Origin of the sequence: Treponema sp. OMZ 855 (assembly GCF_024181145.1) — a bacterium.
Classification (GTDB): Bacteria; Spirochaetota; Spirochaetia; order Treponematales; family Treponemataceae; genus Treponema.
Genome location: NZ_CP051194.1, coordinates 1,853,186 through 1,909,674, shown reverse-complemented (window position 1 = coordinate 1,909,674; position 56,489 = coordinate 1,853,186). Strand labels below are relative to the sequence as shown.

58 protein-coding genes and 2 tRNA genes (2 of these 60 running past the window's edge) are annotated in these 56,489 nt (G+C 46.9%); 41 read left to right on the top strand and 19 right to left on the bottom strand.

What is annotated here, in order from left to right:
• The 4 genes from E4N65_RS08615 to rlmN all read left to right on the top strand — a co-directional run.
• Positions 1-718 carry the 3' end of a methyl-accepting chemotaxis protein gene (locus E4N65_RS08615; protein ID WP_253672807.1) on the top strand. The gene continues 1,415 nt to the left of window position 1, outside the view, so the window shows 718 of its 2,133 coding nt (coding positions 1,416-2,133); its start codon lies beyond the left edge, outside the window; the stop codon is at positions 716-718.
• A 211-nt stretch (positions 719-929) separates the two neighbouring features.
• Complete coding sequence (locus E4N65_RS08610; RefSeq protein WP_044015468.1) at positions 930-1,262, top strand: hypothetical protein; 333 nt, start codon at positions 930-932, stop codon at positions 1,260-1,262.
• A complete protein-coding gene (locus tag E4N65_RS08605; protein WP_253672805.1) occupies positions 1,255-2,421 on the top strand; it encodes a tetratricopeptide repeat protein in 1,167 nt (388 codons plus the stop codon). Before E4N65_RS08610 ends, E4N65_RS08605 begins: the two co-directional genes overlap by 8 nt.
• Positions 2,422-2,479: 58 nt before the next feature.
• On the top strand, positions 2,480-3,484 hold the full coding sequence (gene rlmN / locus E4N65_RS08600; RefSeq protein WP_253674823.1) for a dual-specificity RNA methyltransferase RlmN: 1,005 nt from the start codon (positions 2,480-2,482) through the stop codon (positions 3,482-3,484).
• Positions 3,485-3,666: 182 nt separating this feature from the next.
• Here rlmN and E4N65_RS08595 read toward each other — a convergent pair whose 3' ends face one another.
• Together E4N65_RS08595 and E4N65_RS08590 are read right to left on the bottom strand one after the other, a co-directional pair.
• Entirely contained in the window at positions 3,667-4,707 is a 1,041-nt protein-coding gene (locus E4N65_RS08595; RefSeq protein ID WP_253672803.1) for an OmpL47-type beta-barrel domain-containing protein, read from the bottom strand.
• A gap of 44 nt (positions 4,708-4,751) precedes the next feature.
• A complete protein-coding gene (locus E4N65_RS08590) occupies positions 4,752-5,255 on the bottom strand; it encodes an OmpA family protein (RefSeq protein WP_253672801.1) in 504 nt (167 codons plus the stop codon).
• Between the two features lie 353 nt (positions 5,256-5,608).
• Between E4N65_RS08590 and E4N65_RS08585 the strand changes: the two genes are divergently transcribed.
• Both E4N65_RS08585 and E4N65_RS08580 read left to right on the top strand, forming a co-directional pair.
• On the top strand, positions 5,609-6,433 hold the full coding sequence (locus E4N65_RS08585; RefSeq protein ID WP_253672799.1) for an SDR family NAD(P)-dependent oxidoreductase: 825 nt from the start codon (positions 5,609-5,611) through the stop codon (positions 6,431-6,433).
• A gap of 103 nt (positions 6,434-6,536) precedes the next feature.
• The gene (locus tag E4N65_RS08580; RefSeq protein ID WP_253672797.1) at positions 6,537-7,031 is read left to right on the top strand and encodes a flavodoxin domain-containing protein; all 495 of its coding nucleotides are present in this window, start codon (positions 6,537-6,539) and stop codon (positions 7,029-7,031) included.
• A 105-nt stretch (positions 7,032-7,136) separates the two neighbouring features.
• On the opposite strand, the gene E4N65_RS08575 is transcribed toward E4N65_RS08580, so the two are convergent.
• Positions 7,137-9,896 (bottom strand): PD-(D/E)XK nuclease family protein, encoded by a 2,760-nt coding sequence (locus E4N65_RS08575; RefSeq protein ID WP_253672795.1) that lies wholly within the window; start codon positions 9,894-9,896, stop codon positions 7,137-7,139.
• A gap of 252 nt (positions 9,897-10,148) precedes the next feature.
• Between E4N65_RS08575 and E4N65_RS08570 the strand changes: the two genes are divergently transcribed.
• Positions 10,149-10,667, top strand: coding sequence for a hypothetical protein (locus E4N65_RS08570; protein ID WP_044015483.1), 519 nt, complete (start codon positions 10,149-10,151; stop codon positions 10,665-10,667).
• A gap of 127 nt (positions 10,668-10,794) precedes the next feature.
• Here the strand turns inward: E4N65_RS08570 and acrA are convergent, their stop codons facing one another.
• The 3 genes from acrA to E4N65_RS08555 are packed head-to-tail and all read right to left on the bottom strand — an operon-like array spanning position 10,795 to position 13,907.
• A complete protein-coding gene (gene acrA, locus E4N65_RS08565; protein WP_044015485.1) occupies positions 10,795-11,898 on the bottom strand; it encodes an acryloyl-CoA reductase electron transfer subunit beta in 1,104 nt (367 codons plus the stop codon).
• A gap of 20 nt (positions 11,899-11,918) precedes the next feature.
• Positions 11,919-12,719, bottom strand: coding sequence for an acryloyl-CoA reductase electron transfer subunit gamma (gene acrB, locus E4N65_RS08560; protein WP_044015488.1), 801 nt, complete (start codon positions 12,717-12,719; stop codon positions 11,919-11,921).
• A gap of 15 nt (positions 12,720-12,734) precedes the next feature.
• Entirely contained in the window at positions 12,735-13,907 is a 1,173-nt protein-coding gene (locus tag E4N65_RS08555) for an acyl-CoA dehydrogenase (protein WP_044015490.1), read from the bottom strand.
• Between the two features lie 217 nt (positions 13,908-14,124).
• Between E4N65_RS08555 and E4N65_RS08550 the strand changes: the two genes are divergently transcribed.
• From E4N65_RS08550 to E4N65_RS08535, 4 genes are all read left to right on the top strand, one after another.
• Positions 14,125-15,501, top strand: a complete 1,377-nt coding sequence (locus E4N65_RS08550) for an aldehyde dehydrogenase (protein WP_044015492.1) — start codon at positions 14,125-14,127, stop codon at positions 15,499-15,501.
• 112 nt (positions 15,502-15,613) lie between these two features.
• A complete protein-coding gene (locus E4N65_RS08545; RefSeq protein ID WP_044015495.1) occupies positions 15,614-16,636 on the top strand; it encodes a calcium/sodium antiporter in 1,023 nt (340 codons plus the stop codon).
• A gap of 16 nt (positions 16,637-16,652) precedes the next feature.
• Entirely contained in the window at positions 16,653-17,537 is an 885-nt protein-coding gene (locus E4N65_RS08540) for an RsmE family RNA methyltransferase (RefSeq protein ID WP_052185529.1), read from the top strand.
• Positions 17,534-19,327 (top strand): hypothetical protein, encoded by a 1,794-nt coding sequence (locus E4N65_RS08535; protein WP_253672793.1) that lies wholly within the window; start codon positions 17,534-17,536, stop codon positions 19,325-19,327. Before E4N65_RS08540 ends, E4N65_RS08535 begins: the two co-directional genes overlap by 4 nt.
• Before the next feature lie 131 nt (positions 19,328-19,458).
• Here E4N65_RS08535 and E4N65_RS08530 read toward each other — a convergent pair whose 3' ends face one another.
• From E4N65_RS08530 to E4N65_RS08515, 4 genes are read right to left on the bottom strand one after another with little or no spacing between them, the layout of a single operon-like run.
• Complete coding sequence (locus E4N65_RS08530) at positions 19,459-20,094, bottom strand: PrsW family glutamic-type intramembrane protease (protein WP_253672791.1); 636 nt, start codon at positions 20,092-20,094, stop codon at positions 19,459-19,461.
• Positions 20,095-20,107: 13 nt separating this feature from the next.
• Positions 20,108-20,761, bottom strand: a complete 654-nt coding sequence (pcp, locus tag E4N65_RS08525; protein WP_371921833.1) for a pyroglutamyl-peptidase I — start codon at positions 20,759-20,761, stop codon at positions 20,108-20,110.
• A gap of 8 nt (positions 20,762-20,769) precedes the next feature.
• Positions 20,770-21,768, bottom strand: a complete 999-nt coding sequence (locus E4N65_RS08520) for a DUF979 domain-containing protein (RefSeq protein WP_253672786.1) — start codon at positions 21,766-21,768, stop codon at positions 20,770-20,772.
• Complete coding sequence (locus E4N65_RS08515; RefSeq protein ID WP_253672784.1) at positions 21,761-22,435, bottom strand: DUF969 domain-containing protein; 675 nt, start codon at positions 22,433-22,435, stop codon at positions 21,761-21,763. Before E4N65_RS08515 ends, E4N65_RS08520 begins: the two co-directional genes overlap by 8 nt.
• Positions 22,436-22,846: 411 nt before the next feature.
• On the opposite strand from E4N65_RS08515, the gene E4N65_RS12220 reads away from it, so the two are divergent.
• The 6 genes from E4N65_RS12220 to E4N65_RS08485 all read left to right on the top strand — a co-directional run bounded on the left by E4N65_RS12220 (position 22,847) and on the right by E4N65_RS08485 (position 28,312).
• On the top strand, positions 22,847-22,969 hold the full coding sequence (locus tag E4N65_RS12220) for a BrnA antitoxin family protein (RefSeq protein WP_371921832.1): 123 nt from the start codon (positions 22,847-22,849) through the stop codon (positions 22,967-22,969).
• Between the two features lie 138 nt (positions 22,970-23,107).
• Positions 23,108-24,802, top strand: coding sequence for a DNA repair helicase XPB (locus E4N65_RS08505; protein ID WP_253674821.1), 1,695 nt, complete (start codon positions 23,108-23,110; stop codon positions 24,800-24,802).
• A 94-nt stretch (positions 24,803-24,896) separates the two neighbouring features.
• A complete protein-coding gene (gene flgF / locus E4N65_RS08500) occupies positions 24,897-25,712 on the top strand; it encodes a flagellar basal-body rod protein FlgF (protein WP_044015511.1) in 816 nt (271 codons plus the stop codon).
• A 23-nt stretch (positions 25,713-25,735) separates the two neighbouring features.
• Complete coding sequence (gene flgG / locus E4N65_RS08495) at positions 25,736-26,530, top strand: flagellar basal-body rod protein FlgG (protein ID WP_016524140.1); 795 nt, start codon at positions 25,736-25,738, stop codon at positions 26,528-26,530.
• Positions 26,531-26,749: 219 nt separating this feature from the next.
• Entirely contained in the window at positions 26,750-27,274 is a 525-nt protein-coding gene (locus E4N65_RS08490) for a rod-binding protein (protein ID WP_253672780.1), read from the top strand.
• A gap of 180 nt (positions 27,275-27,454) precedes the next feature.
• Positions 27,455-28,312: a class I SAM-dependent methyltransferase gene (locus tag E4N65_RS08485; protein WP_253672778.1), complete on the top strand. Its 858-nt coding sequence runs from the start codon at positions 27,455-27,457 to the stop codon at positions 28,310-28,312.
• Between the two features lie 56 nt (positions 28,313-28,368).
• Here the strand turns inward: E4N65_RS08485 and E4N65_RS08480 are convergent, their stop codons facing one another.
• Genes E4N65_RS08480 through E4N65_RS08470 form a run of 3 tightly spaced genes read right to left on the bottom strand, consistent with a single transcriptional unit; the run spans position 28,369 to position 31,370 of the window.
• Positions 28,369-29,508: an ABC transporter substrate-binding protein gene (locus E4N65_RS08480; protein WP_253672776.1), complete on the bottom strand. Its 1,140-nt coding sequence runs from the start codon at positions 29,506-29,508 to the stop codon at positions 28,369-28,371.
• 30 nt (positions 29,509-29,538) lie between these two features.
• Positions 29,539-30,330 carry an ABC transporter ATP-binding protein gene (locus E4N65_RS08475; protein WP_253672774.1) on the bottom strand — a complete coding sequence of 264 codons (792 nt, stop codon included), beginning with the start codon at positions 30,328-30,330 and terminating at the stop codon, positions 29,539-29,541.
• Positions 30,327-31,370, bottom strand: coding sequence for a FecCD family ABC transporter permease (locus tag E4N65_RS08470; RefSeq protein WP_253672772.1), 1,044 nt, complete (start codon positions 31,368-31,370; stop codon positions 30,327-30,329). Before E4N65_RS08470 ends, E4N65_RS08475 begins: the two co-directional genes overlap by 4 nt.
• Before the next feature lie 62 nt (positions 31,371-31,432).
• Between E4N65_RS08470 and E4N65_RS08465 the strand changes: the two genes are divergently transcribed.
• The 4 genes from E4N65_RS08465 (at position 31,433) to E4N65_RS08450 (ending at position 34,491) form a co-directional block, all read left to right on the top strand.
• Positions 31,433-32,122 (top strand): Crp/Fnr family transcriptional regulator, encoded by a 690-nt coding sequence (locus E4N65_RS08465; RefSeq protein WP_253672770.1) that lies wholly within the window; start codon positions 31,433-31,435, stop codon positions 32,120-32,122.
• Positions 32,123-32,140: 18 nt separating this feature from the next.
• Entirely contained in the window at positions 32,141-32,980 is an 840-nt protein-coding gene (locus tag E4N65_RS08460) for a Rossmann-like domain-containing protein (RefSeq protein ID WP_253672768.1), read from the top strand.
• Between the two features lies 1 nt (position 32,981).
• The gene (locus tag E4N65_RS08455; protein ID WP_253672766.1) at positions 32,982-33,632 is read left to right on the top strand and encodes a cupin domain-containing protein; all 651 of its coding nucleotides are present in this window, start codon (positions 32,982-32,984) and stop codon (positions 33,630-33,632) included.
• Between the two features lie 88 nt (positions 33,633-33,720).
• Positions 33,721-34,491: a class I SAM-dependent methyltransferase gene (locus E4N65_RS08450; protein ID WP_253672764.1), complete on the top strand. Its 771-nt coding sequence runs from the start codon at positions 33,721-33,723 to the stop codon at positions 34,489-34,491.
• 33 nt (positions 34,492-34,524) lie between these two features.
• On the opposite strand, the gene E4N65_RS08445 is transcribed toward E4N65_RS08450, so the two are convergent.
• The 3 genes from E4N65_RS08445 to def are packed head-to-tail and all read right to left on the bottom strand — an operon-like array spanning position 34,525 to position 37,040.
• The gene (locus E4N65_RS08445) at positions 34,525-35,526 is read right to left on the bottom strand and encodes a PASTA domain-containing protein (protein WP_044015526.1); all 1,002 of its coding nucleotides are present in this window, start codon (positions 35,524-35,526) and stop codon (positions 34,525-34,527) included.
• A 15-nt stretch (positions 35,527-35,541) separates the two neighbouring features.
• Positions 35,542-36,519, bottom strand: a complete 978-nt coding sequence (gene fmt / locus E4N65_RS08440) for a methionyl-tRNA formyltransferase (RefSeq protein WP_044015528.1) — start codon at positions 36,517-36,519, stop codon at positions 35,542-35,544.
• Complete coding sequence (gene def / locus E4N65_RS08435) at positions 36,519-37,040, bottom strand: peptide deformylase (RefSeq protein WP_044015530.1); 522 nt, start codon at positions 37,038-37,040, stop codon at positions 36,519-36,521. The genes fmt and def overlap by 1 nt, the downstream gene beginning before the upstream one ends.
• A 133-nt stretch (positions 37,041-37,173) precedes the next feature.
• Here def and E4N65_RS08430 point away from each other — a divergent pair.
• Both E4N65_RS08430 and E4N65_RS08425 read left to right on the top strand, forming a co-directional pair.
• Positions 37,174-37,245 (top strand) — tRNA-His (locus E4N65_RS08430).
• Between the two features lie 93 nt (positions 37,246-37,338).
• Positions 37,339-37,412: transfer RNA gene (locus tag E4N65_RS08425), tRNA-Arg, on the top strand.
• A gap of 35 nt (positions 37,413-37,447) precedes the next feature.
• Here the strand turns inward: E4N65_RS08425 and E4N65_RS08420 are convergent.
• Positions 37,448-38,425 (bottom strand): GNAT family N-acetyltransferase, encoded by a 978-nt coding sequence (locus E4N65_RS08420; protein WP_044015532.1) that lies wholly within the window; start codon positions 38,423-38,425, stop codon positions 37,448-37,450.
• 113 nt (positions 38,426-38,538) lie between these two features.
• Between E4N65_RS08420 and eno the strand changes: the two genes are divergently transcribed.
• The 3 genes from eno to E4N65_RS08405 are packed head-to-tail and all read left to right on the top strand — an operon-like array spanning position 38,539 to position 41,393.
• Positions 38,539-39,837: a phosphopyruvate hydratase gene (gene eno / locus E4N65_RS08415; RefSeq protein WP_044015534.1), complete on the top strand. Its 1,299-nt coding sequence runs from the start codon at positions 38,539-38,541 to the stop codon at positions 39,835-39,837.
• A 25-nt stretch (positions 39,838-39,862) separates the two neighbouring features.
• The gene (locus E4N65_RS08410; protein WP_044015536.1) at positions 39,863-40,243 is read left to right on the top strand and encodes a RidA family protein; all 381 of its coding nucleotides are present in this window, start codon (positions 39,863-39,865) and stop codon (positions 40,241-40,243) included.
• Positions 40,236-41,393, top strand: coding sequence for a DUF8086 family protein (locus tag E4N65_RS08405; RefSeq protein ID WP_235619672.1), 1,158 nt, complete (start codon positions 40,236-40,238; stop codon positions 41,391-41,393). The genes E4N65_RS08410 and E4N65_RS08405 overlap by 8 nt, the downstream gene beginning before the upstream one ends.
• 106 nt (positions 41,394-41,499) lie before the next feature.
• On the opposite strand, the gene E4N65_RS08400 is transcribed toward E4N65_RS08405, so the two are convergent.
• Together E4N65_RS08400 and E4N65_RS08395 are read right to left on the bottom strand one after the other, a co-directional pair.
• Entirely contained in the window at positions 41,500-42,561 is a 1,062-nt protein-coding gene (locus E4N65_RS08400; protein WP_044015538.1) for a Gx transporter family protein, read from the bottom strand.
• Between the two features lie 12 nt (positions 42,562-42,573).
• Positions 42,574-43,092 carry an FKBP-type peptidyl-prolyl cis-trans isomerase gene (locus E4N65_RS08395; protein WP_044015539.1) on the bottom strand — a complete coding sequence of 173 codons (519 nt, stop codon included), beginning with the start codon at positions 43,090-43,092 and terminating at the stop codon, positions 42,574-42,576.
• A 236-nt stretch (positions 43,093-43,328) separates the two neighbouring features.
• Between E4N65_RS08395 and rplU the strand changes: the two genes are divergently transcribed.
• From rplU to E4N65_RS08320, 15 genes are all read left to right on the top strand, one after another.
• Positions 43,329-43,643 carry a 50S ribosomal protein L21 gene (gene rplU, locus E4N65_RS08390; RefSeq protein WP_016522145.1) on the top strand — a complete coding sequence of 105 codons (315 nt, stop codon included), beginning with the start codon at positions 43,329-43,331 and terminating at the stop codon, positions 43,641-43,643.
• Between the two features lie 7 nt (positions 43,644-43,650).
• Positions 43,651-43,974 (top strand): ribosomal-processing cysteine protease Prp, encoded by a 324-nt coding sequence (locus E4N65_RS08385; RefSeq protein ID WP_044015541.1) that lies wholly within the window; start codon positions 43,651-43,653, stop codon positions 43,972-43,974.
• Between the two features lie 35 nt (positions 43,975-44,009).
• A complete protein-coding gene (gene rpmA, locus E4N65_RS08380; RefSeq protein ID WP_006187878.1) occupies positions 44,010-44,261 on the top strand; it encodes a 50S ribosomal protein L27 in 252 nt (83 codons plus the stop codon).
• Positions 44,262-44,489: 228 nt separating this feature from the next.
• Positions 44,490-45,797, top strand: coding sequence for a GTPase ObgE (obgE, locus tag E4N65_RS08375; protein WP_253672762.1), 1,308 nt, complete (start codon positions 44,490-44,492; stop codon positions 45,795-45,797).
• Positions 45,794-46,384, top strand: coding sequence for a nicotinate (nicotinamide) nucleotide adenylyltransferase (gene nadD / locus E4N65_RS08370; RefSeq protein WP_253672760.1), 591 nt, complete (start codon positions 45,794-45,796; stop codon positions 46,382-46,384). The genes obgE and nadD overlap by 4 nt, the downstream gene beginning before the upstream one ends.
• Positions 46,377-46,997 (top strand): bis(5'-nucleosyl)-tetraphosphatase (symmetrical) YqeK, encoded by a 621-nt coding sequence (gene yqeK / locus E4N65_RS08365; protein WP_253672758.1) that lies wholly within the window; start codon positions 46,377-46,379, stop codon positions 46,995-46,997. Before nadD ends, yqeK begins: the two co-directional genes overlap by 8 nt.
• Complete coding sequence (locus tag E4N65_RS08360) at positions 46,994-48,178, top strand: LCP family protein (RefSeq protein ID WP_253672756.1); 1,185 nt, start codon at positions 46,994-46,996, stop codon at positions 48,176-48,178. The genes yqeK and E4N65_RS08360 overlap by 4 nt, the downstream gene beginning before the upstream one ends.
• A gap of 21 nt (positions 48,179-48,199) precedes the next feature.
• Positions 48,200-48,550, top strand: coding sequence for a ribosome silencing factor (gene rsfS, locus E4N65_RS08355; protein ID WP_044015550.1), 351 nt, complete (start codon positions 48,200-48,202; stop codon positions 48,548-48,550).
• 69 nt (positions 48,551-48,619) lie between these two features.
• Positions 48,620-50,077, top strand: coding sequence for a HEAT repeat domain-containing protein (locus E4N65_RS08350; RefSeq protein WP_253672754.1), 1,458 nt, complete (start codon positions 48,620-48,622; stop codon positions 50,075-50,077).
• Positions 50,078-50,290: 213 nt separating this feature from the next.
• Positions 50,291-50,740, top strand: coding sequence for a ribosome maturation factor RimP (gene rimP / locus E4N65_RS08345; RefSeq protein ID WP_253672752.1), 450 nt, complete (start codon positions 50,291-50,293; stop codon positions 50,738-50,740).
• Positions 50,741-50,749: 9 nt separating this feature from the next.
• Entirely contained in the window at positions 50,750-52,210 is a 1,461-nt protein-coding gene (gene nusA / locus E4N65_RS08340; protein ID WP_253672750.1) for a transcription termination factor NusA, read from the top strand.
• A 7-nt stretch (positions 52,211-52,217) separates the two neighbouring features.
• Positions 52,218-54,947, top strand: coding sequence for a translation initiation factor IF-2 (gene infB / locus E4N65_RS08335; protein ID WP_044015556.1), 2,730 nt, complete (start codon positions 52,218-52,220; stop codon positions 54,945-54,947).
• Positions 54,944-55,321: a 30S ribosome-binding factor RbfA gene (gene rbfA / locus E4N65_RS08330; RefSeq protein WP_044015558.1), complete on the top strand. Its 378-nt coding sequence runs from the start codon at positions 54,944-54,946 to the stop codon at positions 55,319-55,321. The genes infB and rbfA overlap by 4 nt, the downstream gene beginning before the upstream one ends.
• Positions 55,308-56,336, top strand: a complete 1,029-nt coding sequence (gene truB, locus E4N65_RS08325; RefSeq protein WP_044015560.1) for a tRNA pseudouridine(55) synthase TruB — start codon at positions 55,308-55,310, stop codon at positions 56,334-56,336. The genes rbfA and truB overlap by 14 nt, the downstream gene beginning before the upstream one ends.
• 65 nt (positions 56,337-56,401) lie before the next feature.
• Positions 56,402-56,489 carry the 5' portion of an FAD synthetase family protein gene (locus tag E4N65_RS08320; protein ID WP_044015562.1) on the top strand. The gene runs 737 nt beyond the window's last position, so the window shows 88 of its 825 coding nt (coding positions 1-88); the start codon lies at positions 56,402-56,404; its stop codon lies off the right edge, out of view.

Below are 56,489 nucleotides of genomic sequence, written 5' to 3'. Positions count from 1 at the left end.
GACACTAGAAAGCACCGATGGCGTTATTAAAAAGTTGGCTTCTGCAACCGGTGACGGCAAAGAAACAGTCGTAACCGCTAATACCGTAACGCAGAAAATTGCAGAGGAGTCGGGCAGCTTATTGGAAGCGTCAAGCGTCATTCAACATATTGCTTCCCAAACAAACTTACTTGCAATGAACGCCGCCATAGAGGCCGCCCATGCCGGAGAAGCCGGTAAGGGCTTTGCGGTTGTCGCCGACGAAATCCGAAAGCTGGCGGAAGATTCCGCAACGCAAGGTAAGGCAATAACTGCAACACTGAAAATATTAAGCGGAGAAATCGAAACACTTTCGGATTCTTCCAGAACCGCTGAAGAGAAATTCAACACTATCTTTAATTTGGCGGAACAGGTAAAATCGATGAGCGACCATTTAACTGAAGCAATGCGCGAACAGGAAAACGGTAGCCAAGAAGTTCTGACTGCAATTAAAAAGATTAATATGGTAACGGTCGAAGTAAGCGCGGGTTCCGAAGAGATGCTGAAAGGCGGTGAAGGCGTTGCTGAAGAAATGCATAAGCTCAACGACCTTACCCGGATTATTACCGACAGTATGAATGAAATGGCAGCAGGGGCAGTGCAAATCAGCAATGCCGTACAGGAAGTAAACGAAATTACGCAAAAGAATAAACAGAATATTGAAGGTTTAGTAGCCGAGGTTAATAAATTTAAAGTTTAACCGACTGTTTTACAAATACATCAAAAGGGAGGCGAATTTGTTGTCTGCCTCTTGATGTATTTTACATATTTTATTTTCTTCTTAGCAGCTATAGGTATCTCTAAAAACTTTAATTAGATTTAACGTGATGCAATGCGGGGGCTTGTCATAAATGTATCTATTTTATAAAATGGATGCGTCAGTATTAAATATTTATTAAAGACGAAGTAAAATGGGATCGGATAATAAGCATTTTATTAAAGTAACTGAAAACGCACTCACTCCTCTCAGTTCTGAACAAAAGGTAGTATTAAATCGGCGCGGTAACCAGCTCTTTAACGAAGGCTTTATAAACGAAGCTCAACGTATTTTTATTACTACCGGCTATTCGGATGGTCTTACAAGGGTCGGTGATTATTACGCCGCACAAAAAAATACGTTGGAAGCACTTCGTATGTATTGCCTTGCAAAAAATAAACGCAAATCAGAACCGATCATTGATTCGCTTGTTCGGCTCATTAGAGTGTTAATAGATACTGAATCCAAAGGAGTAGAAAATGTTTGAAAGTGTTGAAAATGGTTATTCCGAGCAGACCGACTCGTTATTTCCTGCATCATTAGATCCCGCTCAAGAACTTCCTCATGCGGAAGGAACCGATGAACTTACAAAACTTTCACGTGAGGGATATCTTTTCTTGAAAGCAAATGAAATTGATCGGGCGGAAGCTGAATTTAAAAAAATGTTGGAGCTTGATGAAAATAATAACTATGCCCTTGTCGGACTTGGGGACGCTGCGCGGAAGCGGAATAAATGTAAAGAAGCCGCAGAATATTACAGCGAATGTTTACGGCACCATCCGGGGAATAATTATGCGTTATTCGGATTAGCCGATTGCTATAAGAATATGAATTTATATGCGAAGGCAATAGAAATTTGGGAACAATATCTTGAACATGATAACGCAAATATCACCGTCTTTACCCGCGTTGCCGACGCATACCGAAAGATACATGATTTTCAAAATTCAAAAAAGCTCTATTTAAAAGTACTTGAGATTGAAGAGAATAATCCCTATGCACTTATCGGTTTGGGGCATCTTCATTATGATTTTAAAAAATACCGCGAAGCACTTGTCTATTGGCAAAAGATTTTTGATCAAAACCCCGACAATGTTGATATCCGAATCCTAACATCGATTGGCAACTGTTATCGAAAGATGAAACAATTTGATCAGGGCGTCTATTATTTTGAGAAAGCGCTTGAGAAAGATCCCGATAATTTTTACGGTCTGTTCGGTCTTGCGGACTGCTACCGTGGTATGAAGCAGCAGCAGCATTCAATAAAATATTGGGAAGCTATTCTTAACAAAGATCCGAATAATAAGGTTATTCTTACCCGTATGGGCGATGCGTATCGACATATCGGTGATTATGACAAAGCCGAACAGATTTATCAGCGTGCGCTTGATATCGATTATGATTCCTATGCGATACTCGGTCTTGCGATTTTGTGCAAGATACAGGGAAAATATGATGAAGCGATAACCAGCTTAACGCATTTGTTGCAGGCAGACCGGAAAAATTACCGCATTTACCTTGAACTTGCCGACTGTTATATTCACATAAACGAAAAAGCAAAAGCGATTGAAGTGCTGCAAGCGTTCCAGCAGTATGGTATTAAAAACCAAGCGGTAAGCGACACTCTTTTTTCATTACAAAATTAAGGCGTATTGATTGGGACAGAACGATAACACCGTTGCGGAAAAAACAGCCATTTCAGGGATGTTGCCGGAAGAAATTGGCGCGGTCTGTAATTTACCGCAACGGTTTCAGCCTATGCAGATTTTCCAATGGATTGCGCGCGGGTGTTCATCTTTTGAAGACATGACAAACCTTCCGCTTAAAGAGCGGGAGCGGCTTGCCGGTGAATATACACCGCGCAATACCGTATGTGAAACCGTGTTGAAAGATCCTGACGGTACGGTTAAACTCGGCATAGGCTTGTATGACGGCAGCAGTATTGAGACGGTACTGTTGTTTGATAAAGCCGCGCGGAAAACCGCCTGCGTTTCCTGTCAAGTCGGTTGTCCGATGGGCTGTACTTTCTGCCAAACAGGACAGCTCGGCTGCTTGCGTAATCTTGCTCCCAACGAAATTGTGGAACAGTTTTTACATCTGGAAAACATCTGCGGTAAACTTGATAATATCGTGTTTATGGGCATGGGAGAACCTCTCTTGAACCTCGACAGTATTGCGAAAACCATCGCTGTTCTTACTCATCCAAAAGGCAGAAATCTTTCACACCGGCGGATAACGCTTTCTACCTCCGGTATTTGTAAGGGCATTTATGAACTTGCGGATAGACAACTTGATATCCGTCTTGCCGTTTCTCTGACTACTGCGGACGAAGCGCTCCGGACAACCTTGATGCCTGTTACAAAGGCTAATCCGCTCAGTGAATTAAAAAAGGCAATTCGCTATTTTAATGATAAAACCGATAAGCGGGTAACCCTAGAACTTGCTCTGCTTAAAAATGTAAATACTTCCTATAAGGCAGCGCAGCAGGTACGTGCTTTTGCCGAAGACCTCAATGTGCATATCAATCTTATCCCGTGGAATCCCGTGCAGCAATTACCATACAGCACTCCTTCTGATTCGGAAATACGCTCTTTTTACAATTACTTAATGGCAGAAAACTTAAATGTAACGGTTCGGCAAAAGCGGGGCAGAACAATCGGCGGCGCTTGCGGTCAATTAGGTAAAAAAGGCTCTTCAAAATCGACATAGCCTGCTATAGAGCAACTCTAACTATGTTTTCAGCACAATATCTTTAGTATATAAAAAAAGCACCGGCTAATCTGCAAGATTAACCGGCGCTTTAATTAACTAAACATTTAACAGCAACGGGACTGTCTCAAAAGTTGGTTGCTTTTTGGACAGCCCCTCGTTAAATTTTCAGTATATCCGATTTATTGACCATCCGCGGGAACGCTCCAGGTCGTGGGTTCGTTTCCCTCTCTGTCTATAACCTCTATATCTGATGCAGGAGTGATCTTGTCTACATAGAATTTGTAGGACACAGGCTCCGATACGTTACCAACGTTATCGATTGCTTTTACATCGATATTGTAAACAGTGTTGGTAGAGAAATGAAGCGGTTCGATATATTTAACATAATCCGCATCATTGATTTTGACATACAATGCATCTACACCGGAAAGCTCATCGGTTGCACCAAACGCAACAGATTCTTTTGTAGAAACGATAATGCGTCCGTCTTCGTCAACAACATCAGCACTCGGGAAAATCATGTATGCATCATCTTTATTGATAAGACGATCGCTGTTTTCAATGAAAACAGTGGGAGCCGTCGTATCAACGACAACGGAGAGTACTGCGATCGGAGCTAAGTTACCGACATTATCAACAGCCGTGTAATATATCTTTGCAGCACCTTCTTCGTTTACAGAGTAATAAGCATCTTCATCTTCTTTTCCATTACCATGGAGTGCTAAAGAATCCAAATCTGTACCGATATAGGCTCCGGCAGTTCCGGAACCGGTTAAATCATCGGTTGCCGAAATATACCACTTGGTATTTGCAGAACAGTAAGCAGCCAAACCTTTGTAGAATAACGGTTCAGTTGTATTCAGTGTGGTTTTGGGCGCAGTATTGTCGACAATTACCGAAAGGGTTTTTGCAACTTCAAGGTTTTTGCTGTTGTCGAAACCGCGATATGAGATATCGTGTTTACCTTCTTCCAAGATCTGGAAGGGGTTGCGGTAAGTCATAAAGCTTGAACCGTCAAGTGAGAATTCAACAAAATCGAGACCTGTTTCTTTATCTGCCGAATTGAGCTTAAAGAACACATCGCTGTTGACAAAATGTTTATCACCGTTGCGGTATTGCATTGCCGCGCGTTGATAATCAGGGTTCATTGTTTCAGGCACTTGTGCCCAAACTGAGAAGCAAAGAGCCGCAAAAGCAGCGGCAAAGAGTGATTTCTTCATAAATCCTACCTCCAAATACTATAAAAGATGACTCCGCATCCTTTTTAATAATAAATTTCGACTCTGCGGTTGTGTTTCCGTTCGGAAATGTCCGTATGAGATCCTGCAGGGTGCTCAGCCCCTTCCGCCGATATGGTAATATTACCTGCTCTAAAGGCACCTGTTGATTCAAAATACCGTGCGACGGCATTTGCGCGTTGTAACGACAGTTTCTCTTCTTCTTTTGTGCTATCTAATTTTGCACAATGTCCGACAATTTTTATCTGTGTTACATTCTTTGCTTTCAACAGTTCGGCAATACTGTCCAACTTATGCGCAGTGAACGTATCAATCTTATACGTCTTCGGGGCAAAATAAACCGTTGTTTCGTTATCGGTATTATTTTTCCCATTTTGCTGCGGTTCGGCAGTTTTTTCTTCCGCAGGAGCAGTTTCAACCTGCTGCGTTTCTGCAACGGGTTTTTCTTCCTTCGGTTGCTTAGGCTGTGATGCGCATCCCATCACAATTGCCGCGATCAGCAACAGAAGAATACCTTTTAGCTTGCTCAAATTTTGACCTCCTCAAAATTCTTGTATAAAGAGCATCTTTAAAAACCGAAGCTTTTAGAGTCTCTTATCGTTTTTATAGGTTCTTCTTAAATTCACTAATGCCGTTTTTATTTTAAATTGACGTTTTTTATTGAGATTCAAAGAATATCGGCCGATACTCTTGCCAAAGGATATGTTATTAGAGCGGAGTATTCTTTTATCCGCCATTAAGCCTCTATGATCAGCGCTCCTACACCGTATGTGTCATACTATCATCCTCATCTTTTTTGTCAAGCCTTTTTATAGCAAAAGCTGTTTCTCCGTGCAGATTTTTCGTGTATTATTTCACAAAAAACCTGATAATATGAGGTACTATGATGACGGAACATGAAAAAAAGGTAAAAAGAATTGCAGTGGTTACGGGGGGCACAAGCGGAATCGGTTTGGAAACGGTCAAAGCTTTGAACGATAGGGGCTATGTCGTGTATACTGTGAGCCGAAGGGGACTCGATGGTTATATGCCTAAATGCGAAGGACATTTTTCAGCTGATGTGACGGATGAATGTGCTTTGACCAAGGTTTTTGCCGAGGTATGGGAACGGGAAGCTCGCTTGGATGTCTGTGTCTGTGCTGCCGGCTTCGGTATTTCGGGTGCCGTTGAGTTTACGAAGCTTGAAGATGCAAAAAAACAGCTGGATGTAAATTTTTTCGGCGCTTTTTTAACGATGAAAGTCGCAGCTTCCTACATGAGGAAGCAAGGTTTTGGAAAGATTCTTGCGGTGAGTTCGGTTGCGGGAGAAATTGCCATTCCCTTTCAGGCCTTTTATTCCGCTTCCAAAGCAGCACTTGGAAAATTATTGGAGGCGTTTGCTGCCGAAGTCTTTCCGTTTGGTATACAATGTGCGCTTATTATGCCGGGGGATGTTGCGACTCCGTTTACGGATGCCCGTAATAAGTCGAATACCGGTAACGATGTGTATTCCGGAAGGATCACAAAGAGTATTGCAAAGATGGAACGTGATGAACGGCACGGCATACCGGCAGATAAACTCGGTGCTTTTATTGCATTGTTAGCGGATAAAAAGCGGATCGGTTTCTTTCATCCCTATAACGCTCCCTATGCGGTGTTGATAAGTCTGTACCGTTTACTGCCTCGTCGTTTAGCCCTCTTTATTGTTCGCAAGCTCTATGCCGGTTGAGGAAAAATAAGAATTATTCTTGATTTTTCCATGAGAATGATTATATTATAACTATAATTGATGTATCAGTAATGATAAATCTATCATCAATGAGGAGTATTATATGAGCAAAACAGGAATTTTTTATGCAAGTAAAGGCGGCGTAACCGAAACTTTTGCAAAACAGATTGCAGAAAAGCTGGGAGCCGATATGCACAATATGAAAGACACGAAAGTAGATGCGATAGCAGACTATCAGAACGTCGTGCTGATGTCCTCGAGCTATTTCTTCGGTTCTTTAATGGAAGACTGGGGCGGTAAAGTAAAACTGCTGCACACCGTTGATTTTGCCGGAAAAAATGTAGCGATTGTCGGTGTCGGAAGTCAGGAACGCCATCCCGACAGCTTCTGCTCCGGAGCTGCCGATTTCTATGATAAGCTCCGCTTTAGCGGCGCTCACTTTGTCGGCGATGTATGCCCCTGCGGATATGAATTCCAATTCTCCCGTATGGAGAGAGGTGGCAGAATGCTCGGTCTGTGCTTAGACAAGGGCGATGCTAAAGTGAACGAAAAAATCGACGAATGGGTAAAAGCCGTTCAGCCGGTATTTGCAAAATAACTTTTGTTGGTAAGATTTGTTTCGCATCTTTCGGAATAGAGATGCCTATTACAAGCTTCCGGAATAATATACATTGAGGTTTCTCAGATATTTCCGGAAGCTTTTTTATTCCTCAACGGTGAAGGTCGTCCTGCAAATAGTGTGAAAGGGGCAGCCCATACAATCTTGCCATTGTACGGCTGCCGGTTTTCTAAAGTCTTCCATACCGACCTGTTGCGCGTATTCTTGAGCAATTTGTAAAAAAGCCTGAATCGACGGTTCAAATTCTTCCCTCGTTTTAGAAGAACGGGAACTATCCTGAGGTATCACCTCTTTATCGTTGACGATGTACCTTCTCTCTTCTTTCGTAATACCGAGAAAAAAAGCATGGAGCACTTCCTGTTTCAGTCTATTTTCTGCAAGGAAGATGTACATCGGCATTTGGAAATCTCGCATAGTTTCCGAGGTATAGTCTGTAGCGGACGGAACCTTGCCGGTTTTATAATCAAGGATGACGGCGCGGCCTTCAGCTTCCTGATAGGCGATGCGGTCTACGAGCCCGTGATAGAGGATGTCTCCGCTCCGGTACTGCAGCTCGCCTTCCATCATATACGGCGCATAGCCGTCCAGTTTTTCCGCGTCAAACGTAAGCACAAAGTCAACGCTTTTTAAACTGCGCTTTTTAATCGATTCGATAAAAGGCGCGGCGAGCGGCCCTCGGAAATCGGTTTGGCTGTGAACGGTCTCATTAAATATCGATTCAGCCCACTCCCTATAATCGGCGAGATGCGCAGAGATAAACACCCTATCGTTTTCCCGTATACGCTGATAGAGCCGCTCCAAAATACGGTGGCAAATGATACCGATATAGCGCGGGTTGAAAAGTTCCGCATCAGTGTCTTCTTCGTCGATGGAAAGTGCCGACGACAAAAACCATTGAGCCGGACAGCCGGAAAAAAGATGTAAGCCGCTTTGACTGATGCGGAACGCTCCGTCCGTATAGTGTCCGGCTTTGAGCTTTTCCGAAAGTACCGGCAGGCTGCCGTTAAAAGGTTCGGTTAAAAAGGAAAAGCCGCGCTCTTGTTTAATACCGGCGAATTGTTCAAATCCCGCTTTTTGTACGGAATACAGCGCTTCCGGCGCAGGTTCTTCCCGTTTAAAGAAGCAATATTCCTGCAAAAGAGAGTCGCTGTCATTCACGTCGGGACGGGGAGCAAAGGCGGTAAAAATACCATTGCTGACGGTAAAGCCCGAAAAGGTTTGTTCGGAAACGGAAAACCGCACGGCGCCGTATGTTGCATACACCGCAAAAAAGGCCTGCGTTGCATCTTTTTCGACAACGCCGAGTTCTTCCCGTTTGTCTTTCCGTAAGAAGGGAAGTTTTTGATAGATCACCCTGCTTGCCTTTTGGTTGCAGTTGAGGACAAAGTGATGAGCAAAGGGCGTGGCGGCCGCGACCCTAAATGGAAAGATACTGACCGCTCTTCCGGTATTTTGCGGTACATAGATTTCGCGGGAAAGTTGAGTGGTAAAAAAGCGATAGGGCTGTGCAGGCAGACAGTCGGCAAAATCTTCTTCAAGCTGTATCAATTCCTGCATAAGCGTGATACAGCGGCCGATGACGGCATTGTCTTCGGCTGAAAAGCCGTCGGGATTCAGATACTGCGCTCGAAAGAGAATGTACTGCCGCCGCATTTCGGAAAAGCTTTGAGCCTGCACGAACCGCTCCGCAGCTTTCATAAAGGGGAGGAGCCATTCCTTTGCCTGTGCTTTTTCGGCTTGTTCTTCCTCAACACTGCTATGAGGATTATACGGGATAGGGAGTTTAAACGCCTCCTTCCAGACGTTTTTATAGTGCCCTTCATCCTTCCACGAAACGAGACAGTTGTTTTTTATGCCGAAATTGATGAGTGCTTGTATCTGCGCGGGATGCTTCCACGGAATATGAGGATTGAGCAGCAGCGGTTTAAGGCTTTCAAACGAGTAGTGTTCCTGTACGCACTGTTCAAGCAGCGGAAAGAGCTGCCCCGCCTGCTGTTCGCCGAGTTTAAACCCGAGCCGAAATTCGGCAGGGATATTCCGCAATGCAAATTCCCGCTTGAGATACGGTACGGTATCTTCAATACCGGCAATGCTGAGCGCAATATCATCGGCGGGAACTCCGTTTGTCAAAAGCTGCTCAACTGCAAGCGCGGTTGACCGGATTTCTTCCCGCATGGTACCGAATTGGATAAGCGGCGTTGTTTCCGCTTGAAAGGAAGGGGCGGGGAGTATCGACAGTTTTGGCCGTTCTTCCAATAAACCGTGGTATTCGTCAAAATCTTCCATTAATTCGGGATAGAGTAAAATGTACTGTTGCGCATGCGGGATAAATTCCGCCCCTGCCCAAGAAGGTTCAAAGAGCCGGTGCGCATCCAAAAATTCCGTATACGCTTTTTTCAAAATCCGTAAATCGGAGAACTCGGCATCTTTACCGGCTTTATGCTGCACCGCGCGTTTTTCCCAGTGATCCAACTGCGGTAAAATACCGGCAATCCATTGTGCAAATATGGCGCCGTCGGCTGCGTAGTCCGCAGGGATGATGTTCTGTAGAAACGGTTTTTCCGCCGCAGCATTGTCGGCTGCAATATGATGCGCAAAGAGCAAGCGGATAATTTGAGACACCGGGTTTTTATTTTCCGCTTGAGCGATACAGCACTCCGCCTTAAAGGCATCCCATGCAATAAACAGTTCAGCAGGAACTGCTGCAAGGCCGGTCAACGCAAGCGCACGATGCATCCAAAGCCGAGCCGCAATCCGTGACGGAAACACAAAACACGTGCGGGCGTCCGTACCGTAGCGGTGGATACAGTCTTCTATAGTGGAACAGCCGGATATGATGCGCATAATAACCTCTTTAAATATGTGAAACCTCTAAAAATCTAGCCGACTTTTTAGAGATGCCTATGATCTGGTTTCTATCAACGATGAAAGCTCGATAATGTATTATACACAAAAAAATCGGATTGAGCATCTCTTAAACTATACTAAATGCAGGTTTCTTGTTCGTATGCGCTTCTGATGATATACTGACACGGTATAAGGAACGGTTCATTTTCCGCGACTATCGGGAAATATCAAGAAATGGAGGTTTGAGATATGAAATACTTGCGATATTATGTATATTTTTGCATATTGTGTATCAGTGTGATGTCATGCGCAAGTACCCCGACTACCGGAGCGCTTTACTTTCCTATTACCGTATTGGCAGGTGTTGCCGATTTAACCGTTGCAACGGATGGAGAAATACAAGCAGATGCTAGTGATAAAACCGAAGCCTTTGCAAGAAATGCAAGAATGCTGAATAAGGATTTGACTTTTGATGAAACAGAGAAGCATACTCAAAGAGAATCTCCGTCCGAATACGATTATCTTTCAAATATTCAGTTACAACCGCGGAGGGACAGTGCGGAAACGGCGAATCAGCAAAAAAATGATATGGAGCCTGTTTCTTCGATTAGATTGCAAAAAGGTGAATCATTTTCTACGCCGATACCGGTGCATAAGAAACTAACGGTCGTTGTTGAAAATAAGGATAGTAATGAACTAAGGTTTATGTGTACCGGCAAACAGTTCGTCTTGCAGCAGGGAGAAATGGTGATGCTGCATTTTCGGTAAACAACAGCCGCTGGTCATCACAGTAGCCTATGAGCGGATACGCTTGGCTTAACCTCTCTACATGAATACTAAAAAAGCCTGTTCTTCCACAAAGGAAAAACAGGCTTTTTGCATCACAGCTTAAAAATTACAGGCTGCCTTTTGCCGCTTTAACCGCTTCGGTCAGCATCGGAAGTACCTTGAACAGGTCTCCTGCAATACCGTAGTCGGCTACACCGAAGATCGGTGCATCAGCGTTCTTGTTGACTGCGATGATGTACTCGGAATCCTGCATACCGGCAAGGTGCTGAATTGCTCCGGAAATACCGACTGCCACATAGATGTGCGGATGTACGGTTTTACCGGTCTGTCCAACCTGATGGTTTGCATCCATCCAGCCGGAGTCAACAACGGCACGGGAAGCCCCGACAACGCCGCCGAGCGCCTGAGCCAAATCCTCAGCAAGTTTGATACCCGCTTTGGGATCTTTACCGATACCGCGGCCGACGGAAACAACCACATTTGCTCCGATCAAGTCTACAATGTTTTTTGCGGTTTTCTTAATTTCAAGGATATCAACGCTGATATCGGCTTTGGAAAGCTCAACTTTCGGTTTTTCAACTATGGTCTTTGCTGCTTTTGCCGAATCAAAGTCCTGCTTCTTCATAACGCCGGGACGCACGGTTGCAATCTGCGGGCGGAAGCGGGGGCATACAATCGTTGCCATCAAGTGACCGCCGAACGCCGGACGGGTCATCTTCAAGTTTGTGTTTACCTTAAAGGGTGTCTTTTCGACATCCATCGTCGAGCTGGTGCGGAGGAATTCCTTGTATTTTTCAGTATCGACATCGAGGTGCGTGGTGTCGGCGGTCAATCCGGTATGGAGCCGTGCGGCACAGCGGGGACCTAAGTCGCGTCCGATGGTTGTTGCACCGATTAAGAAAACTTCCGGTTTTTTATCCCGTACCAATGCGGTAATCACTTTTGTATACGCATCGGTTGTATAATCGGCAAGAAGATCGTGCTCGCAGTAGTACACCTTGTCGGCGCCGTAACCGCCGAGATTCTTTAACGCATCTTCTTTAATACCTTTTCCAAGTACAACGCCGCAGAGTTCGCCCTTTAATTCATCGGCGAGCTTCCGGCCTTCGCTCAATAATTCAAACGAGGTGTTGAGGATTTCTCCGTTGCGCTGTTCACAAAATACCCACACGCCTTTGAAGGCTTCAGTGTCTTTGCTATCGTAAGCCATTTGTACATTCTCCTCCTTCATTAAATGATATGTTTTTCTGCCAGCATACCGACGAGCTTTTCACAAGCGGCTTTGTCGGCGCCTTCCATCATCGTACCGGCGCCTTTTTGCGGCGGGGTAAAGGACTTGTATACGTTTGTCGGAGAACCTTCCAAACCGATCGTATCTTTATCGATGAGCGGGTCGTCCTTTAAGGTTTCATAATTGTATACCTCATACGGCTTTGAGTAGCATTCCATAATACCGCTGACGCTCATATAGCGCGGTTCGTTCAGCTCTTTGATACAGGTGATAAGACAGGGTGTCTTTACCTTGAGCATCATGTAGCCGTCTTCGAGCATACGCTTTACTATCAGCGCGTTGCCTTCTTTTTTAATATCAGCTGCGTAGGTGATCTGCGGCAGCTCGAGTTTTTCAGCGATCTGCGGGCCTACCTGTGCGGTGTCCCCATCGATTGCCTGCCGTCCGCAGAATACAACATCTTCCGGCCCGACACCGACGCGGCGTACAGCTGCTGCCAAGATCTGACTGGTAGCATACGTGTCACTTCCGCCGAACTCACGGCTGGAAACCAGTACCGCCTTGTCAACGCCACGCGCCAACAGCTCACGGAGCATGCTCTCTGCAGGGGGCGGCCCCATCGAAATAGCGACAACTTCACAGCCGGTTTGATCTTTCAGCTGCAGCGCCGCTTCGATTGCATTTAAGTCATCGGGGTTGGTGATGGTCATCATCGAAGCGCGGTCAAGCTGCCCGTTTTCTTTGACGGCAACTTTTCCGGATGTATCGGGAACTTGTTTTACACAAACAATAGCTTTCATCTGTTCTTGTCCTCCTTAATTGACGCCGAGGTTTGCGGCAATAACCATGCGCTGAACTTCGCTCGTGCCTTCGTAAATTTCCGTAATCTTTGCGTCGCGCATCATCCGCTCGATCGGGTAGTCGCGGGTATAGCCGTATCCGCCGAAGAGCTGTAAACAGCGGCGGGTTACATCGCTTGCAACTTCCGCAGCGACGAGCTTTGCCATTGCCGCTTCTACAGAATAACGGATATTGGGATTCTCATTGGCCGCTTGTTTTTTGCAAGCTGCTGCATAGACAAGATACTGTGCACCCTGCGTACGGGCAGCCATATCGGCAATCTGGAACTGGGTGTTCTGCTGCTGGCTGATGCGCTTTCCGAACTGGACACGCTCTTTTGTATATTTGATGGTTTCTTCGATAGCACCTTCCGCAATACCGAGCGCCTGTGCTGCAATACCGATACGTCCGCCGTCAAGGGTTGTCATCGCGATAATGAAGCCGCGCCCCTGTACGCCGAGGAGGTTTTCTTTCGGTACGATGCAGTCTTCAAAGACCAATTCGCAGGTTGAAGAACCGCGGATACCCATTTTCTTTTCATGCTTACCGATGGAGAATCCGGGGAAACCGCGCTCTACGATAAATGCGCTGATTTCTTTTACGGAGCGGCCTTTTTTATCTTTTACCGTGCCGGTTACCGCGATAACGATAAAGACGTCGGCATAGCCCGCGTTGGTGATAAAGATTTTACTGCCGTTGAGTACCCAGTGGTCACCGTCGAGTACTGCAGTGGTCTGCTGTCCTTGAGCATCGGTACCGGCTCCCGGCTCCGTTAAACCGAATGCACCGATCTTTTTACCGGAGGCAAGATCCGGAACATACTTCATCTTCTGTGCTTCCGTTCCGAAGTGTAAAATCGGATCGATACAAAGTGACGTATGTGCGGAAATGATAACACCGGTCGTTCCGCATACCTTGCTCATTTCTTCTACACACATGGCATAGGTTAAAACGTCAGCTCCTTGTCCGCCGTACTGTTTCGGAACGGGAATACCGAAGAATCCCAGCTTTGCCATCTTTTTGACATTCTCTTCAGGAAATTTTTCCTCTTCGTCGACTTCGGCAGCGATCGGTTTTACTTCGTTTTGCGCAAAGTCACGAAACAATTGCTGCGCCATGAGCTGTTCTCTGCTCAACGTAAAATCCATGTTGAATCTCCTTCGTTTATTGAATTTTATTAAAAATCTCTACTTTATATAGAGGCTTTTCTATAGTATAATAATCTTCGTTGTTGTATCCAAGCACATAATAGTAGTATTTTTATAGATAGATTATATCAGCAAACCGGCAAAATGGATAGAGGAAGAATCGTGTTTTATCATACTTTTTTTCTCTTGAGCCTTTGCGTCGGGGGAGAATGATTATATGACAAGAATAGCCATAGCCGCGCTGGTGCGGAATACTTCGGCCTTTTTTGCATCAAATGCGACAAAATCATACCAATTCCGTGCCGAACAGCTTCGTAAGCTGGGAGCCGCTGTTCGCGCGTATGAGCAGCGGATAAGCGATGCACTCTATAAGGATTTACACAAGGCGCCGATGGAAACTTACCTTACGGAAATCGGTATGGTGCAGGAAGAAGTCCGCTTTCTATCGAAACACTTGAAAAAATTGATGAAGCCGAAACGGGTACGCACGCCGCTCAGTCATTTTTTAGCATCGAGTACGATTTATTACGAACCGTACGGTACTGTATTGATTATGTCGCCGTGGAATTATCCGGTCAATTTAACGCTGACGCCGCTTGCCGGTGCGATTGCCGCAGGAAACTGCGCGGTGATAAAGCCGTCGAATTACACTCCCGAAACCTCAAAAGTAATCGCCGATTTGATTGCGGAAACCTTTGATCCGGGCTTTGTTACGGTTGTAACCGGCGGACGAGAAGAGAACGCCGGGCTTTTGGATCAAAAGTTCGATTACATTTTCTTTACCGGCGGTACGGTAGTCGGTAAGCTTGTTATGGAGGCCGCCGCACGGAACCTGACGCCGGTAACGCTCGAACTCGGCGGCAAGTCTCCCTGTATCATCGATAAAACCGCCGATATAAAAGCAGCGGCGCGGCGTATCCTTTTCGGTAAGATACTGAACGGCGGACAAACCTGCGTCGCTCCCGACTATGTGCTGATTGACGCAGCGGTAAAAGAAGCGTTTATCGAACAGTGCAAGGCTGTCCTTCATGAATTTTTACCGACGGATGCGTATGCCTCATGCAATATGACGAGGATTGTCAACGACAAACATTTTGAGCGCCTTTCCCATTTAATGGAAGGAGAAACGGCTGTTATCGGCGGGGAAAAGGATGTGCACGGGCGTTTTATACCGCTGACGGTATTGGATAATATCAGTTTTGAATCGCCGGTTATGCAGGAAGAAATTTTCGGCCCCATCTTGCCGCTCATCCCGTTTACCGATTTGCAGTGGGCTGTCGATCAAATCCGTGCCCGCCCGAAGCCGCTTGCCCTCTATCTCTTTACTAAAGATGCCGCCGTAGAGCGGAAGATTTTGTCGGAAGTATCGTTCGGCGGCGGGTGCATCAACGACACAATCGTGCATCTTGCAACGCCGTACATGCCCTTCGGCGGGGTCGGGACAAGCGGTATGGGAAATTACCACGGAAAACAAAGCTTTTACACATTCAGCCACGAAAAGAGCGTAATGAAAAAATCCTTGCTGGTAGACTTACCGATGCGCTATCATCCCTACAGCGAGAAAAATTTCAACCTCGTTAAAAAGTTTATGTAGGTGCATACCGGACAGTGTATCCGGCTGTGCCCCGCAAGCTGTCTTGCGTGATTTTGCCTAAACCGGTATATTTCCAGATATTCCGGTTACTGATATTTTACGAGGTTTATTTATGGATGCACTCTTACATGATTTCTTAATGAATTCATCGGTTGTGATATCGTTGATTGTGCTTGTCGCAAGTTTGTCTACGCTGAGTAAGGGTGCGGATTGGCTGGTAGACAGTGCAGTTGCCCTTTCGCTTAAATGGGGAATGCCCAAAATGGTGATCGGCGCAACGATTGTCAGTCTCGGCACGACCCTGCCCGAAGCGTCGGTGTCTACATTGGCGGCAATTAAAGGCAATGCGGAGCTTGCGCTTGGAAATGCTATCGGCTCGATTATTGCGGATACTGCCCTCATTATCGGACTTGCCGCCATGCTTGGTACGGTGCCGGTAGATAAACGGCTCATTCATCGGCAGGGTACCGTGCAGTTTTCGGCAGCGCTGCTGTTGACGCTTGTTTCGCTCCCCTTCTTTTCTCCAGGCAGGGAGGGGAAAATCTATCAGTGGATGGGTTGGATATTTGTCGTGCTGCTCGCGTGTTATATGTACATATCGTTCCGCTGGGCAAAAGAATCTATGGAAGAGAGCGAACAGGATACGGCGGAAGAAAATCAAAAGCCGTTGTGGCTGCTGCTTGTGTGGCTGGCTGTCGGAATCGCGGTGGTTGTGCTCTCGTCTAAAATACTGATTCCTGCGGTAGAAGTTTCCGCCATAAAAATCGGTATTCCGCAGAGTATTATCGCGGCGACCTTGGTTGCGTTCGGTACGAGTGTGCCCGAATTGGTAACTGCAATTACCGCCGTTCGGAAAGGACACGGGGAACTCGCGGCGGGCAACATCATCGGAGCGGATATCTTGAACGTTCTCTTTGTATTGGGTGTAGCGGCTGCGGTAACCCCCGCCGGTATCCGTGTGCCGGTAGATTTTTACTATCTGCAATTCCCGACCATGCTGCTGGTGCTCGGCATTTTCCGCTTTTGTTCAACGCGCCAGCGCAGCGTCATAACTCGAATGCAAGGTGCGTTTTTATTTATTTTTTATGCCGCATACATTGTTCTCAATTTTACATTAAGACATATCACGGGTTAAGGGCGGCAAGGCTGCCATGAATATCATTTTATTACGACAGGAAGAACTTTCAGACAGGAATTTTTCTTTTGCCAAAACTGATGACCGCTTTTTACATATCAAAAAAGTGCTGAAGCTGGGTGTGGGTTCAGTATTCAAGGCGGGGATCATCGACGGCAAAAAAGGAACGGCGGAAATTACTTCCTTTTCCGATGAGTTGTTGACTGCACGGTTTACCGTATCGGAGCAGGCGGATGGAGGAGACGATGTTTCCGCGTTGCCGCCCATCAGACTAATACTCGGGTTTCCGCGTCCCATTCAGCTGCGCCGTATTTTGCGTGATGTTGCAGGGCTTGGGATTGAGGCTCTGTATCTGACCGGTACCGAGCTGGGGGAAAAATCCTATCTAAAGGCGGATATCGCTGCGGAAACGGAGATAGAGCGGCTGCTGATTGACGGATGCAGTCAGGCCGGAGATACTCATATTCCGAAAGTGTATCGAGCTTATAGTGTACGGCATTTTTTCGACCGGTATGAGGATGATATCCGTCCGGATCATCTGCGGGCAGTGCTCGATGTTCCTTTTCAAATTGACCAATATTCTATTGAACAAAATCGCATTAACCAAGGTCATATTGGGCAAGACCGTATTGAACAAGCCCATAGTGAACAAGGCGACACACTCTGCGTCCCTACGATGTATCCGCTGCCTCAGCTGCAGTGGGACGGAAAACAAACGCTTTGGCTTGCCGTCGGGAATGAGCGGGGCTGGAGTCTGAACGAACGGCTGCTGTTTGCAAAAAAGCAGTTCACTGCCTATACTATGGGACGGAGAATTTTGCGCACGGAAACCGCCGTTACTTCCGCTGTTTCAGTGTGTCTTGCAAACTCGGGCGCATGGGATACGAGAGGAGTGCAATGAATCAGGATCAGGTAAAAGAGATATTATTGCAGATTGAAGAGTCGGGGCTTGAATTTTCGGTAACATTTACCGGCAAGGCGAGCAAGAAAGTCAACGGGCTGTATAAAAGCGATACACATGAGATTCTGCTGCACAATAAAAACTTTTCCGTCGATAACGAACTGCTGTACACCGCTATTCACGAATATACGCATCATCGGCTCTGCGAGCTGGACGGTACCCGTTCCGGCCGTGTACATACGCAGCGGTTTTGGAGCTATTTTCACCGGCTGCTGCAAAAGGCGGAGGAAAAGGGGCTATATAAAATCGCTATGGAAGAATCGCCTGAACTGCTTGAACTGACGGATACAATCAGGACGACCATCATGGCGGAGGACGGCAAGCTGATGAAGGAACTCGGCAGGCTTTTGAGCAAGGCGCGGGCACTCTGTAAGCAAGCCGGTGTCCGCTACGAAGATTATATCGACCGTGTGCTGTGCCTGCCGCGCGCTTCCGCTGCGACGATTGAGAAAATACATGCGTTCGATGTAAAGCCGGAACTCGGCTATGAAGCGATGAAGGTGGTTGCGAATATTGCAAACCCCGATAAACGCGCCGCAGCAGAGGACCTTTTTTTACAAAAGCACAGTCCTGCGTTTGTGCGCGACAGTGTAAAAAATAAACCGCAGGATGAAGACCCGCGGCGTAAGTTGGAAAATGAAAAGCGCCGAATTGAGCGCACGATTGTCAGCTTGCAAGCGCGGCTCAGCGAGTTGGAAGACACGCTTGCAAAGATGCCCGTAACGCCGTTTATCTTTTGTTTTTTCTTTTTGCTGCGGCTGCTTTCTCCCCTCGCTGCGGATAATACCGGAGCCGGGCAAATGCAAATACCTGCGATACCGGATATTCCTGAAGTTACTATCGGCGGAGGTATTACTCGGCCGCCTGCACCTCCCGTTATTCAGCCTCCGGCGTTTTTGCAACAAAAACGCACCCCATCGTCCGCAGCAGGGGCGAAAGGCAAACAGACAGGTAACGCCGCTGCCGCTTCCGGTAATTCCGGTAAAAGCGATATAAAAAAATCAACGGCGCTAAACGGACTCAACGCTAAAACGCTGGCGGCATTAAGCCAGAACAGCGGCAACCTGACGCTGCTCAATAATTTGCTTGGCACTGATGCGGGATTAGGCGGCAATGCAGGTTTGGGCAATGTAAGCGGTTTGCAAACCGATACGGGCGGCGCTGTTTTAACAAAGATTTTAAGCGAACTGGAAAAACTGCAAGCGCAAACCGCTCAAAAAGAGAATACACAAACCGGTCAGGCTGTACAGAAAGCAACTGTATCAACCGGAAATACCGGTGCGGAAACCAATGGAAACAATGCTGCCGGTACTGCTGGAAATACCGGCGCAGACAATGCGGCAAATACTCACACTGCGCTTGCACAAGGGGCTGCGGCGGAGCTTATTCGGTTGCGGATAAACGGTAAGGAAATTAAAGACGATTTGGTTTATACATTTTGTTCCGCTCCCGCCGCAAACGGTTCGTTCTTGTATGGAGCAGACCGCCGCTTTACGGCTAACGGCGCCGAGCTGAATGAGACCGCTTATTTTCTGTGCCGGAAGACGGAAGCTCAGCAGTACGAGATTACGATGGATTTACGCCAAGAACCGCTGAATGCAAACTCTTTTCTGTATAAACTCTATCAACTCAGTCCCGTATCGGTGGAGCAAACTTCGGACATCATCTTTTGGCATTATAAGGCTTCCGATCTTGAGGTAGAGTTGATATTCAGAATTGTGCATCTCTAAAAGCTCGGTTAGCTTTTAGAGATGCACGACGAGTTTTGATTTAAGTCATTACATTGTAAAGACTTAAATCAAAACATCGCAAATAAATTTAAGGGAAACCTCTAAAAACTGCGGTTTTTAGAGGTTTCTAATTAATGACATGAAGGCGTAACAAGCCGTACTGCATATAAGCAGGCAATGCCGAGCACTGCCGCTGCGGGGAGTATGAAGCCGCCACCCAGCGAAATAAAAAAGTTATAAAGCCCGTGAAGAACAACCGCTGCGAGAAAGACGAAGGCAGCTTTCCGCTTTGTTTCGGTAGATATCATCGATGCATAAAAACAGCCGAGCGTCCCGTGTAATAGGGCGGCGGTAACAAGCCGGAAAAACTGCACGTTGGAATACCGCAAACTATACGAGATATTTTCAAAACCGCTAAAGACAAAGCCGAAGAATACGCCAAGCAGCATACTCTGTGTAATCCCGAATCTTTTTTTTAAAACCATAGCGGCCGTTAAACCGAATGCCGCTGCTTTAACGTCTTCTTCTATCAAGGCTGCCGTAATAAAGCTGTAAAACAAGAGCCGCACCGCTTCCGATTGTTTTGCAATACCGGCATCTAAAAAAGTATGCACACTATGCTGGAGCGCAAGCACCGGAAGCAGTGACGCTGCTGCTGCAAAGAATACGACGGCAAGCGCATAAACGGGAATATGTTTTTTTATTGCAATACAAACTGCTGCCGATGCCGGTAAAAATGCGGTTATCAGCAGCTCGATAATACTCATGCCGTACGAACCGCTAGCAAATCTTTCCGCCCGAGACCTTTATGTCGGAACCGTGTTCGACGATGGCTTCAAGCGCGTGGGTAATGCCGCTGACAATTGTTTCCAAGCTCATCGAGGGCGTAAGCGCCGGTTTCCCGATTACCTGTTCGGGCAGGAACGGAATATGGATAAAGCCGCTTTTCATCGGTTTCCCTGCCGCCGTCCTTTGTGCCGCAAGGTGCGCGACACCGTAACAGACATGGTTGCAGATAAAAGTACCTGCCGTGTTGGAAATTGAAGCGGGAATCTTATGCGCTTTTATGTTTTCAACGATAGCCTTTATCGGAACGGTAACAAAATATGCAGCGGGGCCGCCTTTTATCACCGGTTCATCGATCGGTTGATTCCCTTCGTTATCGGGGATGCGGCAATCGTCGATGTTGATACCGATTCTTTCTACGGTAATTTCAGATCTGCCGCCTGCCTGTCCGATGCTTAACACCACATCGGGATTTTCTTTCTCGACCGCTTCTTTTATCTTTGCTAAAGATTTTCCTACAACAGTCGGAATTTCAAGTTTGATAATCTGCGCGCCTAAAATGGTATCAGGCAATCGCTTAATTGTTTCCAGGGCGGGGTTGATTTTTTCTCCGCCGAAGGGATCAAATCCGGTAACTAAAATTTTCATCATGGCTCCTAAAAGGCGAAGATTGACATCAAGATGATGTGCACGATGATCAAGGCAACCGACATAAAAGCTTGCGTTTTAATAAGCGTGTATTTATTTTCGGTTTCCAAAATTGCTGCGGGAACGATGTTGAAGTTCGCCGCCATTGGCGTTAAAAGTGTGCCGCAGTATCCGCAGGTCATACCGAGTGCACCGACAACTGCCGGATTTCCGCCTTGCATAATAACAAAGGGAACGCCGACGCCGATGGTAATGACGGTAAAGGCGGCAAATGCGTTACCCATAATCATCGTAAAGATTACCATGCCGAGGCAGTATGCGATAACACCGAGAATGGGTACTCCTTGCGGCACAATACCGCTTGCAAACTGGCCGATGATTTTACCGATACCGGCAGTTGCGAATATCGCTCCTAAAACGCCGAGTAATTGCGGAAGTAAGCTGGAGGAGCCGACTTGCATCAGCATCTTTGAAGTATCGTTGACGGTATTTTTTAATGTCGGTTTTGCCAACACCACCGCGAAAATCAAGGCGATAATCGATGCAGCGCCGACGACCTGAGCGGTTGAAAAACCGAAGATGATTGTCTTACCGGCAGCATTGGTTCCAAGCGAAATGTTAAAACTTTTGACCTGCGCCAATAGCATTGCTACAACGCCGATTAAAACCGCCGGAATAAAAATCTTATTGCCGACCTTTTGCGAATTTTTTTCTACCTCTTCTTTTTCGGCAGTCGGGATGTCTGCAATCTTTACTTGTTTTGTTAAAGTGAGGATGCCCAGCAGAATTAATAATCCGCCGATAATGGCTCCGCCGTTCGGAATGTTCAGTACAATGACTTTGCCGAACATGAACAATAAACCTAAGATACTCCAGAACAAGAATGTCCCGATCGGATTCTTTTTATCTTTTAATGAGATGAATGCGGTGATAATGGAAACAAGACCGCAGAGGCCGTAGATAATTTCGTCGATAATCATGCTGTGAGAATGGATAAAACTAAACATCGCATTTCTCCCCTTTTCTTAAGTGCTTTTCGAACAGCCAACACTGGACAAGCGCGATGAGCACCATCGCAACACCCGCTAAAATGGAATACTTTGCGACATCGATATTGCTGATATCAAGCCCCTGTTCCTTCAAGGTGCCGGTAATCAACAGAACACCGGATGCAACGGGAAATATGTTTTGCCCGAAGAAGTTTCCATAATTTTCGGAAGCGCCGGCAAGCCCTTTGATTTTTTCAATATCTTCGTCAGTCAGTTTGATACTCTTCCGTGCGGCTCCCTCAGCCATCGGCAAAATGAGCGGACGGATAAACTGAACATGCCCGCCCAACCGAATTGAAAAAGCGGAGGCGATCGTTCTGATTACAATGTAGAGCCAAATAACCATACCGGCGCTTGCACCCTTAATCTTTTTGATACATTCCGCCGCACGCAATTTTAAACCGTAGCGTTCCATAATGGCGATAACAGGGAACGAAATAAAAAATAAGCTCATATAACGGTTATTGACAAATCCCGTTCCAATTGCATTGAGCACTTCAACCAGTCCCATTTTTGCAATTAATCCGGTAACGAGACCGGAAATTAATACGACTGCGACAACGTCAAGTTTTAAAATAAAACCGACGATGATAATCGCAATGCCGATGAGAACAAAATAGTTCATATCATCTCCTTCTGATAAATAGTGATGAAAAAAGAACGGAGTTTTGAGAGATACATGATAACCGTAACTTTTTCAGAACACATTTTATCAAACTTACAGCCTGCTGTCTATTTAAAATTTTTTACATCGCAAATTAAATCTAAGGAAAACCTCTAAAAAATATACACTTGACAAATGACTAAAATGTATATACCATTAAGTATGGATGATGGGTTGTTTGAATGGGACAATGAAAAAGAGTTATATTATGATGCAGTCAATGACACTTTCGGAAGCTAAAAGTATGCTTACACAACAGCGGATAGAACAGTTAAAAACACTTGCTGAACAACCGATTGATACATCTGATATTCTGGAGCTAACACAAGAAGAGTTTTTTAAAATGTATCGTCCAATAAAAAACCGCTTTCAATCCGTCTTGATTCGGACATTATTGTATGGCTTAAATCATACGGTAAGGGGTATCAGAGCCGAATATATACCATTTTACGCAATGCAATGGCAGCGGAAAAACAAGCAGCACAGCGAAGATAATCCATTTGACACCGGTCAAACTTATGTTCAGCGAAGTACACGGACGTACTTCACTGAACGAGCGACGCAGTAGATACGCCGTCTATTTTCAAAAGACCGATTTGACTAAACGTGAAGGATAGCGTAAAATTATCCGTTATGTCCGCTTCATTAAAACCGCTTATCATTCAAGGCGACCGCTCTATATTGCTCGACGTTCATGCGCCGGAAGCAACGGATGCGCGCTTTGCACTTATCCCCTTTGCAGAACTTGAAAAATCTCCCGAACACTTGCATACCTACCGCTTAACCGGCTTGTCATTATGGAATGCCGCAAGCGCAGGTTTCACTGCCGAAAAGATTACGGAAACGCTCAAACGGTTTTCCCGTTTTGATATTCCGCCTGCCGTACTCGGTTGGGTGGAAGAAACGTTCAGCAGGTACGGAAAGATTAAACTAACCGAGTGTGAAGATGATTCGTTTTTGTATTTGACGGCGGAAAACGATCGGATATATCAGGAATTAAAAGCTTCGCCGAAGCTTGCAAAGTATCTGGTTGCGGCGGAAAAACCGCGTTCGTTTTTAATTGCGCTTTTGAACCGCGGTACGGTAAAACAGGCGCTGCTGAAAATGGGCTGGCCGGTGCGCGATGAGGTTCCATTGAAAGACGGTGCGCCGCTTGCGGTTGATTTACGTACGCAGACAAAAAAAGAAAAGGATTTTATCATCCGCGACTATCAGCGGGAAGCGGCGGAAGCATTTACCGGCGATAAGGGGCCGGGAACAGGCTTCGGTACGATTGTGCTGCCGTGCGGTGCAGGTAAGACGATTGTCGGTATGTTGGTTATGTCTATGCTGAACACTGATACATTGATTCTAACCACTAACACCGCCGCGGTGCATCAGTGGAAGCGCGAGTTAATCGATAAAACCGGACTGGAACCCGACAGCATCGGTATTTATTCAAGCGATACCAAAGAGATTAAGCCCGTTACCGTGGCGACCTATCAAATTTTAACATGGCGGCCGGACACCGAATCGGAGTTCCCTCATTTTAAGCTATTCCGCCAACGGAACTGGGGCTTGATTATCTATGACGAGGTGCATCTACTTCCGGCTCCGGTGTTCCGCATTACCGCGGAGCTGCAAGTGATTAGGCGGCTCGGCTTAACGGCAACGCTGATCAGAGAGGACGGCTGCGAGGGGGATGTGTTTAGTCTCGTCGGTCCGAAGCGCTATGACGTGCCGTGGAAGGAGCTGGAAGAAAAGGGCTGGATTGCCCACGCCTATTGTACGGAAATACGCATCCCCTTGCCAGTCTCTAAAGAGATTGAGTATGCCGCCGCCCCCTTGCGCGAAAAGCACCGGATTGCGAGTGAGAACGAAGCAAAAAACGAAATTGTTCGGCAGCTGCTTGCACGGCATACCGACGACCAAATTTTGATTATCGGACAATACATTACACAGCTGAAAAAAATAGCCGAAGCGGTGCATGCCCCGCTCATTACCGGAAAAACGCCGAATGCCGAACGGGAAGTGTTGTACGACTCATTCAGAGCGGGCGATATTTCCGTACTGGTGGTTTCCAAGGTAGCGAATTTCGCAATCGATTTGCCGGACGCTTCCGTAGCGATTCAAATTTCCGGAACCTTTGGAAGCAGGCAGGAGGAAGCCCAGCGGCTCGGACGCATTCTTCGCCCTAAAGAGCGCGATTCGTTTTTTTACACGCTGGTAACCCGCCATTCCGTCGAAGAAGAATGCGCCGACCACCGTCAAAAATTCCTTGCGGAACAGGGCTATGCCTACTCGCTCATCACCGACGCGGATTTCGCCTCCGGTACATGCATACGATAGTGCGATGGAATCACTAAACTTCCAATTATAATTGCTTCAATAAAAACCTCTTCATATTTTTCCCCTTGTGCCGATATTGAGTAGAGAGGTTCTTATGATTAGAGGTTGGTACACTGCGGCAAGCGGTATGAACGCTCAGCAAAAACAGTTGGACGTTATCGCTCAGAATTTAGCAAATGCCGATACGACAAGCTATAAACGGGACGTTGCGACCCATAAAAATTTCCCCGAATTACTGATACGGCGCTTAAATGATGACGGCGTTGTTAAAAATCCCTTCGGTTCCTCAGACATTGCACCCATTATCGGAAAGCTCGGCCTTGGGGTGGAGCTGAATGAAATCTTTACCGAGTTTGAGCAGGGTTCCTTAAAGCAGACCAATGCCGCCTCCGATCTCGCGCTTGAAGGCAAGGGCTTTTTTTGCGTGGAAACCCCTTACGGTGAACGGTATACCCGCAACGGAAACTTTACCGTCGGCGTTGAAGGCTATTTGATGACCAAAGAAGGCTATCCCGTCCTTGGGGAAAACGGCCGTATCTTTTTACAGGATAAAGAATACAAAGTGAATCAAAACGGGGAGGTTCATGCGCGGCCGATGACCGAACCTGATTCGGATGCAACGCTGACCGACCGGCTTAAAATCGTTACCTTTGAAAATGACCGCTATCTGAAAAAGCACGGTTCCAGTTTTTATCTTGATACACCCGTGTCGGGGCCTGCTATCGCTGCGGAGGGAGGCGACCGTCCCGTTGTGGTACAAGGCTTTGTCGAAGCTTCAAATATTAAGGTAGTCAACGAGATGGTACGCATGATCGAAGTTAACCGTGCGTATGAAGCAAATCAAAAGACAATTCAATCCGAAGATACGATGATGAGTAAACTTTGGAACGAGGTTGCGAAAGTAAAATAGCGTAGGAGAAGTAGGAGAATAAGATGGTAAGAAGTTTATGGACAGCCGCAACCGGCATGAATAGTCAGCAAGCAAATATCGATACGGTTGCAAACAACCTTGCAAACGTGAATACCAGCGGTTTTAAAAAGCAGCGAGCAGAATTTGAAGACCTGCTGTATCAGACCATTCGGGCAGCGGGAACGCCTGCAACCGAAGATACGATTACACCTGTCGGCGTGGAGATGGGGCACGGTGCAAAGCTCGCCGCAACGCAGCGGAATTTTGAACAAGGGTCGCTGCAGAACACAGGTGTTTCTACCGATGTGGCTATCGCAGGAGAGGGCTTTTTCCGTGTGCTGCAATATGACGGCACCTATGCCTATACACGGGACGGTTCCTTTAAAATCGATGCCGACCGGCAGTTGGTAACCTCAAACGGACTCCGCTGTTTGCCGGAAATTATTTTCCCGGAAAACTATCTTCCGCACACAATCGCAATCAGCCAAGACGGCCGGGTATCGGTGCGGGTAGGGGAGCAGGATGATCCGGTAGAAGTAGGTCAGATTGAGCTGTACCGCTTTCAGAATCCGGTCGGACTTTCCGCTCAAGGAAGCAATTTGTTCCGGCAAACTCCGGCATCGGGTCAGGCTATCGCAGGGCGCCCCGGCTTTAACGGATTCGGCAAAACCGAGCATAAATTTTTGGAAATGTCGAACGTCTCTACCGTCAGCGAAATGGTCAACATGATTGTCGCACAGCGTGCTTATGAATTTAACTCGAAAGCCATCCAAACCAGCGATAATATGCTCGGCACCGCAGTCGGCTTAAAGCGGTAGTATTCCTTTTGTGCGAAATTTTTCTGAAATTTCGCATATTTTTTTATTGTAGAAAACGGGCAACCGCATCAGACCGAGTAAATAAAAATCGCAGAATAATAGAGGTTGGGCAAGCATTTGAACCGCGAGGTTCAACTCTGGTTGAACAGCCTCTATTATTCTGCGGGCTGTTAAAAAAAACAGTCTGGTACGGTTGCCCTGATTGAAAGGAGCACAACTATGATCAGCGCAGTGCAGCACAATAACCATATCTCATCACAGCATCCGGCGAACAAACATACTGCAAAAAACACGCAGAGCTTTTCTCAGTTGCTTGATTCTTTAAAGACCGAATCCGCACGCTTTTCTACAGCGAAGGAATCCGCTCATTCAAATCTTTCGACGCGGCTGCCGGGTGAGTATCTAAGCTCATTTGAAATCGTTAATCCTACCGATGCAGACCGCGCGGCACAACCTAAAGGTATGGGTGCCGTTTCTGCGGCACAGCACTCCGGTGCAAAGGCCACTATCGATAAAACCTCCGAACTGTATCAGCAAGCACTTGAGCTTGAATCCTACTTTGTCAAAATCATGCTCGACTCTATGCGGAGCACCTTAGGCAAAAATACTCTTGCCGGAAAAGAAAGCTTTGCCGGCCAAATGTACGACGACATGATGTACGAAGAGCTGTCCCGCACGATGACCAAAAACGCAGGGCTCGGTCTTGCCGATCAAATATACTTACAGCTGAACGGGCAAGCGTAAGGAATCTCTGTCCCAGCAATTCTTGTTAAAGCCTTGAAACGCCGGTTAATTCAGAAACGAATTAATCGGCATTTTTTTATTCTTGACATTGGTAAAAAGTTAGCGTAGGATAACTGTTATTTTTAGATACACGAATGCCTATCTATAGGACATCTCTCAAAACTATAAAAGGATATGATGATGAATGAACAAAAGCATACTCCGCCTCTGCAATTAGGTGCTATACAAGAGACGATGCTGATACCGGTTACGATAAAAGCAACTGAGACTCAGCGGAAAAATGCGAGGATTAAAGATTATACCGCTGTAAAAATTCTTGAGACCTTGCAGTGCGATACTTCAAAATACGACAAATTTATGAGCCATGAGGGAGTTATTGCACGCACGATTATGTTTGACCGGGAAGCTGCCTCTTTTATTGCAGCGCATCCTGATTGCACCGTACTGAATCTTGCGTGCGGACTTGATGACCGATTCTCCCGTGTCGATAACGGAACTATCCGCTGGTTCGATCTTGACCTTGCCGACAGCATGGCGGTACGGCGTCAGTTCTTCTCCGATACCGATCGGAGAAAGATGCTCATCGGATCCGTACTTGATACTGCATGGGTTACCGCGGTAAAGAGTTCCGGTAACTACAAGGAACCCTCTTATGTATTGATCATAATAGAAGGGCTTCTCATGTATCTGACGGAAGCCGAGGTTAAAGAGACCTTTGACATTATTGCAGACTTTTTTCCAGAAGCACAGATTATCACTGAGCTGATGTGTAGAGCCGCAGCAGGATTCTCGAAGCACCACGATACCGTTAAACATACCGGTGCGGTATTCCGGTGGGGTATTGATAACGGGCATGAGCTTGAAGCGCTGTGCCCAAAGCTGAAGCTGCTTAAAGAAGAAAGCTTTAATCTGGAAATGATCAAATACACATTCCGCGGCTGGCTATTCGGTAATCTGCCTAAGTTCAAGCGGCTGAATAATAGGCTTGCGGTATTTGGAGTGAATGCTTACTCTCCTACCCCCACCGTTTCGGTATAGACTTCAATATCCCCCGACACGGAATGCAGGGGGATTAAACGATCCGTACTACTGAATTAAAAATACTGCCGCTTTGTCTCTGTGCGGGGATGTAAAATCCATTCTACATCGGCATCGGTAAGCGTCATATTATAGAATTGTTTATAATATTCTTTTATTTTTTGATTCATATCGATATCGCCGAAAAGGTCGGGTCGGGCTGTTTTCGCAAACCACCACATAGCAAGCGGAGTATCGGTTGTGGGCGGCCACCAGCGGTGCATTCCAAACGGAAACTTAAAGACTTGCCGGTTTTTAACGGCATTTATACCGCTCCAATCATGTCCGGGAGCTGCAGTGTTGTTGTATAAATTATCCGGTGTCTTATCGGAAAAGGTTAAGATAAAGACCTGATCAGGCTGCCATTCATATATTTGTTCCATATTGATAGCACCCTGAGTTGCCTTCCCTCCAAGGTTTATTCCGCCCAGCAAGTTCGCCCAGTATTGCCCGAACGATTTTTTTCCGGCAGAGGCGATGGTTGTGTCCGAATACTTACTGATAAACAGAATCTTATTCGGAGAAGAGAGCGGATGTTTTGCAATTCGTGCTTTAATTTCCTTTTCAACTTGTTCGCCGTAGGCAATAATCTGTTGAGCAGGGCTTTCCATTTGCAGTGTTTGAGCCATTGTATCCATCCACGATTTAAGGGTTACAAGCGGGCTTGCATCCCATCCGGTACTCGGATGCGCTAAGGCTACAGCAGCAATCCCTGCTTGCCGGAGAGGATCCGCAACCGATGCATCCATATAAAAGACAACATCCGGTTTGAGCTTAATCAGCTCTTCCAAGTTGAGCTTTCCGCCGGTATAAAACGAAGAGGAAATATTTTGGAAGTCCGGGGCATATTTCGAAAATATGCTGTACTTTGCCCCATTGACGGAATCGGGGGATACACCGACAATGTTACTCGTTTTACCTTGCTGAAACACGGTTAGAACCGTCGGTGCCGGCAGTGGACCTAATACAACGATTCGTTCGATCTTATTGGGAACCTCTACCGAATTTCCCTTAAAGTCTACAACCGTGTGAGTTCCTTCTGCAGCACTCATCGCCGCGGTTCCGGCTGTCTTTGCCGGTTCATCTTTTTTACCGGCGCCGTAGACACCGCCCAACACAATAGAAAAAAACAATACTGTTATTAGTAGTTTTTTCATACCTTACACTCCTTCTGGTAAGTAATTGTTTTATTTCGCTAAAGATACCGCCGTTACAGCGCTGTACGGTATCCCTTTATGCGAAGCCTGAAGAATATCAACGTGCACCTGAAAAACATCTTCCATTATCTCTGCGTTAATAACCGTCTCCGATTGCCCGAATATACTTTCTCCGCTGCGGGAGAGAATGAGCGACTTGTCGGAAATACGCAGGGCATGGGCGGGGTAATGGGTGTTGAATACGCAGCATAAGCCGTCAACTTTTGCAAGCCGGTGAACCGTTTCCAAAATGATAAGCTGGTTTCGGAAATCCAAGTTTGATTCAGGTTCATCCAGCACCAGCATCTCCGGCTTGCTGCACAGTGCCCGGGCGATCAGCACCATTTGCAGCTCCCCGCCGCTTAAACGGTTGCAATACTTGCCGCGTAAATGGGAAATGCCTACTGCTTCCATCGCTTCTTCACAGTATTGTCTATCCTTTTCGCCCGGCACGCCGAACAATCCGATGTGTACACTGCGTCCCAATAGAATCATCTCCTCTACGGTAAAAGCAAAGGGGAGATATTTTGCCTGCGGAACATAGGCAATACGCCTCCACAGCTGTTGTGTAGGAATTTCTACAATATTCTGTCCGTCAACCGTACTGGTACCGGAATTCCATTGCAGCATCCCCATCATGCAGCGGAGCAACGTTGTTTTTCCGATACCGTTGGGGCCAAGGATGGATAATATCTGCCCGCTCTCTATCGAAAAAGAAACATCCCGTAAAACCGGTGCGCCGCCTTTAAATGCAAATGTCCCATTATGAACCGCGAATATCACTTCCAGCCGCCTCCCGTCCGTTTTAGCAGTATGATAAAGAAAGGAGCTCCTACAAGGGCTGTCAGAATGGAAAGGGGAATTTCCGACTGCGTTGCACTGCGGGCGACTGTATCTAACAGCAGCATGAACACAGCACCGATGCTGGCGCTTGCAGGAATAACCCGCCGGTTATCACTTCCGAAGAGCATCCGGCATACATGAGGCACCACGAGCCCTACCCAGCCGATTTGTCCGCACATAGAAACACTGGAAGCAATAACCGCCGCCGATGCGATAATGATCAGTAAGCGTATTTTTCGGAGATCGATCCCCATAGACTTTGCTTCATCATCAGATAAGGTAAGGATATTGCATTTCCACCGTGCAAGGATTAAGATTACCGTTCCTGTTACAATAATCGGCGCTCCTACGGCTAAACCTTTCCATGTGGCATTATTCAGACTCCCAAGCAGCCAATAGGTAATTGTCGGGAGTTTTTCTTCAGAATCTGCCGTGTATTTAATGAGCGATACCATTGCCTGGAATAGCGCAGACACCACAACGCCTGCTAACACCAGCATAACAATGGAGTTCTGCTGCTTTATTTTTCCTGCTTGATAGGTAAGGTATAGGGCAAGAATGCCGAAAACAAGGGCACTGAGCTGTACAATCAGCAGGCGTTGATCTGCCAGCAGTGCCAGTGCGGCACCGAAACTTGCACCTGAGGCAACTCCCAGCGTATCGGGTGAAACCAGAGGATTGGAAAGCAGCGCTTGTAACCCTGCTCCGGCACTTGCCAATGCACAGCCGCAGAGCAGCCCTAACAGGATGCGGGGCAGTCTAATACCGATGATAATTTGAGCTTCGATATTGTCTTTTGCCAGAGCAATACTTTTATGGACAATGAGCTGTGCAATAGCGCGGACAGCTCCGCTTACCGGTACCGAATATCGTCCGATGCAGAGGCTGATTGCCATCGCAATAAGCGGTGCTAAAAACAAGAGACATCCAAATAAAACGGGATACAGCCGCCGGTTCTCTTTTTTGATCATTGTTGACATTGGAAAAAAGTTAGCATAAACTAACCATGTATTCTGTTGCCGTTGCAACAAAGAAGGAAAAAATGCTTAATTTTTGTACAGCTTTTTTAGCACATTCTGCGGTATTTAAAGGTATCCCTGCTCAAGAAATTGATAAAGCTGTTTCCTGCCTTCACGGATTTTATCGGTTACTTGAAAGCGGGCAGGAAGTACATCCTATAGCTGATACTATCCCTTACGCAGGCATTGTGATTACCGGCTGCATTCATGTAGAACAAATCGGTGTTGATGGGAAGATCATACTGCTTAAGCAAGTGCAAAGGGGAGACCTGTTCGGCGCAGAACTCAGTTGTTTAGGGCTGACAAATCCATTTTTACGTATGGTAAGTGCTCAAAAATCAAAGGTGCTGTTTATCAAAGTGCCGTCTGCACAAAATAAGACGTGCCGAACCTGTCCGTATAAGATGACTGTTTTAGAGAATATCCTCAGGGAAGTTGCACGTGAGGCAGTATATCTGAATCTGAAAATTCAGCTTCTTTCACAGCCGACACTCCGTGATAAACTGCTGTTTTACCTGAATGTAATGCATGACTCGCAGCACTCTCATGCTTTTACGATCCCGTTTACGCGGGAAAAACTGGCACAGTTTATTTGCGCTGATAGAAGTGCGGTATCGCGGGAGTTGAGCCGTATGCAGCGCGAAGGTATTATCACAATTGAGGGGAAACAGATCAAGTTTTTGTTGCGCCGGCAACAGACGGTAAACGGATAAATTCGGTATAAGTAATGTATGGAAGATTTAAAGGCTATTTTGGATATAAACCGTGCGTTGTATAAAAGATTCGGCTTACCGCTGCCGGTTTTTGATGAGCTTATTACAGGCTTCCGCTGGATGATGACAGCTGATACCAACTCACATATAAGCCTTGCGCTGCGTGTTGAAGAAAATATAAGCCCTGAACAATATGCGAAAATTGCAGCGGAGCTTTACGGTAAGCCGGTAGACGTATGTATCGAACTGCTGCTTAAACAGCATGATCCTCATCTACGGAATCTCATCGTAAGCTTAAGCAGTTTGATGAGTAAGCCGCTCAATACGGCGGAACTTTTGGCGAAGCGCAGCATTGTGAGGACGGAAGGTCTGCAATTCCGGTATCAAACGGAAGGAAAAAAGGTCGGACTTATCGGGTTCGGTGTTTATATCAACCGTTTTTTGAACCGCTGTAAAGAATTTCATGTGTTTGATTTACGGAAACCGGAAACAATTCTAAGTTATCACTATAAAAACGGGCTGCATCGGTTTCCGGAAGGCATACAATGGCATCTTGGACATAATGCCGCTGATTTTTGCGATATACTCAGTACGCTTGATATTATCATTATGTCAGGCAGCACTATTGTGAATAATTCATATACGACATTGCGGCAAGCGGGAACCAATGCGGAAATTGTAGGCTTGTACGGACCGAGTTGCGAGCTTTGCCCCGATTACTTTTTTGAGCAAGGGTATAACTATATGTTTAGTACCTCGGTTAGGGATAAGGAAATGTATTTGAAGACTGCCCTCGGTGCAGAGCAGACATACCGGGAATTTGACTATATGGATATTTATGAACTTGAAAGGAAATAAGATGAAAGAAAAACGAATATTTTCCATTGCAGAAGAGCATAAACCGATAGTGGGGTGTACAACGTCAGAGGCGGTATTGCAAGGCAGTATGTGCAGCATGTCAGTGTTTTCTATTGCAGCGGAGACCAATATCAGCCCCGAAACTTATAACTATCCTAAGCTTTGGAAGATAGAGCAAGGGAGTGCAGATGTTATCTATCTTAGTGAGCATACTCAGCCGCTGCAGTACGGCGAGCTGTTTGTGGTGCCGGAAAATATTCCGGTCGGCATACAAAGCAGCGGCGGATGTATATATTCGGAAATCATATTCAATAAGGAGTGTTCTATGAACAAAATTTTGAAAGGCGGAGAGCTTTTTGTCTTAAAAGAATTGCTTCCATACAAGGAAGCAAATATCGTCAGCATGGATCTTGTTGATGACAAAAAAACAAAATTTGTGCTGATGTCGTTTGATGCGGGTACGGAGCTGCAGCCCCATGCAGCTCCCGGGGAAGCAATTGTATTCGGGCTTGACGGTGAAGCTATCATCGGTTATGAAGGCAAGGAATACCGCATACATGAAGGTGAAAACTTCAAGTTCGATAAAGACGGCAGACACTATGTAAAAGCAGTGGGTAAATTTAAAATGGCGTTGCTGCTGATTCGCGAATAGTAAGATCGTACAAAAGGAAAAGGGCATCTCTCAATTAACAATCGAGGTGTAGAGGTGTCCTTCTCTATAAAACTTTCTGTAGGAGATTATGATGTACGAAGCTGGACATGTTTTTTTAGCAAGAATCGGTAAAACGACGCTCCGTCCGGGCGGTATTGAAGCTACCGAATGGCTGATTGATCAGGCTGCAATAACACAGGAGACAAAGGTTCTTGAGGTTGCGTGCAATAGAGGGCGCACCATGATTCAGTTGGCACAGAGATTCGGATGTGCCGTTACAGGTGTCGATCTTGATGAAAATGCCTTACAAAATGCGAAAGCCAATATCGAAAAAAATAATCTACAAGAGAAACTTACGCTGATACACGGAGATGCAACGGCATTACCGTTTGAAGATAATAGTTTTGATGTTATTATCAATGAAGCAATGCTGACCATGCTGGTGGGCGACCGCAAAGACAAAGCTCTCAAAGAGTATTTCCGTGTGCTTAAACCGGGCGGTAGAGTAGTAACACAGGATGTTTTTTTTACCGTTAAAGACGCGGCACAGCAAAAGGAACTCAGAATGGGTCTAAGCAAGACTATTAACGTAAACGTCGAGCCGCTCGATGCCGAGGGGTGGAAGAGCCTTTTTTTCCGGAACGGATTTACCGTAACACAGAAATGCGGAATGATGACCCTGCTCAGCCCCCGCGGTTTGCTCCGAGATGAAGGCTTGTGGAATACGCTGCATATTATCCGGTGTGCACTCAAGAAAGAAAACAGAGTAATGTTCTCCAAGATGTACCGTTACTTTAACGGACACAAGTACGAACTGGGCTATATCTGCAACGCGGGCGTAAAATCGGCAGCGGTCTAATGCTTAGTGTTCAACTCAAAGCCTCACTCCCGTTTATTCCGCCGTATTTGCGCCTACCGTTTCGGTGTAGACCTCTTTGTTGAGCACTTCCAGCGACAGCTTTGTTCCTTCCGGAACGGTGTACGGTACGGAATATGCGCCGCCCGGATGCCGGAATGAGGTAAGGAGATCCTTATCCCCGTTGGGATACGCCGCATAGAGCGAAACGGTAAAGGGGTAGGGGAACTCTGCCAGTGTTGTTTTGAGGATACCGGACACCATGCCGTCTGCCGGTTCCGGCAGGGAAACGGTCAGTGTTACCGGAGAAAATACCGGAACTTCGCTCTGTGCTGCGGCGCTTTGCTGTTGTACGGTAATATCCGTTCCCGTTGTGCTGCCTGCTGTAAAGGCAAAAGTTACCGCAGCTCTCTGCATTACCTGATATATTTTTTTTAGATCGGCGCCGGCCATATTGGGAACTTGGGTTGTTTCTGCTTGCGTTCCCTTGCTTACCACAAAGGTCAGCTCCATATTATTCGCAATCGGAGTTCCCGCTGCGGGTTCCTGCTCAAGGATGGTTCCTGCGGGTTCGGCGCTGTATTTTGTCAAATACGGCTGTTTAATCTGGAGGTATTGGCGGCTGCCGGAGGTAAACAACTCCCGTATCCGATTTTGTACATCTTCGATGTTCTCTCCGATATAGTTCTGTACCGTATCGATGACAGTCCCTTGGCTTACCACCAGCTCGATCCGTTTGCCGCCTTTGACGATAGCCCCCGGGCTGGGATCCTGCTCAAGGATAAGCCCCTTCTCATCTGCTTTTTGAGAATAGCGGAGCTGAATGCGCGGATAGAGCTCACGCGCCTGCAAATCGAGCAGCGCTTCGGGTAAATCTTTACCGACAACATTCGGTACCATCACTTGCTCGGCACTTTTTAACGAAATAAAAAAGACCAGCGTCGAAACCGCAACAAAAACGATGAGCATCACCAACGATGTAATAACAATTGTTTTTCCGTTTCCGCTGATATCATCAGCAATATCACCTATACTCATACTTAATCCTTAGATTTATGTTTCCGGAAGAGATCGGAGCGTCGTTCCGATAAAGCCGGCTGCCCCGTTTAAAAAATCCTTCCATTGCATTGCTTTTTTTGTTTCCTTCTGGAGTATCTGAACTGCCAAAATACTCTTGCCTGTTTGTACCAATACGCCTTCCCGTTTATCAATGCCGAGTACCAGTCCGGGTGTTTCGGGAGATTCCGCCGCTGCGTTCCCCGTATACGGATGAGCCTGTATAATAGAAAGTTTTGAACCCATCCAATAGGTAAAGGCTCCCGGCCACGGGGTGTAGGCGCGTATTTTTCGATCTATTGCGCCGGCATCATCTTGCCAGCACAGTAATCCGCTATCTTTTTCCAACAGCGTACAATAGGTTGCTGCTGCATGATTTTGCTGTGTTGCGGTGACAGAACCCGTTTCTACCGTTTTAAGCGCTTGCACGATGAGCGAAGCGCCGAGTTCTGCACAGCGGGTTAAGAGCGTTTCGGTCGTATCGGACGGTTCAACCGGCAGCTCTTTTTGAATAACGATGTCTCCCGCATCCATTTCCTGCGCCATATACTGAACGGTTACACCTGTTGTGCTATCTCCTGCAAGGATTGCTGCCGGTACCGGACTCGGTCCCCTCCATCGGGGCAGCAGGGACGGATGAATATTGAGCGCTCCGTGTGGAAATAATGCCAGCGTCTTCGGGCCGAAAATCTTTCCATACGCAAAACATACCATTATATCAGGTCGGAGCGCCGCTACTGCTTCGCGAAAATCCGCATTTAATTTTTCCGGTGTAAAGACCGGTACCTCTTGAGCGATGACGCCGCGTTCTTTTAGTTCGGCAACCGCCTGCGCTACCGCAGAGTCTGCATATTTTTTGCCGCGTCCGACACGGGCGGGCGGAGCCGTTAACACGCCGGCAAGAGGATAGGTCTTTGCTATTGCTCGCAAGGCCGGGATTGCACAATCGGGAGTTCCGGCAAAAAAAACGTTCATTATGCACGCGCCCGCTTTTTTGCTTCGCGCTGTTTTTTGCGCTCTTGTTGTTGAGTAAACTTTGCAATGAGGTTATCTCGTTCTTTTTCGGATAGCCGGTCAATGAAAAGGACTCCTTCAAGGTGATCATACTCATGCTGGATGACCCGCGCGAGTAAACCGGTTGCTTCTATCGTCCTGCGCCGTCCGTTCATATCCTGATATTGCACGGTAACGGCTTCGGGGCGAACAACGTCCGCATACATTTTAGGGATGCTTAAACAGCCTTCTTCATAGCTGCATTGTTTTTCCGAAGTGCCGACAATGAGCGGATTAATGAATACTCGTTCCACGCCGTCATCGATTTTTACGATAAAAAGTCTTACATTTTTTCCTATCTGAGGCGCCGCCAAACCGATACCTTTATCCTCATCCATCGTTATAAACATTTCCCGTATCAGTTCATGCAAGGCTTCATCAATATGCTCTACCGGCTTTGAGGGCTGCCGGAGCGTTTCTTCACCTAAATACAGTACCTTCATCGCGCATTATAGTACAAAATTTATGCCGTGCGGTCAATGTGTTTACAAAGTGAACGTACCGGAAATCTCTGTCCCGCATCTATCAGCTACTTGACTTTTTTGGGGTTATTTGGCATTATCGCCTGTATTCACGGTGGGTGTAGTTCAGTGGTAGAGCGCCAGATTGTGGATCTGGTTGTCGTGGGTTCGAACCCCATCACCCACCCTTTTACGTTTATGCTCGTTGTGCATCACTAAAAGCTAACTGAGTTTTTAGTGATGCACATAAATTAGTCTGTTTTGGGCATGAGCGAAAAATGCGCCTGTAGCTCAGTTGGATAGAGCAACGGACTTCGAATCCGTAGGTCGCACGTTCGAGCCGTGTCGGGCGCACGTTTTTTACCCATTCATATTTTTTACAAATCCCGTTACTCATCACTGGATAAATCTTTTACATACAAGAGTCCTTTCTGCTCAAACCCTTCCCGTTCAAGTAGCGCAATCACATGAGCCGGTGCGCAAAAGTCGGCAAATATCAGTACATCAGCCAAAGGTTTGGCATACGTACAGGCTCGCTGTAGAAGCTCTTTACCGAGTCCAAGCCCCCGATACTCAGGCAATACCCGCAAGAACGGAATACAAAAACTTTCATTAAACGGGAAGGCAATGACGGAGCAAACCCCGCACAACCCGTTTTCATTGTATGCAGTGATATACACAGCATTATGCTGAGTTGTACCGTACTTCTGTCCGGCTGCGGCGCAAACATTCGCATCAAAAAATGCTGTGTATCCAAGTAGGCTACCCGCTTCAAATGCTGCCTTTTCGTCAAAGTCGTCAAAGGATATTATCTTATCACTGTCGTCGGATGTTGTTTCCGTTTTACGGATAAAATTTCGCAAAAGTTCGGTATTCAACGCATCGTATTTTTCAATCTGAAACGTAAAATCTTCCTGTAAAAGCTGACTGTCCGTTTCATCTTCAAAACTGATTTTTTCCAGTCCCCAGAGTTTTCGCAGATCATTATACCATTCGTACACGGCAGCATTCATCTGCTGATCCTTGAAGCGGTACCATTCGCGTTCAACAGCAGGTGCGGTTTTCAGCGCTTCTTTATACCGGCGAAAGACGCCTTTCCGCTGTCCGAGCGCATTGAGCAATGCCTCCCGCAGTAGCGGATTATGCACCAGTGCAGTAAACTGCTCCATCACATGGAAACCATGCGCGGAAGTCCATTTAGGAAGATTGTAATAGCGCTGTTCGTCGATAACCGTTTCATAATTATCGCCAATGGTATCTGCAGCAACACAGACACCTTCAAGTGCATCGAATAAAAGAATTTCCGTTTGATTTTCCATAGAAAAGATAATATCGTTGAGCATTTCGGGGGATAAAATAAATGTCATACCATTTGATTATATCATAAAATAAGTGTAATATGTAGCGGATTATCTCTAGGGCATCTCTAAAAACTCGGTTAGCTTTTTAGAAGTTCCCTCTGAAAGATGGGAGGTCGTATATGAGCGATATTGTGTATATTGAAGGACGTGAGATTCTCGATTCTCGCGGAAATCCTACTGTTGAAGTTGATGTTGCATTGAGCGACGGCAGTTTCGGACGTGCCTGCGTTCCGTCGGGAGCATCTACCGGCGAGTTTGAAGCGTTGGAAATGCGCGACGGTGATGCAAAACGCTACGGCGGCAAGGGTGTGTTAAAGGCTGTTGATAATGTGAATACCATTATTGCGGAAGAGCTTGAGGGAATGGATGCCTTGGAACAGGCTGAAATCGATCAGACTATGCTCAACCTGGATGGAACACCGAATAAGTCAAAACTCGGCGCCAATGCGATGCTCGGCGTTTCGATGGCGGTTGCACGCGCTGCTGCCGACTATGTCGGTTTACCGCTGTACCGTTACTTGGGCGGCGCACATACACTGCAAATGCCCGTGCCGATGGCAAATATCATCAACGGCGGCAAGCATTCCGACAACAAAATCGACTTTCAGGAATACATGGTGATGCCGATCGGCGCCGAATCCATTCACGAAGCGGTGCGCATGACGGCGGAAGTGTTCCATGCTTTGAAGAGCCTTTTGAAAGCAGACGGCAAAGCTACCTCTGTCGGTGATGAAGGCGGTTTCGCTCCGGATATCGATAACGAAGCGGCGCTGGAGTATATTATGAAGGCGATCGATAAGGCAGGCTATAAGCCGCGCACCGATATTGCCATCGCGCTGGACTGCGCTTCTTCCGAATTGTTCGACGAGGGCGGACGCAAGGGCTATAAATTCTGGAAGTCTAATCCGGATAAGCTGTTCACTGCGGATGAGATGATCGAAATCTACAAAAAGTGGATTAACACCTATCCGATCGTTTCTATCGAAGATCCGCTCGATCAAAATGATTGGGAAGGCTATGCCCGCCTGACCAAAGAACTCGGCAGCAAAATTCAGATTGTCGGCGACGACTTCTTTGTTACCAACACCGAACGGCTGCAGCGCGGTATTAAGGAAAAGGCCTGTAACTCCATTTTGATTAAGCTCAATCAAATCGGCACGGTTACCGAAACCATCGATGCGGTACGTATGGCGCAGAACGCAGGCTATACCGCCGTTATTTCTCACCGCTCAGGCGAAACCGAGGATGCGTTTATCGCCGATCTCGCTGTTGCGCTGGAAGCAGGACAGATCAAGACCGGTTCGATGAGCCGCAGCGACCGTATTGCAAAGTACAACCAGCTGATCCGCATCGAAGAAGAACTCGGCTGCCAAGCCCGCTATGCAGGCGCCGCAACCTTCGCACGGTACGGGTTTTAATATCAATTAGATAAAGGATTTATTTATGAAACAGATTATTGCAACAGACAAGGCGCCGGCCGCAATCGGGCCGTATTCGCAAGGGACAGCCGCAAACGGCTTTATCTTTACCTCCGGCCAGCTGCCGATCGATCCCGCTACGGGTGCTTTTGTTCCGGGCGGTATTGCCGAACAAACCCGCCAATCGCTGATGAACCTGAAAGCGGTACTCGAAGCAGGCGGCAGCAGTTTGGACAAGGTGCTTAAAACAACCGTGTTTTTAAGCGATATGAACAACTTTGCGGAAATGAACAAAGTGTACAGCGAGGTATTCGGTACCGGAAATTATCCGGGGCGCTCAGCTGTAGAAGTTGCCCGTCTGCCGAAAGACGGACTGGTCGAAATTGAGGCAATCGCTCTTGCGTAAGTTGATTTTAGCGCTGCCGCTTGCGGCAGCGCTTGTTTTTTTCGCTTGTACAAAACAAAAGACAGAAACCGAAACGTCGCCGGCACAAAAAAGTGCATCGGCAGCGCCGGTTGAAGTTCCGTCCGCCAATCATTGGAAATATTTCTCCGTTGCCGATAACGGTTCCGTGGAATTAAAAAATACCGATGCTGTTTCCGAAATACCTGCCGCAGTGTTTAAACCGTGGACGGAGGCGGTTCAAGTTGCCGATTTCGGTTTAAATAACGGGAATGCCGTTTTTTTAATCAATAAATGCGGACTGTATCCGATTCGTTCTTTACAATCCAGCGCGAAGCTTCCGGTTGGACATGAGCTTTTTTCACAGGCTACCGCCGGAGATCTGTATACGGTTGACGGGCAGTTTTTTATCCGCATTTACCAAAATTCTATCTTTTTATCGCGCGATACATCTGAAAATACGCTCTTTTTATTGCGTGCCGATTCCGGATTCTCATCGTATACACCCGTGGCTGATGTAACGTATCTGCATTTACCGAAAGGAGCACAGTGTAAATCGCTTGAACAGGTTGGCGGTCAATGGTATGCGAGTTTTAAGGCTGATAACGGAACGGATATTTCCTTCTCGTATGTAAAATGCAGTAACTTTGCTTCCTTTATGCAGAAGGATGCCTATAAACATATCGAACAACTGTCTGCAGAAGAATTTAGAGCAGCCTGTGAGCCCCCGCTTTATAACCGGATGCCGGATATGCTCAAAGAATTAGCGGACACAATCGAAAGTAATAGAGATTTGTACTTGAAAGTATTCACCGAAGATTCGGCGGATGGTAGCGTTTTCTTTAAACCTGCACGGAATCAAACAACTGATACTATGGAAGAGAGGGTTCCGGTAACCGTTTATGCAGTTCAGTATTCCCTAAGTGACGCTAGCCGAAGTGCTGCTCTTCTTTTACCTGACGGAACGTTGATGCTTAATGCGAGCAGGCGCGGTATCCGAAAAGTGCAGCTGCCGTCTTTACCGGAAAACTTTAGCTATACTGCGTTTTCTATCTCGGATACGGCCATTACTGCCGCGTGGGAAGAATCGATATTCTATGAAATCGGCCGTGCAGGAATTTTTACCGCTAAGTTGAGTGAATTAGGACTGTAAAAGTCTAATGTTTGTTTTCAGCCGCTGAAAAACTGAGCGGCTGAAAACGGCTGAACTTACTTACGCAAACTTGCGGATTATATGCACTTATCGTGCACGATTGCTCTCACCTTATGAGAACATCCCTCTGCCGTTTTGCGTCGGGGTTGTTGATTATGAAGGGAAGCCCGAGCAGCAGCTCGTCGATGCTTGTGATAAGATGCCGCGGACGTATCTTGTCTTTAAACTCAAGCAATTGCTTAAATATGTAGAGAGATTCATCAAGCACCTTGCCGATCAATCCCGGGATCCTGATTCGTACTTGCAGCGTCCATCGTGAAATAAAAATCATTGCTTGCAGAACAACTGCTTTTTCCAAACCGTTCATCAAGGCTCCGCTTGTGAGCGAGAAACTTCCTATCGAAAACAGTTCTCTTCCTACCGGAATAAAGATATGACACGCTACTATTCCTACCGTCGAAATACAAAGCGGCACCCAATATATTTTTTGTTTTTCTGCAATACAGAGCAAAAAGCCCGCAGTAAAAATGACAGCCTTTGCCGGTAAGCCCGGTATAAAAAGGAGTGCAATCAACAAGGTGAAGCCTGTTATCAATCGGAGCCGCGGATGAGCGGCAGGATTCGTATTGTCCGGTAGCCGAACGTATAACGGGGAATCTGTGTCCCGTATATGGGCATACCATTCGGATTCCGCTTCAAAGCTTTCGCAAAAAATACCGAGGATTAAAGACGTTACCGCACCGATAAAGAGAAAGGGCGGCACCATATAGCGGATACCTTCTCCGAAAATAAAGAATCGCCCGATAAAAAGCTGTATGCAGTTTGATACAAAGGCACCTGCCATGCTGATCCCCGCAAGCGAGAGCGCTTTACGGGGAATTTTATGCAAGGCATACATCATAAGCGCGGCACCGATTGTCCCTGCTGCCGAAAACAGGACGAGATAAGAAAAGAGCGTTCCGCTGATAAACGCCTGCCCGAGAATTTTTATCATCGTCAGCAATAAAAACGCCGGAAACGATAACACATCAAGTGCGAGCATCAACGGAACATTCGCAAGACCTATCCGCAAAAACGGCAGCGGCTTGGGAATAACAAATTCAATAGCCGAAAGGAAGAAACACAAGGCGCCGAAAACCGGCACCAGCGCATCCTGTTTTTTGTTCATAGTATAGCCGGTTTAATGACAGCCTGAGCACCCGCCGCAGCCGCCTTCACCTGTACCGCAGCTGCTTCCGCAACCGCCTGCGAAGGATTGCTGAACTTCTTCAAGCTCTTCGGGTGTAGCATCCCGCACACCGGCAATCTTTATATCGAAGTGTAGTGTCTTTCCGGCAAGCGGATGGTTTGCATCCAGTGTGATAATATCGCCGTCAATGGCGGTTATAACCACATGATGGCCGCTCGTTTCAAATTCCATACCGACTTCCAGCTGGGTGTCGGGCGGAAATTGGGCACGGCTTACCTCAAAGACCGCACGCGGGTCGATTTCACCGTAAGCCTGCTGCGGCGCTACCGTAAGCGAAAAACTTTCGCCCTCCTCGCGTCCTGCAAGGGCTTTTTCCAAGCCGGGAATAAGCTGGCGATAACCGTGAACATAGTCCAGCGGTCCCATCTGTTCCGATGAATCCAAAATCTCTTGGTTATCATCTTTTAAGGTATACTCAAGGGTAACCAAACAATCGTCTGCAATTTTCATGCTGAATATGATACCGATTTTCCTACGTTCAGGCAAGGCAAAAACTCGAAATGCGTTAGCTCTGAATCCACATCTTGACCTCTATAGGCCGTTTATGCTATATTTTGAAATCAACCGTTTAGTTTTGATGGTATGCACCCGTTCATATATCATCATACAAAAATCTATAAAATACGCGGAGTTATGTATCATGTTTAATGATAGATACTTCCGCAGAAATGTAAACAGAGGTTTTTATGTACGCACTTTTTGAATATAAAGGCAAACAGTATAAGGCTGAACAAGGTTCCAAGATTCTGGTAGATAAGATCAACGAACCGCAGGGAACGGCTATCGATATCGATACCGTTTTACTGGTTAACAATGACGGTAAAGTGTCTGTTGGAGCTCCCTACGTTGCGGGCGCAAAAATTTCGGCAACGGTTGAAGAGAGTATGCGTGATAAGAAGGTGATCGTATACAAGTACAAGAGCAAGAAAGACTATCACCGCACAATCGGGCATCGCCAGCACTACACCTATTTAACGGTTAATTCGATTACCGGGGTGTAAGCGCGGAATGATACAAGTCCTTTTGGAGCTTGATAAAAAGGAGCATCTCCTTTCCGTTGAAGCTTCCGGTCATGCGAATAACGGCGTGAAAGGACATGATATTGTGTGTGCAGCCGTAACGATCCTTTTAAGGACGACTGTACAGGCGCTCGGTTCCGTGCAAGCTGATGTCAGTGCGGAACGGCGCGGTTCGCTTTCTTTTCGGGTACTTAACTATGACGAAACGCAAAGCGAAAAATTACGGTATGCAGCGGAGTTTTTATGGCTTGGGATAGCTTCTTTACAGGAAGAATATCCGCAAGCAGTTCAATGCAAAAAGATACAGCGGTAAGCACATAGATGCTTATCTGATACGAGGAGGCTACTATGGCACGGAAACGAGGCGGAAGCGGTGCAAAAAACGGACGAGATTCAAACCCTAAATATTTGGGCGTTAAGGTATACGGCGGACAGACGGTAAAAGCCGGTTCCATTTTAGTCCGTCAGCGCGGAACTCCCATCCATCCGGGCGATAATGTCGGCCGCGGCAAGGATGATACCTTATTTGCAACTGTAGACGGTACGGTTGTGTATCATCACCGCAATGGCAGACATTTAGCATCTGTAACGCAAGCGTAGGGATGGACGAGCGGTTAATTCCGCAATGATATAGAAAACCTCTAAAAACTTCAGTTTTTAGAGGTTTTCCTTAGATTTAAGTTGCGATGTTTTAATTTCAGTCATTATAATATCAAGACTGAAATTAAAACTCGTCGGGTAACTCTAAAAATCTAACCGAGTTTTTAGAGTTACCCTGTTGTAAGCCGGCTCTAATGCCGGCTTTTTTTTCGAGAAGGAAACAAGGCGATGATTCAATTTGCGGATGAGGCTTTAATCGAAGTTTCATCGGGAAAAGGCGGGAACGGCTGTATTGCTTTCCGGCGGGAAAAGTATGTGCCTAAGGGCGGACCTGCAGGCGGCGACGGCGGGCGCGGCGGCGATGTGCTGTTTGAGATTAAACGGAATATGCGCACGCTTGTGCATTTACGCCATAAGCGGGTATTCCGGGCTAAAAACGGTTTGGATGGGCAAGGCTCAAAACGATTCGGTGCGAAAGGCGCCGACTGTGTTATTCCGCTTCCGCCGGGCTGCATTATTAAAGATGCCGATACCGGTGAGCTTGTCTACGATTTCGGCGACCGGACGGAGGGTCTTATTCCTTTCTTGACCGGCGGTAACGGCGGGTGGGGAAATTGTCATTTTAAAACCTCCACCAATCAAGCGCCGCGCACCGCTTTGCCGGGACAGGAGGGCAAGACCCGCCGGCTTAAAATTGAGCTGAATATCATCGCCGATATCGGACTTGTCGGCTTTCCCAATGCCGGTAAGTCATCACTATTGGATTACTTTACCAATGCCCGCCCTAAGATTGCGCCCTATCCGTTTACCACCAAAATACCGAACCTCGGCGTACTCCGTATTGATGAGGAACAGGATATTATCATCGCGGATATACCGGGGATATTGGAGGGCGCTTCGGAGGGAGTCGGCCTCGGTATCCGGTTCTTAAAGCATATTTCGCGGACGGCGGGGCTGGCCTTTTTGATTGACCTTTCCGATGAGAATTATTTAACCGCGTATGATACTCTCTGCGGAGAGCTTGCAGCCTATTCGGATGAATTGGCTGCAAAAAAACGAGTTATTATCGCAACCAAGCTTGACCTTGAGGGAACAAAAGAGCGGCTCAAGACCCTGCGGGAAAAACTTTCCGATGTGCCCGTACTCGGTATTTCGGTGTTTAACCGCTGGGGATTGGACGAGGTTCGCGATGCGTTTGTTGCGCTGGTAGAAGAGCTTGCTGCAGCGGATGCGGATAAGAGCGCTGAAGCTTCGGCAGAGAGTGTCGCCGGCGAATGCGTACACGGCACCGCATCCGGTGATGACTGGACGGCGGCCGGTTTATCGGCAGATATGGCTGCGGGCGGTGTGTTCGATTTCGATAGTGCTGCCGGAAGCAACCATTCTAATGCCGCCGGCGGTATGCAAAAGACTATCGTACCAGCTGCGGCAGACAATAACTTTATGCATGCGGAACTGGAAGACCCCGTTTACGTGCAGCAGGAAGGTTTCGGTGCAACGGTGAGTTTAAGCCGCAAGCGGAAGGGTAAAAAATGAGGCTCGCCGTATTGGGCGGATCTTACAATCCTATTCATCTCGGCCATTTGATGCTTGCCGATGCGGTTTCGCTCCGTTACGGGTACGACACCGTAGCCTTTATCCCCGCGTTCTTATCACCCTTTAAAGACGGACACTCCGGCTGCACCGCCGAGGACAGACTCGCAATGGTGAAACTCGCAATCGCCGATAATCCGGCTTTTTACTGTGAACCCTGCGAGATACAGCGGCAAGGTGTTTCGTATACCATCGATACGTTAAAATTCCTAAAGAAAAAATTTCCTCAATGTGAAGGGAAAATCGGGTTGATTATCGGCGATGATTTACTGGAAGGTTTTACCGGCTGGCGTGAAGCGGTGCACATACCCGATTATGCCGATATAATAGTAGGAAACCGCATTATAGACCGGTATTCTACGGAACAAGCCGACACCGCGGGCAAGATTCCTCATTTGAGAGTAGATAATGCCCTGCTGCCGGTGTCTTCAAGCGGAATACGGGCAGCCATACAAGAAAAAAAGAGCTGGCGCTATCTTGTACCTTCAGCCGTATACTCGTATATTAAAGAACATAAACTCTATGAATGATATCCGTATTGAAAAACTCATCACAGTACTGGACCGGTATGCACGCCGCAATCTTTCCGATCACCGCTATGAACATTCATGCAGGGTTGCCTCTTATGCGGAAGAACTTGCCCGCCGGTACGGTTACGGACACAGGCTGCAGCGGCTTTGTTATCTCGCCGGTATTTCCCACGATATGTGCAAAGAAAAGCCCATCGGCTTTCTACTCCGCACGGTACGGACAGACGGGCAGCCTGTTACGCCCGATGAAGCAGCGAATTCCGAGTTACTGCACGGGCGGGCAGCAGCGGTTTTATTGCAGGAGCATTACGGCATTCATAAAAAATCGCTTTTAAATGCGGTACGCTATCATACCTCCGCTTCTACCAAGTTTGATGCGTTGGGGCGGATCATCTATATTGCGGATAAAATCGAACCCGGCCGGAAAAATTGCGATTACTTACGGGAAAAAGTTGAGCGGCTGACGCTCGATGAGCTTTTTCTTGAAGTGCTGAAAGAGGTTATCGGCTTTGTGGAGTCAAAAGGAAAAAAAGTGCAGGCGTGTACCTATAAAACATATCGATTTCTAAAAGAGAGGCGGATGCAAACAAGCCATCGGGAGGTAAGGAATTGAAAGAGGGAAAAAACATCATCTTTTTACTACTCATCTTAGCTATGCTCATTCCTTCTGGGGTGATTGTGGCACGGAATCTCAATGTTGACCCTATCAGTACCTCTCTTTCTGAGGATAATGTGCTCAAGGTGCTGTTTATCATCGAACACGACAATGTGCCTATTTCTACGAATGTTATTGCGCACTATTCGCAAACACGGCGTGCTGCAATGTTCGATATCCCTGCGAATATCGGATTGATTTTGCCTCAACTTGGACGTACCGGCGGTATTGGCTCGCTTTATACGGAAAAGGACGCGGCTGTTTATAAGAAAGAAATTGAAAAACTGAGCGGTGTTGACATTCCGTTTTATATTGTGTGTTCGCTGACCGACTTTATGTATTTAACCGATTTGCTCGGCGGTATTTCGGTTTTTATTCCTTCTTCCGTCGATATCGATTCCGAACAATATGGAAAGATTTTGCTCCCCTCCGGTTCGGTACTGTTGGACGGCGATAAGGTTCGCGACTATTTGTTGTATGAAGATGAGGCGGATGCCGAAGGTGAGGCGGTAACCCGCAAGCAAAAAGCGGTATTGGCCTTTCTCCGCAGTTTATATGAGCATCCCGAAATGCTCGAAAAAGAACAGTTTAAGGTGTTCAGCCCGCTGCTGCACAGCAATGTTACCGGCGGAAATTTAAAACAGCTTTTGGAATACCTTTGCAAAATCGATTCGGAGCGGTTAGTACCTCAGCGTTTAACGGGCGCCGTGCGTATCGTCGATTCAAAGGAATTACTCTTTCCGTTCCGCGACGGTCAGCAGATAAAGGAAATTATCGGACAGACGCTTGCCGCGCTTGCTTCAAAAGAAGGTACAACGCTGGAGCGGGTGTACGCGTTGGAAGTCTTAAACGGCACTGATATTAACGGACTTGCACGAACCGCCTCCGAGCTCTATCAAAGTTTCGGGTATGACGTTATCCGTGTTGGAAATGCGGCGCAAACGGGAGTGGAGCATACGGTTTTAATCGATAGAATCGGGAACGAGGCGGTAGCAAAGATTGTCGGACAGGTTGTCCGTTGTGAAAATATCGAATCTGCCCAAATCGGTGATGATCATTCCGGTAGCGAAACGAATGTTGACTTTACGTTGATACTCGGTAAAGATTTTAACGGCTATTCGGTACGGCAAAAAAAATAGAAGAGAGGATGAGAAAATATTATGGAAGTTAATTTTGAACAGGCAGCTTTAACATTTGGAACGATTTTGCGTGATCTTAAAGCGGAATCAGTTGTAGTGCTCGATTTACGAGAGGCGCATATTTGGACGGATTTTTTTGTGATTGCGACTATAGCGAGCGGTAAACAGGCCGGCGGTCTTGAAGGCAAAATTATGGAAGCGGCGAAAGAAATGCAGATTGAAGAATACCGGACTATCAGAAAAAGTCCGGATGGCGACGAATGGAAACTGCTCGATTTCGGCTCCATCGTTGTGCATTTAATGAGTCCTACCGCACGGAAATTCTACGACCTTGAACGCTTGTGGTATGACAGCCCTAATCTGTTAACATAAGGGTTAAAGTATCGGCGCTTCTTAAAAATAAAATCTTGGAATTCCGATAATGGTTGCAGGAGTATTGTAATGAAAAAACTCATTTTTATGATATTGACCGCACTGTCGGTACTCATGGCACGGACGTATGCGGCTGCGGATACAGCTCCATCAAAAACAACTGCCGATAAAACCGTACCGCAAGTAAAACAGCAAGCGGAACAGGATGCCCAAAGGAGCGGAACGGAAAAACCGGAAGATAAAAAACAAGAGCTTGATGAGATTGAAAAAGCCCGGCAAGCATTGCAGTACGGATTGGAATCGGAAATACTTGAGGTAGTCAATAAGGTTGAGAAGCGTGATTTTGAAACGATGCAGGACGATTTTAACCGCCTGTTTATGGAGACAAAGAGTCCTGCCGTGCGAGAAGGTCTTTTCGGTTTATACCAAAAATATAAAAACACTCAACTGACGGAAGCTGCGGTTGCAGTATTGGCAGACTATGAAGCCCAACAGCGGACGCTGGTAAAGGCGGTGCTGTCTTACCTTGCAACGGTAAAGCCAGAACTCACTCCCGCCTTAAACGAGGCTCTGCAAAAAATGCTGACTCAAGATACGGCGGAGTATGGTGCGGAAACGGTTTCCGTATTAGGCGAAATCGGCAGTGATGAAGAGGCTGTCTTTTTAGCAGACTATTTTGATAGCTTGACAATTGACGATGCAAAGCAGGAACTTATTTTAAAACAGACGATTATGGCTGCGCTCGAAAAGCTGCACAGCGAAGATACCCGTGCGTTTTTATCGGAGCGGGCGCAGGATGAAAATGAAAATATTTATGTTCGTTCCAGTGCTATTGCCGGACTTGCCCAAATGGGGAACCCCGATATTGTGCCGCTGCTGGCGGAGTTTTTTGAACAACCGGAACCGCAGCTGCGGGAAGCCGCAATACGGGGGGCCGCCTCTTTCGATACGGATGAAACCCGAAAGCTCATCTTGCAGGGATTTAAAGACAGCTATTATAAGGTTCGGCTCGAATCCTTAAAAACCGCACAAAAGACAAAGATGGCGGAAGCAGCGCCGTATGTATTATACCGTGCAAAGTATGACCCGACGGATGCGGTTCGCTTTGCAGCGGTAGAAACGCTGGCGGTATTGAATACGGCAGAAGGCAATACATGGCTTGCCGAAACATTCCGTGATTCTAAAAAGAGCGAAAAACTGCGAGTTACTATTCTGAGTTCGGTGTTGAAGCACAATTCTGCGGCGCTTGCAGCTGATTTGGATACGGTGGTGCTGGCGACCGTAACGGATAACAAGCAAAAGAAACTACGGTATGAGTTCGGTAAGGAAATTGCAAAAATCGAAAATACTGCAACGGCAGAAATTTGCAAAGCTTTTTTACAGAGTGATGATGTATTAACCAAGAGTATCGGGCTTGATATGTTTAAGACGAACGCTCCGGCGGATGCCCGTGCCTTAGTGGAAGCCATTGCGCAAGACGAAAAACAAGGTGCACTGCAGCGCCGCGCCCAGCGATTGCTGAAATAACGGGTAAACGGTATTCTTGCTGCCTTGGTGTACGGCATATCTTGGCAGCATGAGCCTCCCCCGATGAACCTGCTGCCGACATCGATAGGCGGCAATCTACGGCTTGCATAAACTTTTTCTTTATGGTATTCTCTATATAGAACTTTATTATCCTTATAAATCTAGGCAGGAGTCGTTCAAACGGCTCTTTTTTTGTTTACGGGAGTTGATGCAATGGAATATGTGCAAAAAGAAACCGTTCCGTATTTTACCGATTATGAACAACTGGTTACCGGTCTCGGATACAAATTGGTTGATTTACAGGTTGTTCATCAAAAAACAATGTGGTTGGTAAAGGCCGTTATCTACAGTAAAAATGGAGTCGGGATAGACGATTGTTCAAAGGTACATCGGGCGTTATTATCGCGTGCAGAAGTTCTGCTCAATTCTCAAGATATTCAAATGGAAGTAAGCTCTCCGGGGCTTAACAGAGTAATAAAAAATGCAGCGGAATTTCAAGCCTTTATCGGAGAAAATATAAAGGTGTTGGAAGTTTCCTGTCCCGATTGGCTTGAGGGTGAATTGCTGGCTGCGGATTCGACGGGTATCTGTTTAAATATTTCCGGCGGGCAAAGGGATATCCGGTATGCGGATATAAAAAAAGCGAAATTGAATAAGATCTAAGGAGTCGTGATGGCTGGGGTAAGTATTGAAGATGTCCGTAAATTCGCGTTAGAAAAAGAACTGGATGAAGATCTTGCATTTAAAATTGTTGAACAAACATTGAAAGCTGCATACAAAACGGCTTTTAAGACCGATGTTAATGCGGTAGTTATTACCGGTGATGATGCAGTAAGCATTTATGCACGTAAAAAGATTGTTGATGATGTTGTGAACCCTGTGCTTGAGGTAGATATAGAAGAGGCAACAAAACTTGCGCCTGACTGTGAACTCGGCGATGAACTTCTTTTTGAGCTGGATCCTAAGGATTTTAAGCGCGGCTCAATTCAAGCGGGTGTGCAGCGCGTGCATCAATCGACGAGAGAGATCCAAAAGGACAGCATTTATTCCGAGTATAAGGCGAAAGAGGGTGAGATTATCATCGGCTATTATCAACGGAAGAAAAACGATAATATTTATGTCGATCTCGGAAAAGTTGAAGGGCTTTTACCGCGGAAATTTCAACTTCCACAGGAAATATATCATCCCAATGATAGAATAAAAGCGCTTATAAAAGAAGTGAAAAAACACCGGCAATCAAATGTCGTACAGCTTATTCTCTCCCGCACCGATCCCGATTTTGTGCGCCGTTTAATGGAACTTGAAGTTCCTGAAATTTACGATAATATTGTTGAATTGTACAAAATCGTCCGCGAACCCGGCTACCGGACAAAGGTTGCCGTTATCTCTCATAGAGAGGATGTGGATCCCGTCGGTGCTTGTGTCGGTCCGAAAGGTACCCGTATTCAGACGATTATTACCGAGTTGGAGGGAGAAAAAATCGATGTGCTTGAATATTCGAGCGATCCGGCAGTATTTATTGCCAATGCCCTCTCACCGGCTGAAGTATTGGATGTTGTTATCCTTGATGCGGAAAAGCGTACGGCGCTTGCCGTTGTTGCGGAAAGTCAGCTTTCAATTGCCATTGGAAAGCAGGGCTTGAATGTTCGGTTGGCCAACCGGCTGGCAGATTGGAGTATCGACGTTAAGACTGAAAAGCAGTTCCAAGAGATGGATATCCATGCTGAAACCCGTAAGGCTGCTGAAGAGCTGTTTAATGATGAGGCTGTTTTACTGACCGAGGTTGAAGGTATTGACCCTGATGTGTTAGCGCTCTTGCATGAGAATCATATTGAAACGGTTGAGCAGTTCTTGGATACTTCGCATCAAGAACTCTGTGCGCTTCCCGGTATGTCGGAAGAAAAAGTTAAGACTCTTGAGGCATTGATCAACGAATCATTTGAGATCGTCGATGAGAATCAGGAACCGGAACAGGAAGCCCAGCCTGAAAATCAAACAATGTCTGCACCTGCTGAAGATGCGGAAGAAGAAGTATACGAATGTCCCGAATGTGGGGCACCGATTACGATCGATATGACAGTCTGTCCTAACTGTGGTGTCGGTTTAAGTTTTGAATATGAGGACGAAGAATAGGAGTTGTATGGCAGAAGGTATCGAAAATACTCAGGAACAAAAAGTTATTCTCAAAAAGGCAAAGCCCGATTCTGCATCGGTAGCGGCAGCCCAGCCTCAAGTACAGCAGGCCGTAGAACAGAAACCGGTACGGACAATAAAACGTAAACTGAAACCGGTAGCGCATCCTACGGCGAACGCAGCTCCAGCCGGCGCAGCAGGAAATCGTCCTGCCGGCGAGCAGAAGCGGCGTCCTGTTGTATCTTCAACTCCTGCGGATTCTTCCCCTCAGGTGAAAAAAACACCGGAGCATTCGGCGCAGCCGTCGGAACGAAAAAGTTCTGCTTATACGCAGGGGGAAGAAAACCGCCGCGTACAAAAGCATAGCGGCGAACGCACGGAACGCTATGATAGGAATCGATCTGAAAAGCCGATGCGGAGAGAAAATACCGAAACTCAATCTCAAACTCAACAGACACAATCGCAATCGGATAATAAGAATCAAATCCGTTCACTGGATTTAAGCAGCAAACGGCCAGACCGCCGTGCGGGAAACCTTGCGGGTGGATCCAAGCCGATGAACCGGTTCGGTAACCAAGGTAACCGGCATAATAAGCCCGGCTTTACCGGCGGACAGGGACGAACCCAGCAGCAACAGGATGGACGCGGCGATCAGAACAACCGCGGAGGACGTCCGGGCGGCTATTCATCGGATAGACCGCGGACAGGCGGCTTTAATAAGCCCGGTTTCCAAGGCGGACAGAATAGAGGTGGTGCCGGCGGTCGTCCGATGTCAAGCCCGATGCCGCTTGAAACCAATAAGCAGAATACCAAAAAGGCGTTTAAGGGCAAAAAGACTTATTCACGAAAGGATCAGGAAAGCGAGTTCTTTGAAGAGAAACTGCTGCAGCAGAAGAAAAAGGCTAAAGAAAAGGTAAGCGCCGTTCCTAAGAGCATCGAGATGATGGAATCCATTTCCGTTGCAGAATTAGCTCGAAAGATGAACCTCAAAGCATCGGAGCTTATCGGTAAATTGATGGAAATGGGCATGATGGTAACGATGAATCAATCCATCGATGCGGATACTGCAACCATCCTTGCTTCGGAATATGAGTGTGATGTTAAAATCGTCAGCCTCTATGATGAAACCATTATCGAAACTGTCAACGATGAAGATGCAGAGTTGCTTACCCGGCCGCCGGTTGTTACCATCATGGGACATGTTGACCACGGTAAAACCAAGACGCTTGATGCTATCCGCAGTACCAATGTTACCGCCCATGAGTTCGGCGGTATTACCCAGCATATCGGCGCCTATATGGTATCTACCCCCAAGGGAAATATCACCTTCCTTGATACGCCCGGCCACGAAGCATTTACAATGATGCGCGCGCGCGGCGCCGAGGTTACCGATATTGTCGTATTGGTAGTTGCGGCCGATGACGGTGTTATGCCTCAGACGATTGAAGCGCTGAACCACGCGAAGGATGCAAAGGTTCCGATAATCGTTGCAATCAATAAAATCGATAAGCCGGAAGCAAACCCCGATAAAATAAAAACCCGCCTCGGTGAACTCGGTCTTGTTGCCGAAGAATGGGGTGGAGACACGATATACGTTCCCATTTCAGCCTTGCAGAAAAAAGGTATCGATGACCTGCTCGATGCAATCCTGTTACAAGCGGAAGTATTGGAACTGAAGGCAAACTATAGCTGCCGTGCGGAAGGAAAGGTTGTTGAATCTAAGATCGATCACGGACGCGGCGTTGTCGCAACGATTATCGTACAGCGTGGAACCCTCCGAACGGGCGATCCCTATGTCGCAGGTGTTTATTCCGGACGTGTTCGTGCTATCTTTAACGACAAAGGTGAAAAGATCGACGAAGCAACGCCGAGTATGCCGGTAGAGATTTTAGGACTTGAAGGAATGCCGAATGCGGGCGATCCCTTCCAAGTAACCGAATCCGAACGCATGGCTCGCCAAATTTCGTTAAAACGGCAAGAACTCAAGCGGTTTGAAGATTCACGTAATGTGAAGAAGGTAACGCTCGATAACCTGTATGAAACGATCACCGATGGTGAAGTCCTTGAACTCAAAGTAATTATTAAGGGCGACGTACAGGGATCGGTAGAAGCCTTGAAGCAATCGCTTGAAAAACTGTCTACAAAAGAAATACGCTTGAATGTTATCCATGCGTCTGCCGGTGCTATCAATGACTCCGATGTTATGCTCGCTGCAGCGGATTCCAATGCAATCATTATCGGCTTTAATGTTCGTCCCACATCGCAGGCAAAGGCGCTTGCCGAACAGGAAAAGGTCGATATTCGTAAGTATAATGTTATCTATAAAGCCGTTGAAGAAATTCAGCAGGCTATGGAAGGAATGCTCAGCCCCGACATTAAAGAGAACGTTATCGGTATGGCTGAAATCCGCAGCGTCATTAAAGTACCTAAGATTGGCAATATCGCCGGTTCATATATACTTGAAGGTACGGTAAAACGGAGCAGTACGGTTCACCTTATCCGCGACGGCATTGTGGTGTTCTCCGGTAAGCTTGCGTCCTTGCGCCGATTTAAGGATGATGTCAAGGAAGTGGCTGCAGGTTACGAATGCGGTATTGCGCTCGAGAACTTCAACGATATAAAGGTCGGCGACCAGCTGGAGATTATCGAAACCGTCGAGGTTGCCCGTAAGCTGACTGATACACAGCATTATGAAGCCCCCGAAGCTCATACCGGTAACGGAGAAGCAGCTGAATGAGTGAGTTCCGTTTGGATAAACTCGCGGAGCAAATCCGCGAGGAAATTTCTCAGTTGATTTTTTCAGGGAAGATAAAAGATCCGCGCGTTTCCAACTTTCTTTCGATAAACAGAGTAGAAGTGTCCGGCGACCTTGCGTACGCAAAGGTGTATGTTTCCAGCTTTATGGATACGCATAAGACAAAGCAGGGCGTTCGGGGTTTGGAAAACGCGGCGGGATTTATCCGCACAAGCTTGGCAAAAAAGCTGCATATCCATCAGTGTCCTCAGTTTACCTTTATCTATGACGAAAGTATCGAAGAGGGCTTTAATATGGTGAAAAAACTTGAAGCCTTAGAAGCCGCCTCGGATTCCGGGAACAATGCCCAAAAGTGAACCCCAATTTATTATCCCTTTTGCAAAACCGTCCGGTATAACCAGCTTTACCTCTCTTTGGCAGGTAAAACATGCGCTCGGTACTAAAAAAGTGGGGCATACCGGTACGCTCGACAGCTTTGCTGACGGTTTACTTGTATTGCTTTCCGGGAAACTGACCAAACTTGTACCGTATATCACGGATTTTGATAAAACCTATCGCGTGCTGTTCTATTTCGGGAAGGAAACCGATACGCTCGATCCCGAAGGCACCGTCATCGCCGAAAAGCCGCTTCCGGTGTATGCCGACTTCGTTGCGGCGATCAAGCAGCTGACCGGAACCATCGAGCAAGTGCCGCCTGTTTATTCGGCGGTAAAGCAGGCGGGGGAGCGGCTTTCCGATAAAATACGGCGCGGAGAAACGGTAACCGTACCGCCTCGAACCGTTACCATCTATAATATCGATATCGAAGAAATTTTTTATGCACCGAAAGTTGATACGGATGCCGAAAAATCCGAAGCAGGCGCAGCTCAAAAAGTGCTGGGCGCGGTGCTGTGTGTGCGCTGCTCCAAGGGAACGTATATCCGTTCATTGGTGCGGGATATTGCCCATCGATGCGGTTCTGCCGCGTATGTCTATGCGCTCCGCAGAACGGCAGTTGGGCCATTTACCCTTGAACAGGCGGCCTGTTTTTCGGCGCTGCAGCCTTTCGGAAGCGCTGCAGTGAGTACGGAAGGTGCACCGTATTCGGTTACCGAAGAAGAGATAAAACGGGCGGCGCTGCCTTTAAATGAAGAAATCGCCGGTGCCATGCATTTTCAAATAGCGGTGCTTCAAGAGAAATATTATGCTGCGTTTATGAATGGAAAGCCCATCAACGGGCACTGGTTTACAGGTACGCAACCGCTTTCTGACGGCGGAACTATCGCGGTGTTTTACGAAAAACGTTGTGTAGGTCTGATCATAAAAAACGGTAACCGGTTTCATTATCAAATAGTATTTAACAGGGGCACTGTAAACGCATCAGATGCGTAAATTGATTTGTGCAGCGTATATTACAAAGAATCTGAGGCGTTTGCCCTGATAGGCTGGCTGGAGTGATGAAGATTATCTATTGGGATGATTTAATAAAAGGAAAAAACTTGTATCCGCAAGGTTCCGCTATTTCGATAGGTGGGTTTGACGGGC

What these genes read in the sequence shown, in the direction of transcription:
- flgG (WP_016524140.1), top strand. Translation starts at nt 25,736, where the DNA reads ATGGTAAGAAGTTTATGGACAGCCGCAACCGGCATGAATAGTCAGCAA.
- E4N65_RS08580 (WP_253672797.1), top strand. Translation starts at nt 6,537, where the DNA reads ATGAGCAAAACAGGAATTTTTTATGCAAGTAAAGGCGGCGTAACCGAA.
- E4N65_RS08605 (WP_253672805.1), top strand. Translation starts at nt 1,255, where the DNA reads ATGTTTGAAAGTGTTGAAAATGGTTATTCCGAGCAGACCGACTCGTTA.
- E4N65_RS08455 (WP_253672766.1), top strand. Translation starts at nt 32,982, where the DNA reads ATGAAAGAAAAACGAATATTTTCCATTGCAGAAGAGCATAAACCGATA.
- E4N65_RS08395 (WP_044015539.1), bottom strand. Translation starts at nt 43,092, where the DNA reads ATGAAAATTGCAGACGATTGTTTGGTTACCCTTGAGTATACCTTAAAA.
- E4N65_RS08480 (WP_253672776.1), bottom strand. Translation starts at nt 29,508, where the DNA reads ATGAAAAAACTACTAATAACAGTATTGTTTTTTTCTATTGTGTTGGGC.
- E4N65_RS08550 (WP_044015492.1), top strand. Translation starts at nt 14,125, where the DNA reads ATGACAAGAATAGCCATAGCCGCGCTGGTGCGGAATACTTCGGCCTTT.
- E4N65_RS08460 (WP_253672768.1), top strand. Translation starts at nt 32,141, where the DNA reads ATGGAAGATTTAAAGGCTATTTTGGATATAAACCGTGCGTTGTATAAA.
- pcp (WP_371921833.1), bottom strand. Translation starts at nt 20,761, where the DNA reads ATGAAAATTTTAGTTACCGGATTTGATCCCTTCGGCGGAGAAAAAATC.
- rsfS (WP_044015550.1), top strand. Translation starts at nt 48,200, where the DNA reads ATGGAAGTTAATTTTGAACAGGCAGCTTTAACATTTGGAACGATTTTG.
- E4N65_RS08595 (WP_253672803.1), bottom strand. Translation starts at nt 4,707, where the DNA reads ATGAAGAAATCACTCTTTGCCGCTGCTTTTGCGGCTCTTTGCTTCTCA.
- acrB (WP_044015488.1), bottom strand. Translation starts at nt 12,719, where the DNA reads ATGAAAGCTATTGTTTGTGTAAAACAAGTTCCCGATACATCCGGAAAA.
- truB (WP_044015560.1), top strand. Translation starts at nt 55,308, where the DNA reads ATGCCCAAAAGTGAACCCCAATTTATTATCCCTTTTGCAAAACCGTCC.
- E4N65_RS08445 (WP_044015526.1), bottom strand. Translation starts at nt 35,526, where the DNA reads ATGAGTATAGGTGATATTGCTGATGATATCAGCGGAAACGGAAAAACA.
- E4N65_RS08410 (WP_044015536.1), top strand. Translation starts at nt 39,863, where the DNA reads ATGAAACAGATTATTGCAACAGACAAGGCGCCGGCCGCAATCGGGCCG.
- yqeK (WP_253672758.1), top strand. Translation starts at nt 46,377, where the DNA reads ATGAATGATATCCGTATTGAAAAACTCATCACAGTACTGGACCGGTAT.
- E4N65_RS08535 (WP_253672793.1), top strand. Translation starts at nt 17,534, where the DNA reads ATGAATCAGGATCAGGTAAAAGAGATATTATTGCAGATTGAAGAGTCG.
- E4N65_RS08465 (WP_253672770.1), top strand. Translation starts at nt 31,433, where the DNA reads ATGCTTAATTTTTGTACAGCTTTTTTAGCACATTCTGCGGTATTTAAA.
- E4N65_RS08515 (WP_253672784.1), bottom strand. Translation starts at nt 22,435, where the DNA reads ATGAACTATTTTGTTCTCATCGGCATTGCGATTATCATCGTCGGTTTT.
- E4N65_RS08470 (WP_253672772.1), bottom strand. Translation starts at nt 31,370, where the DNA reads ATGTCAACAATGATCAAAAAAGAGAACCGGCGGCTGTATCCCGTTTTA.
- fmt (WP_044015528.1), bottom strand. Translation starts at nt 36,519, where the DNA reads ATGAACGTTTTTTTTGCCGGAACTCCCGATTGTGCAATCCCGGCCTTG.
- nusA (WP_253672750.1), top strand. Translation starts at nt 50,750, where the DNA reads ATGGCTGGGGTAAGTATTGAAGATGTCCGTAAATTCGCGTTAGAAAAA.
- eno (WP_044015534.1), top strand. Translation starts at nt 38,539, where the DNA reads ATGAGCGATATTGTGTATATTGAAGGACGTGAGATTCTCGATTCTCGC.
- E4N65_RS08610 (WP_044015468.1), top strand. Translation starts at nt 930, where the DNA reads ATGGGATCGGATAATAAGCATTTTATTAAAGTAACTGAAAACGCACTC.
- rlmN (WP_253674823.1), top strand. Translation starts at nt 2,480, where the DNA reads ATGTTGCCGGAAGAAATTGGCGCGGTCTGTAATTTACCGCAACGGTTT.
- E4N65_RS08545 (WP_044015495.1), top strand. Translation starts at nt 15,614, where the DNA reads ATGGATGCACTCTTACATGATTTCTTAATGAATTCATCGGTTGTGATA.
- infB (WP_044015556.1), top strand. Translation starts at nt 52,218, where the DNA reads ATGGCAGAAGGTATCGAAAATACTCAGGAACAAAAAGTTATTCTCAAA.
- E4N65_RS08420 (WP_044015532.1), bottom strand. Translation starts at nt 38,425, where the DNA reads ATGACATTTATTTTATCCCCCGAAATGCTCAACGATATTATCTTTTCT.
- E4N65_RS08450 (WP_253672764.1), top strand. Translation starts at nt 33,721, where the DNA reads ATGATGTACGAAGCTGGACATGTTTTTTTAGCAAGAATCGGTAAAACG.
- rpmA (WP_006187878.1), top strand. Translation starts at nt 44,010, where the DNA reads ATGGCACGGAAACGAGGCGGAAGCGGTGCAAAAAACGGACGAGATTCA.
- E4N65_RS08520 (WP_253672786.1), bottom strand. Translation starts at nt 21,768, where the DNA reads ATGTTTAGTTTTATCCATTCTCACAGCATGATTATCGACGAAATTATC.
- E4N65_RS08350 (WP_253672754.1), top strand. Translation starts at nt 48,620, where the DNA reads ATGAAAAAACTCATTTTTATGATATTGACCGCACTGTCGGTACTCATG.
- E4N65_RS08385 (WP_044015541.1), top strand. Translation starts at nt 43,651, where the DNA reads ATGATACAAGTCCTTTTGGAGCTTGATAAAAAGGAGCATCTCCTTTCC.
- rbfA (WP_044015558.1), top strand. Translation starts at nt 54,944, where the DNA reads ATGAGTGAGTTCCGTTTGGATAAACTCGCGGAGCAAATCCGCGAGGAA.
- E4N65_RS08555 (WP_044015490.1), bottom strand. Translation starts at nt 13,907, where the DNA reads ATGGATTTTACGTTGAGCAGAGAACAGCTCATGGCGCAGCAATTGTTT.
- E4N65_RS08490 (WP_253672780.1), top strand. Translation starts at nt 26,750, where the DNA reads ATGATCAGCGCAGTGCAGCACAATAACCATATCTCATCACAGCATCCG.
- rplU (WP_016522145.1), top strand. Translation starts at nt 43,329, where the DNA reads ATGTACGCACTTTTTGAATATAAAGGCAAACAGTATAAGGCTGAACAA.
- obgE (WP_253672762.1), top strand. Translation starts at nt 44,490, where the DNA reads ATGATTCAATTTGCGGATGAGGCTTTAATCGAAGTTTCATCGGGAAAA.
- E4N65_RS08505 (WP_253674821.1), top strand. Translation starts at nt 23,108, where the DNA reads ATGTCCGCTTCATTAAAACCGCTTATCATTCAAGGCGACCGCTCTATA.
- E4N65_RS08570 (WP_044015483.1), top strand. Translation starts at nt 10,149, where the DNA reads ATGAAATACTTGCGATATTATGTATATTTTTGCATATTGTGTATCAGT.
- E4N65_RS08400 (WP_044015538.1), bottom strand. Translation starts at nt 42,561, where the DNA reads ATGAACAAAAAACAGGATGCGCTGGTGCCGGTTTTCGGCGCCTTGTGT.
- E4N65_RS08485 (WP_253672778.1), top strand. Translation starts at nt 27,455, where the DNA reads ATGAATGAACAAAAGCATACTCCGCCTCTGCAATTAGGTGCTATACAA.
- nadD (WP_253672760.1), top strand. Translation starts at nt 45,794, where the DNA reads ATGAGGCTCGCCGTATTGGGCGGATCTTACAATCCTATTCATCTCGGC.
- def (WP_044015530.1), bottom strand. Translation starts at nt 37,040, where the DNA reads ATGAAGGTACTGTATTTAGGTGAAGAAACGCTCCGGCAGCCCTCAAAG.
- rimP (WP_253672752.1), top strand. Translation starts at nt 50,291, where the DNA reads ATGGAATATGTGCAAAAAGAAACCGTTCCGTATTTTACCGATTATGAA.
- E4N65_RS08540 (WP_052185529.1), top strand. Translation starts at nt 16,653, where the DNA reads ATGAATATCATTTTATTACGACAGGAAGAACTTTCAGACAGGAATTTT.
- E4N65_RS08530 (WP_253672791.1), bottom strand. Translation starts at nt 20,094, where the DNA reads ATGAGTATTATCGAGCTGCTGATAACCGCATTTTTACCGGCATCGGCA.
- E4N65_RS08575 (WP_253672795.1), bottom strand. Translation starts at nt 9,896, where the DNA reads ATGCGCATCATATCCGGCTGTTCCACTATAGAAGACTGTATCCACCGC.
- acrA (WP_044015485.1), bottom strand. Translation starts at nt 11,898, where the DNA reads ATGGCTTACGATAGCAAAGACACTGAAGCCTTCAAAGGCGTGTGGGTA.
- E4N65_RS08585 (WP_253672799.1), top strand. Translation starts at nt 5,609, where the DNA reads ATGATGACGGAACATGAAAAAAAGGTAAAAAGAATTGCAGTGGTTACG.
- flgF (WP_044015511.1), top strand. Translation starts at nt 24,897, where the DNA reads ATGATTAGAGGTTGGTACACTGCGGCAAGCGGTATGAACGCTCAGCAA.